This window comes from Halomonas ramblicola (assembly GCF_030409215.1).
Lineage (GTDB): Bacteria > Pseudomonadota > Gammaproteobacteria > Pseudomonadales > Halomonadaceae > Halomonas > Halomonas ramblicola.
Genome location: NZ_JAUFPL010000004.1, coordinates 1 through 48,940, shown reverse-complemented (window position 1 = coordinate 48,940; position 48,940 = coordinate 1). Strand labels below are relative to the sequence as shown.

At 65.9% G+C, this 48,940-nt stretch carries 40 protein-coding genes and 8 tRNA genes; 33 read left to right on the top strand and 15 right to left on the bottom strand.

The window, feature by feature from the left end; genetic code table 11:
• Positions 1-54: 54 nt before the first annotated feature.
• Positions 55-2,121: a carboxy terminal-processing peptidase gene (locus tag QWY80_RS00735; RefSeq protein ID WP_290228751.1), complete on the bottom strand. Its 2,067-nt coding sequence runs from the start codon at positions 2,119-2,121 to the stop codon at positions 55-57.
• Positions 2,122-2,250: 129 nt separating this feature from the next.
• On the opposite strand from QWY80_RS00735, the gene QWY80_RS00730 reads away from it, so the two are divergent.
• On the top strand, positions 2,251-3,549 hold the full coding sequence (locus QWY80_RS00730; protein WP_290228750.1) for a M18 family aminopeptidase: 1,299 nt from the start codon (positions 2,251-2,253) through the stop codon (positions 3,547-3,549).
• 47 nt (positions 3,550-3,596) lie between these two features.
• Here the strand turns inward: QWY80_RS00730 and QWY80_RS00725 are convergent.
• A tRNA-Met gene (locus tag QWY80_RS00725) sits at positions 3,597-3,673 on the bottom strand.
• A gap of 136 nt (positions 3,674-3,809) precedes the next feature.
• Here QWY80_RS00725 and QWY80_RS00720 point away from each other — a divergent pair.
• The 21 genes from QWY80_RS00720 (at position 3,810) to QWY80_RS00620 (ending at position 17,553) form a co-directional block, all read left to right on the top strand.
• Positions 3,810-3,885: transfer RNA gene (locus tag QWY80_RS00720), tRNA-Glu, on the top strand.
• Between the two features lie 24 nt (positions 3,886-3,909).
• Positions 3,910-3,984, top strand: a tRNA-Gly gene (locus QWY80_RS00715).
• A 24-nt stretch (positions 3,985-4,008) separates the two neighbouring features.
• A tRNA-Glu gene (locus QWY80_RS00710) sits at positions 4,009-4,084 on the top strand.
• Between the two features lie 25 nt (positions 4,085-4,109).
• Positions 4,110-4,184: transfer RNA gene (locus QWY80_RS00705), tRNA-Gly, on the top strand.
• Positions 4,185-4,265: 81 nt separating this feature from the next.
• Positions 4,266-4,341: transfer RNA gene (locus tag QWY80_RS00700), tRNA-Glu, on the top strand.
• Positions 4,342-4,369: 28 nt separating this feature from the next.
• Positions 4,370-4,444 (top strand) — tRNA-Gly (locus QWY80_RS00695).
• Between the two features lie 245 nt (positions 4,445-4,689).
• Positions 4,690-5,646, top strand: coding sequence for an ABC transporter ATP-binding protein (locus tag QWY80_RS00690; protein ID WP_290228749.1), 957 nt, complete (start codon positions 4,690-4,692; stop codon positions 5,644-5,646).
• Positions 5,643-6,416, top strand: coding sequence for an ABC transporter permease (locus QWY80_RS00685; protein WP_290228748.1), 774 nt, complete (start codon positions 5,643-5,645; stop codon positions 6,414-6,416). Before QWY80_RS00690 ends, QWY80_RS00685 begins: the two co-directional genes overlap by 4 nt.
• Entirely contained in the window at positions 6,413-7,249 is an 837-nt protein-coding gene (queF, locus tag QWY80_RS00680) for an NADPH-dependent 7-cyano-7-deazaguanine reductase QueF (RefSeq protein ID WP_290228747.1), read from the top strand. The genes QWY80_RS00685 and queF overlap by 4 nt, the downstream gene beginning before the upstream one ends.
• Positions 7,250-7,329: 80 nt before the next feature.
• Positions 7,330-7,890: a nitroreductase family protein gene (locus QWY80_RS00675; RefSeq protein WP_290228746.1), complete on the top strand. Its 561-nt coding sequence runs from the start codon at positions 7,330-7,332 to the stop codon at positions 7,888-7,890.
• A 2-nt stretch (positions 7,891-7,892) separates the two neighbouring features.
• On the top strand, positions 7,893-8,396 hold the full coding sequence (locus QWY80_RS00670; protein ID WP_290228744.1) for a YiiD C-terminal domain-containing protein: 504 nt from the start codon (positions 7,893-7,895) through the stop codon (positions 8,394-8,396).
• Between the two features lie 436 nt (positions 8,397-8,832).
• Complete coding sequence (locus tag QWY80_RS00665) at positions 8,833-10,113, top strand: tyrosine-type recombinase/integrase (RefSeq protein ID WP_290228743.1); 1,281 nt, start codon at positions 8,833-8,835, stop codon at positions 10,111-10,113.
• Positions 10,114-10,181: 68 nt separating this feature from the next.
• Positions 10,182-10,406 carry a hypothetical protein gene (locus tag QWY80_RS00660; RefSeq protein ID WP_290228742.1) on the top strand — a complete coding sequence of 75 codons (225 nt, stop codon included), beginning with the start codon at positions 10,182-10,184 and terminating at the stop codon, positions 10,404-10,406.
• Between the two features lie 11 nt (positions 10,407-10,417).
• Positions 10,418-10,951: a hypothetical protein gene (locus QWY80_RS00655; protein WP_290228741.1), complete on the top strand. Its 534-nt coding sequence runs from the start codon at positions 10,418-10,420 to the stop codon at positions 10,949-10,951.
• 36 nt (positions 10,952-10,987) lie between these two features.
• Positions 10,988-11,230 carry a helix-turn-helix transcriptional regulator gene (locus QWY80_RS00650; RefSeq protein ID WP_353960429.1) on the top strand — a complete coding sequence of 81 codons (243 nt, stop codon included), beginning with the start codon at positions 10,988-10,990 and terminating at the stop codon, positions 11,228-11,230.
• A 130-nt stretch (positions 11,231-11,360) separates the two neighbouring features.
• Positions 11,361-12,551 (top strand): AAA family ATPase, encoded by a 1,191-nt coding sequence (locus QWY80_RS00645; protein WP_290228739.1) that lies wholly within the window; start codon positions 11,361-11,363, stop codon positions 12,549-12,551.
• Positions 12,552-12,937: 386 nt separating this feature from the next.
• Positions 12,938-13,225, top strand: a complete 288-nt coding sequence (locus QWY80_RS00640) for a hypothetical protein (protein WP_290228738.1) — start codon at positions 12,938-12,940, stop codon at positions 13,223-13,225.
• 387 nt (positions 13,226-13,612) lie between these two features.
• On the top strand, positions 13,613-14,788 hold the full coding sequence (locus QWY80_RS00635; protein ID WP_290228737.1) for a phage major capsid protein: 1,176 nt from the start codon (positions 13,613-13,615) through the stop codon (positions 14,786-14,788).
• Positions 14,788-14,910 carry a hypothetical protein gene (locus tag QWY80_RS00630; protein ID WP_290228736.1) on the top strand — a complete coding sequence of 41 codons (123 nt, stop codon included), beginning with the start codon at positions 14,788-14,790 and terminating at the stop codon, positions 14,908-14,910. Before QWY80_RS00635 ends, QWY80_RS00630 begins: the two co-directional genes overlap by 1 nt.
• 539 nt (positions 14,911-15,449) lie before the next feature.
• Positions 15,450-17,000 (top strand): hypothetical protein, encoded by a 1,551-nt coding sequence (locus QWY80_RS00625; RefSeq protein WP_290228735.1) that lies wholly within the window; start codon positions 15,450-15,452, stop codon positions 16,998-17,000.
• A gap of 316 nt (positions 17,001-17,316) precedes the next feature.
• Complete coding sequence (locus tag QWY80_RS00620; protein WP_290228734.1) at positions 17,317-17,553, top strand: hypothetical protein; 237 nt, start codon at positions 17,317-17,319, stop codon at positions 17,551-17,553.
• A gap of 104 nt (positions 17,554-17,657) precedes the next feature.
• Here QWY80_RS00620 and QWY80_RS00615 read toward each other — a convergent pair.
• Positions 17,658-17,745 (bottom strand) — tRNA-Ser (locus QWY80_RS00615).
• A gap of 187 nt (positions 17,746-17,932) precedes the next feature.
• Between QWY80_RS00615 and QWY80_RS00610 the strand changes: the two genes are divergently transcribed.
• Together QWY80_RS00610 and QWY80_RS00605 are read left to right on the top strand one after the other, a co-directional pair.
• Positions 17,933-18,775 (top strand): sterol desaturase family protein, encoded by an 843-nt coding sequence (locus QWY80_RS00610; protein WP_290228733.1) that lies wholly within the window; start codon positions 17,933-17,935, stop codon positions 18,773-18,775.
• 91 nt (positions 18,776-18,866) lie between these two features.
• Entirely contained in the window at positions 18,867-19,292 is a 426-nt protein-coding gene (locus tag QWY80_RS00605; protein ID WP_290228732.1) for a DUF3617 domain-containing protein, read from the top strand.
• 11 nt (positions 19,293-19,303) lie between these two features.
• Here the strand turns inward: QWY80_RS00605 and QWY80_RS00600 are convergent, their stop codons facing one another.
• Together QWY80_RS00600 and QWY80_RS00595 are read right to left on the bottom strand one after the other, a co-directional pair.
• Entirely contained in the window at positions 19,304-20,581 is a 1,278-nt protein-coding gene (locus tag QWY80_RS00600) for a Y-family DNA polymerase (protein WP_290228731.1), read from the bottom strand.
• Complete coding sequence (locus QWY80_RS00595; protein ID WP_290228730.1) at positions 20,569-21,018, bottom strand: LexA family protein; 450 nt, start codon at positions 21,016-21,018, stop codon at positions 20,569-20,571. The genes QWY80_RS00600 and QWY80_RS00595 overlap by 13 nt, the downstream gene beginning before the upstream one ends.
• Before the next feature lie 371 nt (positions 21,019-21,389).
• Here QWY80_RS00595 and QWY80_RS00590 point away from each other — a divergent pair, with 371 nt between their 5' ends.
• Positions 21,390-22,760, top strand: a complete 1,371-nt coding sequence (locus QWY80_RS00590) for an MFS transporter (RefSeq protein WP_290228729.1) — start codon at positions 21,390-21,392, stop codon at positions 22,758-22,760.
• A 214-nt stretch (positions 22,761-22,974) separates the two neighbouring features.
• Here QWY80_RS00590 and QWY80_RS00585 read toward each other — a convergent pair whose 3' ends face one another.
• Together QWY80_RS00585 and QWY80_RS00580 are read right to left on the bottom strand one after the other, a co-directional pair.
• Positions 22,975-26,088: an efflux RND transporter permease subunit gene (locus tag QWY80_RS00585; protein ID WP_290228728.1), complete on the bottom strand. Its 3,114-nt coding sequence runs from the start codon at positions 26,086-26,088 to the stop codon at positions 22,975-22,977.
• Positions 26,088-27,182 (bottom strand): efflux RND transporter periplasmic adaptor subunit, encoded by a 1,095-nt coding sequence (locus tag QWY80_RS00580; RefSeq protein ID WP_290228727.1) that lies wholly within the window; start codon positions 27,180-27,182, stop codon positions 26,088-26,090. The genes QWY80_RS00585 and QWY80_RS00580 overlap by 1 nt, the downstream gene beginning before the upstream one ends.
• A 222-nt stretch (positions 27,183-27,404) precedes the next feature.
• Here QWY80_RS00580 and QWY80_RS00575 point away from each other — a divergent pair, with 222 nt between their 5' ends.
• A complete protein-coding gene (locus QWY80_RS00575; protein ID WP_290228726.1) occupies positions 27,405-28,580 on the top strand; it encodes a BaiN/RdsA family NAD(P)/FAD-dependent oxidoreductase in 1,176 nt (391 codons plus the stop codon).
• Between the two features lie 8 nt (positions 28,581-28,588).
• On the opposite strand, the gene QWY80_RS00570 is transcribed toward QWY80_RS00575, so the two are convergent.
• The 7 genes from QWY80_RS00570 to QWY80_RS00540 all read right to left on the bottom strand — a co-directional run bounded on the left by QWY80_RS00570 (position 28,589) and on the right by QWY80_RS00540 (position 39,780).
• Positions 28,589-30,901: a heavy metal translocating P-type ATPase gene (locus tag QWY80_RS00570; protein WP_290228725.1), complete on the bottom strand. Its 2,313-nt coding sequence runs from the start codon at positions 30,899-30,901 to the stop codon at positions 28,589-28,591.
• A 235-nt stretch (positions 30,902-31,136) separates the two neighbouring features.
• The gene (locus QWY80_RS00565) at positions 31,137-31,808 is read right to left on the bottom strand and encodes a haloacid dehalogenase type II (protein ID WP_290228724.1); all 672 of its coding nucleotides are present in this window, start codon (positions 31,806-31,808) and stop codon (positions 31,137-31,139) included.
• Between the two features lie 222 nt (positions 31,809-32,030).
• Positions 32,031-33,482: an NAD-dependent succinate-semialdehyde dehydrogenase gene (locus tag QWY80_RS00560; RefSeq protein ID WP_290228723.1), complete on the bottom strand. Its 1,452-nt coding sequence runs from the start codon at positions 33,480-33,482 to the stop codon at positions 32,031-32,033.
• A 39-nt stretch (positions 33,483-33,521) separates the two neighbouring features.
• A complete protein-coding gene (locus QWY80_RS00555; RefSeq protein ID WP_290228722.1) occupies positions 33,522-34,556 on the bottom strand; it encodes a 2-hydroxyacid dehydrogenase in 1,035 nt (344 codons plus the stop codon).
• A gap of 18 nt (positions 34,557-34,574) precedes the next feature.
• Positions 34,575-35,666, bottom strand: a complete 1,092-nt coding sequence (locus QWY80_RS00550) for an NADH:ubiquinone reductase (Na(+)-transporting) subunit F (protein ID WP_290228721.1) — start codon at positions 35,664-35,666, stop codon at positions 34,575-34,577.
• A gap of 65 nt (positions 35,667-35,731) precedes the next feature.
• Positions 35,732-38,296 (bottom strand): heavy metal translocating P-type ATPase, encoded by a 2,565-nt coding sequence (locus tag QWY80_RS00545; protein ID WP_435389188.1) that lies wholly within the window; start codon positions 38,294-38,296, stop codon positions 35,732-35,734.
• A 68-nt stretch (positions 38,297-38,364) separates the two neighbouring features.
• Positions 38,365-39,780 carry an aminotransferase class III-fold pyridoxal phosphate-dependent enzyme gene (locus tag QWY80_RS00540; RefSeq protein WP_290228720.1) on the bottom strand — a complete coding sequence of 472 codons (1,416 nt, stop codon included), beginning with the start codon at positions 39,778-39,780 and terminating at the stop codon, positions 38,365-38,367.
• 224 nt (positions 39,781-40,004) lie between these two features.
• On the opposite strand from QWY80_RS00540, the gene QWY80_RS00535 reads away from it, so the two are divergent.
• The 7 genes from QWY80_RS00535 (at position 40,005) to QWY80_RS00505 (ending at position 47,805) form a co-directional block, all read left to right on the top strand.
• Entirely contained in the window at positions 40,005-41,546 is a 1,542-nt protein-coding gene (locus QWY80_RS00535) for an ABC transporter substrate-binding protein (protein ID WP_290228719.1), read from the top strand.
• Positions 41,547-41,650: 104 nt separating this feature from the next.
• The gene (locus QWY80_RS00530; RefSeq protein WP_290228718.1) at positions 41,651-42,598 is read left to right on the top strand and encodes an ABC transporter permease; all 948 of its coding nucleotides are present in this window, start codon (positions 41,651-41,653) and stop codon (positions 42,596-42,598) included.
• A gap of 43 nt (positions 42,599-42,641) precedes the next feature.
• Entirely contained in the window at positions 42,642-43,508 is an 867-nt protein-coding gene (locus tag QWY80_RS00525) for an ABC transporter permease (protein WP_290228717.1), read from the top strand.
• Between the two features lie 34 nt (positions 43,509-43,542).
• Positions 43,543-44,265 carry a GntR family transcriptional regulator gene (locus tag QWY80_RS00520; protein WP_290228716.1) on the top strand — a complete coding sequence of 241 codons (723 nt, stop codon included), beginning with the start codon at positions 43,543-43,545 and terminating at the stop codon, positions 44,263-44,265.
• A gap of 69 nt (positions 44,266-44,334) precedes the next feature.
• Positions 44,335-45,426, top strand: a complete 1,092-nt coding sequence (locus tag QWY80_RS00515) for an ABC transporter ATP-binding protein (RefSeq protein WP_290228715.1) — start codon at positions 44,335-44,337, stop codon at positions 45,424-45,426.
• Positions 45,413-46,462 (top strand): oligopeptide/dipeptide ABC transporter ATP-binding protein, encoded by a 1,050-nt coding sequence (locus tag QWY80_RS00510; protein ID WP_290228714.1) that lies wholly within the window; start codon positions 45,413-45,415, stop codon positions 46,460-46,462. Before QWY80_RS00515 ends, QWY80_RS00510 begins: the two co-directional genes overlap by 14 nt.
• An 11-nt stretch (positions 46,463-46,473) precedes the next feature.
• Positions 46,474-47,805 carry an MFS transporter gene (locus QWY80_RS00505; protein ID WP_290228713.1) on the top strand — a complete coding sequence of 444 codons (1,332 nt, stop codon included), beginning with the start codon at positions 46,474-46,476 and terminating at the stop codon, positions 47,803-47,805.
• Positions 47,806-48,348: 543 nt separating this feature from the next.
• Here the strand turns inward: QWY80_RS00505 and QWY80_RS00500 are convergent.
• Positions 48,349-48,903 (bottom strand): transposase, encoded by a 555-nt coding sequence (locus QWY80_RS00500; RefSeq protein WP_435389198.1) that lies wholly within the window; start codon positions 48,901-48,903, stop codon positions 48,349-48,351.
• Positions 48,904-48,940: the final 37 nt, after the last annotated feature.

Genomic DNA, 48,940 nt, shown 5'->3' with positions numbered 1-48,940 from the left:
CAGCGGTGCCGGCCGGCAAGGCCCCCGCCGACCCGGGGCCGGCGGCGGGGCGGTTCAGTCGCGGTTGGCGAAGCGGAAGCTGTCGTCGAGCTGGGCGTAGTCCAGCAGGATCTGGGCGGCCTCCTGCACCTGGACCTGCTCCACCGGCTCCTCCTCCTCTTCCTCGTCGCTCTCCTCGCCGCGGGCGTCGACCCACTCCTCGAGGGGCTCCAGGCCCAGCGCCTCGCGGCGCTGGTTCTCCAGGGCCAGCTGTTCGGCCTCCTGGGATTCCACCTCGCGCTGGCGCTGCTCGCGGTTGAGGCTGACGCTGGTGTTCTCCTCGCGCAGCTGGCGATTCAGCGCCGCCTGCTGCTCGAGGTAGCGGAAGTTGGGGTGTTCCTCGGCGCGGCGCCGGTGGCGGTCCTTGAGGTTTTCCAGGTAGCGCCACGGCTCGCCGTATTCGCGATACTGCACCGAGCGCACGGTGTCCCAGTCCAGGGCGTTGTCCAGGCTGCTCTCGCCGATCAGCTCGGGGTCGATCAGGCTGGGGAAGATGATGTCGGGTTCCACGCCGCGGTGCTGGGTGCTCTCGCCGGAGATGCGGTAGAACTTGGCGCGGGTCAGCTTGATCTCGCCATGGCTGAGCTCGTTGAGGGTCTGCACCGTGCCCTTGCCGAAGGTGGAGGTGCCCACCACCAGGCCGCGGCCGTAGTCCTGGATGGCACCGGCGAAGATCTCCGAGGCGGAGGCGGACAGGCGATTCACCAGTACCACCAGTGGGCCGTCGTAGACGGTGCCGGTGTCGGTGTCGCCGTAGAGGCTGATGCGCCCGCGGGCATCGCGCACCTGGACGGTGGGGCCGCGGTCGATGAACAGGCCGATCAGCGAGTTCGCCTCCTGCAGGGCGCCGCCACCATTGTTGCGCAGGTCGAGCACGATGCCCTCGATGTCTTTCGCCTTGAGGCGCTCGATCTCGTTGGCCACGTCGCGGGTGGTGCTGCGATAGTCCTCATCGCCGGCCTGCCAGGCGTCGAAGTCCACGTAGAAGGTGGGGACCTCGATGACGCCGACCCGGTGGGGGCCGTCGTCGCGCTCCAGTTCGATCACCTCGCCGTGGGCCGCCTGGTCCTCCAGCTTGACGGTGTCGCGGGTGATCTCGACCACCTTGGAGCGGGTCATGTCGACGGCCTGGGCGGGCACCACGTCGAGGCGTACCACCGAGCCCTTGGGACCGCGGATCAGGTCCACCACGTCGTCGAGGCGCATGCCGACCACGTTGACCATCTCGCCGTCCTCCTGGCCGACGGCGACGATGCGGTCGGCGGGCTCCAGCACGCCGGCGCGATCCGCCGGACCGCCGGGTACCAGGCTGGCCACCTTGACGTATTCGCCATCGGCCTGGAGCAGGGCGCCGATGCCCTCCAGCGAGAGGCGCATCTGGATGTCGAAGGACTCGCCCTGGCGCGGGGAGAGGTATTCGCTGTGGGGGTCGACGCTGCCGGTGGCGGCCGCCATCAACAGCCCGAAGACGTCATCCGCGTTGGTCTGGCGCAGCCGGCTGAGCTGGCCCTCGTAGCGCTGGCGCAGGTTGGTTTCCACCTGCTCCTCGTCCTGGTCGCTGATGGCCAGGGTCAGGGCGGCGTTCTTCAGGCGCTTGGCCCACAAGTCGTCGAGATCCGCCATGTCCTGGGCCCAGGGGGCGTCCTCGCGCTCCAGCTCCAGGCGCTGGCGGCCGTCGTAATCGAAGTCCAGGCCCTCGTCGAGGCGTGCCAGCAGCCACTCGAAGCGCGCCTCGGCGCGCTCGTGGTAGCGCTGGTAGAGGGTGAAGAAGCCGTCGAGATCGCCGTCGAGCAGGGCATCGTCGAGGCTCTCCTCCAGGTGGCGAAACTCCTCCACGTCCTCCTCGAGCAGGAAGGCGCGCTGGCCATCCAGGATGTCCAGATAGCGCTCGAAGGCCCGGCGCGACCAGGCGTCGTCGAGATCGACGTCGGCGTAGTGGCCGTAGCGCAGCGATTCGGCGACCTCCGTGGCCGCCTGGCGCTGGGCGTCGGTGGGTTGCGGCTGCGCCAGGGCGACCGTGGCGACCAGCAGCAGGCCGGCCAGCACGGCGACCGTACGGCCCAGATTGGCGAGCGGGCTCATCGATGAAGCACTCCTGGTTTCATGTACACTCATATCCCTTGACCCTTGCTCGGCCCGTGAGTTGCGCGGGCCGAAAGGGCATTGTAGCAGCTTCCCCCGTCATCCCATGACATCCATGTAGAGGAACCCATGCCCCAGGACGACCTGCTCGAGCGATTGTTCGACTTCCTGCGCCGTTCTCCCACCCCCTGGCATGCCACCGCCAACATGGCGGCCCGCCTCGAGGCGGCCGGCTTCCGGCGCCTCGACGAACGCGAGGCGTGGCAGCTGGCGCCGGGGGATCGCGTCTTCGTGACCCGCAACGACTCCTCGATCATCGCCCTGCAACTGCCGGAGGATGGGCTCTCGGCGCTGCGCATGATCGGCGCCCACACCGACAGCCCCGGGCTGCGGCTCAAGCCCAACGCCGCCCAGACCGCGGCCGGCTGGCTGCAGCTCGGCGTCGAGACCTATGGCGGGGTGCTGCTGGCGCCCTGGTTCGACCGCGACCTGGGGCTCTCCGGCCGGGTGCACGTGCGCCATCCCGACGGCCGCCTGGAGGGCCTGCTGCTCGATGTCGACCGGCCGGTGGCGATCATTCCCAGCCTGGCCATCCATCTCGACCGCGAGGCCAACGACGGCAGGGCGCTCAACGCCCAGACCCAGATGGCGCCGGTGCTGCTGCAGGGGGGCGAGGGAACCGACCTGACGCGGCTGCTCCAGGGCTGGATCGCCGAGCAGCACGGCCTGGACGACATCGAGCTGATCGACTTCGAGCTGGGCTTCCACGATATGCAGCCGCCGGCGCGGGTCGGCGTGCAGGGCGAGCTGATCGCCAGTGCCCGGCTCGACAACCTGCTGTCCTGCTTTATCGGGCTAGAGGCCCTGCTTGCGTCGGATGGCCGGCAGGGCGCGGTGCTGGTGGCCAACGATCATGAGGAGGTGGGCAGCGCCAGCGCCTGCGGCGCCCAGGGCCCCTTCCTGGGCGACGTGCTGCGCCGGGTCAGTGAGCGGCTCGGTGGGGGAGGCGAGGAGGCCTACATTCGCCTGATCCAGGCATCCAGGATGATCTCCTGCGACAACGCCCATGCCCTGCACCCCAACTTCCCGGACAAGCACGACGCCGCCCACGGCCCGGCGCTCAACGGCGGGCCGGTGATCAAGGTCAACGCCAACCAGCGCTACGCCACCAACAGCGCCACCGCGGCGATGTTCCGCGAGCTCTGCCGCCAGGCCGAGGTGCCGGTGCAGACCTTCGTGACCCGCGCCGACATGGGCTGCGGCAGCACCATCGGGCCGATCACCGCCACCGAGCTGGGCGTGCCGACCCTGGACGTGGGTGTGCCCCAGTGGGCCATGCACTCCATCCGCGAGACCGCGGGCAGCCAGGACGTCGCAGCCCTGACCCGGGTGCTCGCCGCCTTCTGCAATCGCGCCGAGCTCGACTGAGCGCCCATGAAAAAAACCCGGCGCCAATGGCGACGGGTTTGCTGTTCTGGTGGCTACGCCCTGACTCGAACAGGGGACCCCATCATTATGAGTGATGTGCTCTAACCAACTGAGCTACGTAGCCAGCGGCGCGTACTCTATCCGCCGCCGGACGGGCTGTCAACTCCCTGTCGGCGGGGCTAGGCGGCCACCGATCCGCGCTTGACACCCCCAGGGGGGCTCGGTAATATTCGCGCCACCTCGACGAGGCGAGACATTGCGTCCCATTCGTCTAGTGGTCCAGGACACCGCCCTTTCACGGCGGTAACAGGGGTTCGAACCCCCTATGGGACGCCACTCGACTCATCAAGGTGCCGGAGCGCGGGAATAGCTCAGTGGTAGAGCATCGCCTTGCCAAGGCGAGGGTCGCGAGTTCGAATCTCGTTTCCCGCTCCAAGCTTTCAATATGAAAGCCGATGCGTCCCATTCGTCTAGTGGTCCAGGACACCGCCCTTTCACGGCGGTAACAGGGGTTCGAACCCCCTATGGGACGCCACTTCTCCGGAAACAGTGCGAGACAAGCGGGAATAGCTCAGTGGTAGAGCATCGCCTTGCCAAGGCGAGGGTCGCGAGTTCGAATCTCGTTTCCCGCTCCAAAGGTTGCAAGCGGTAGCGAGCCAAGGCTCGGGTCACGAGCTGGAACGCCAGCCCGGTCGATCTCGTTTCCCGCTCCATGCGTCCCATTCGTCTAGTGGTCCAGGACACCGCCCTTTCACGGCGGTAACAGGGGTTCGAACCCCCTATGGGACGCCACCTCGCTCGCACCGGCGGTACTCGACAAGCGGGAATAGCTCAGTGGTAGAGCATCGCCTTGCCAAGGCGAGGGTCGCGAGTTCGAATCTCGTTTCCCGCTCCAAAGTTTGCAAGCGGCAGCGAGCCAAGGCTCGGGTCACGAGCTGGAACGCCAGCCCGGTCGATCTCGTTTCCCGCTCCAACCCCCCCTGTATTTTTAATGATGTCTGCCGCCGTGCAGGCGTTTTCGCGTGTCCGACCGTCCGACCCTTACGGGTCGCGACTTGAAGTCGTGGCGGTCCGACCCCATACCAGTATCCCTTTGCGGCCCGTCCGCACCTCGATCCCGACTGCATCCAAGGATTGCGCATGGCCGAACCGGCTCTGTCCATCCGTGGCCTCACCAAGGTCTACGGCAATGGTTTCCAGGCCCTGAAGGGCATCGACCTCGACGTCGCCGAGGGGGACTTCTTCGCGCTGCTGGGCCCCAACGGCGCCGGCAAGTCCACCACCCTCGGCGTGGTCTGCTCGCTGGTGCAGAAGAGCGCCGGCCGGGTGTCGATCTTCGGCATCGACATCGACCGCGACTTCGCCCGCGCCAAGTACCACCTCGGCGTGGTGCCCCAGGAGTTCAACTTCAACCAGTTCGAGAAGGTCCTCGACATCGTGCTGGCCCAGGCCGGCTACTACGGCATGTCGCGGCGCGAGGCGCTGCCCCGGGCCGAGCAGCTGTTGCGCGACCTCAGCCTGTGGGACAAGCGCAACGGCAGCGCGCGCATGCTCTCCGGCGGCATGAAGCGCCGCCTGATGATCGCCCGTGCGCTGATGCACCGGCCGAAGCTGCTGATCCTCGACGAGCCCACCGCCGGCGTGGACATCGAGCTGAGGCGCAGCATGTGGGAGTACATGCGCCGCATCAACCGTGAGGAGGGCACCACCATCATCCTCACCACCCACTACCTGGAGGAGGCGGAGAGCCTCTGCCGCAACGTGGCGATCATCAACCACGGCGAGATCATCCGTAGCACCAGCGTGCGGGAGCTGCTCACCGAGCTGGATACCGAGACCTTCCTGCTCGACCTGGCCCACCCGGTGGAAGCGGCGCCCGAGGTCGAGGGCTTCGAGGTGAGCCGGGTCGAGCCCTCCCAGCTCGCCGTGGTGGTGCACCGCGGCCAGCGCCTCAACGACGTCTTCTCGGCGCTGGGCGAGCAGGGCATCCAGGTGGTGTCGATGCGCAACCGTGCCAACCGCCTCGAGGAGATGTTCGTCTCCATGGTGGAGGGCGACCAGGGCGCGATCGACCGTCACGAGGAGGTGCGCGCATGAATCCCCGTCAGATCGCCATCGCCCTCTGGACCCTGGTGCTCAAGGAGATCAAGCGCTTCACGCGCATCTGGCCGCAGACCCTGCTGCCGCCCTCGATCACCATGACCATGTACTTCATCATCTTCGGCAACCTGATCGGCTCGCGCATCGGCGAGATGGACGGCTACACCTACATGGACTTCATCGTCCCGGGGCTGATCATGATGGCGGTGATCACCAACAGCTACTCCAACGTGGCCTCGAGCTTCTTCTCCAACAAGTTCCAGCGCAGCGTGGAGGAGATGATGGTCTCGCCCATGCCCAACTGGGTGATCCTGGCCGGCTTCGTGCTGGGCGGCATGACCCGCGGCCTGGGGGTGGGGGTGATCGTGACCCTGGTGTCGCTGTTCTTCACCCGCCTCAGCGTGGCGCACCCGCTGCTGACCGTGCTGGTGGTGGTGCTCACCGCGGCGCTGTTCGCCATCGGCGGCTTCATCAACGCCCTGCTGGGCAAGAAGTTCGACGACATCTCCATCGTGCCGACCTTCATCCTCACGCCGCTGACCTACCTGGGCGGGGTCTTCTACTCGATCTCGCTGCTGCCGGACCTGTGGCAGGGCGTGTCGATGCTCAACCCCATCCTCTACATGGTCAACGTCTTCCGCTACGGTTTCCTGGGCGTCTCCGACATCCCGGTGGGCTGGGCGCTGGCCGCCATCCTCGCCTTCATCGTCGTGCTGTTCGGCATCGCCCTGTGGATGCTCGAGCACGGCAAGGGGATCCGCTCATGACCGCCGAACGTCCCGAGACCCTGGCCCAGGCCCCGCTGGGGCGCGAGTCCGCCTATCCCGAGCGCTATGATGCCGGGCTGCTCTATCCCATTGCCCGCGCCGCCAACCGGGCGCCGCTGGGCATCGCCGAGGGGGCCCTGCCCTTCGTCGGCGAGGACGAGTGGCACGCCTTCGAGCTCTCCTGGCTCAATGCCAAGGGCAAGCCCCGGGTGGCCGTGGCGCGTTTCCGGCTGCCGGCGGAGTCGCCGAACCTGATCGAGTCCAAGTCGTGGAAGCTCTACCTCAATGGCTTCAACCAGACCCGTTTCGACAGCGGCGAGCGAGTGGTCGAGACCCTCGAGCGTGACCTGGCCGCGGCCGCCGGGGCGCCGGTGACCGTCGAGCTGCTCGACGTGGACGACGCGGCGCTGACGCCGCGGCGCCTGCCCGGCGAGTGCCTCGACGACCTCGATATCGAGATCACCGACTACACGCCCAGTGCCGAGCACCTCCGGACGGGGGAGGCGATCGTCGAGGAGACGCTCTATTCGCACCTGCTCAAGTCCAACTGCCCGGTCACCGGCCAGCCCGACTGGGGCAGCGTGATGATCCGCTACCGCGGGCCACGGCTCGACCGCGAGGGGTTGCTGCGCTACCTGGTCGGGTACCGCCAGCACCAGGACTTCCACGAGCACTGCGTGGAGCATATCTTCATGGACCTGCTGGAACGCGCCCGTCCCGAACGGTTGCTGGTGCTGGCGCGCTACGTGCGCCGCGGTGGCCTGGACATCAGCCCCTGGCGCGCCAGCCCCGGCGAGCGTCCGCCCGCCCCCCTTCGCTTGTCGAGACAATAGGCCCGGCACGACAGTAGGGCGGCGCGCTGGTAGAGTGGCGAGAAAGGTTCTCGTCTGAACATGGCCAAGGGAGACATCGGATGGATGCGCTGACGCTGCTGCACGAACGCGGTTCCATGGGCAAGCTGATGGGCCCGCCGCCCAGCCCCGAACAGCTCGAGGCGATCTACCGAGCGGCGCTGCGTGCACCGGACCACGGGGAGCTGCGCCCCTGGCGCTTCATCGAGTTCTCCGGCGAGGGCCTCGAACGCCTCGGCGAGCTGTTCGCCGAGGCGGAGTATCGCGAGGACCCGCATATCGGCGACGAGGCCCTGAACGCCGCCCGCAAGAAGCCGCTGCGAGCGCCCATGATCATCGCGGTGATCGCCCGGGTCACCCCGGACGTGCCCAAGGTGCCGAAGATCGAGCAGGTGATCTCCGCCGGCTGCGCCGCCCACGGCATCCTGCTGGCGGCCCATGCCCAGGGGCTCGGCGCCATGTGGCGCAGCGGCAAGTACGCCTTCGATCCCGTGGTGCGCAAGGGCCTGGGGCTGGACGAGGACGACGAGGTGGTGGCCTTCGTCTACCTGGGCCGGCTCGGCGGGCGCCACAAGCCGCTGGCCGAACACCGCATCGCCGACTTCGTGGAGCACTGGACCTGAGCATGCGCGAGATCGGCGTTCCCCATCCCCGCCCGGCGCTGCCCGCGCAAGGCGGCGAGGACGACCCGGGCGAGTTCCTCGCCTGGCTCGCCGAGGCGATTCCCATGGTGGGCCACCTGGGCATCCGCGAGATGCGCCGCGACGGCGACCGGCTGGGCTGGTCGCTGGCGCTCGCCCCCTCACTCAACGACAAGGGCACCGGCTTCGGCGGCGCACTGGCCGCCCAGGCCACCCTGCTGGGCTGGTGCTGGACCACCCTGTGGCTGCGCCGCCGAGGCCTGGCCCGGGACGTGGTGGTGGCCGAGGCCGGCCAACGCTTCCTGGCCCCGGTGATTGGCGACTACCGCCTGGAGTGCGAACCCGAGGACGCCGCCGGCCCCGACGCGCTGGCCGAGCGCCTGGCGCACCGCGGCAAGGGGCGCATCGCCCTGGTGCAGCGCCTGTGGTGCGGCGATACCCTCTGCCTCGAGGCGCGTGGCGACTATGCGGTGCTGCCGGAGCGCTGACCGGGCGCTCCCCCGGCCCGGCGCAGCGTGTCGGTATCGCTCAGGTCGATCCAGCCCATGGCACGTTGCAGCACCACGGTACGCAGCTGGCTAGAACGCCTGGGCGTTGACCAGCAGGTGTGCCGCCACGCCAGCGGCGGAACCCATGGACAGCAGGCTGCCGCAGGAGTGCCAATATCTGGGAGGTGGAGCTCGGACACCGTGCGATATCACGCAGCCGAAACGCGAAAGGGGAACCAGGCGGTTGCCTGGTTCCCCTTGCTTCACTATCCGGTGGCGGAGGGGGAGGCCGCCGCTTCCACATTTCATGGAGTGTCATGCCGTGTCGAATACCCGCCACAACTACCGCCATTGCTGAATATATTGTGTTATCTAGTGTCATCGCCTACCATCCAATTGAACCCCTTATGTTGGGTTGTTGGTTGGAGGAGCGACGATGCCCAAGAAAGCCCGCGAACTGTCCGCCGCCGAGGTAAGGCGCCTCACCGAGCCAGGGCTGTATGCCGTTGGTGGCGTGGCCGGCCTGCAACTGCAGGTGGCCAAGACCGGCGCGCGCTCATGGGTGCTGCGTATCAAGATAGGGGATCGCCGCCGCGACATCGGCCTGGGCGGTTTCCCTGACGTCCCCCTGGCCGACGCCCGGTCGAAGGCCCGCGCCCTGCGAGAGCAGATCACCGCTGGCATCGACCCGGTAGAAGAGAAGCGCGCCGCCCGCCTGGCCCTGAAGGCGCAAACGCAGCGCCTCACCTTCGATGAAGCGGCGGGAAAGTTCCTGACCCTCAAGCGCCATGAGTTCAAGAACGCCAAGCACGCCGCCCAGTGGGAGAGCACCCTGGCGACCTACGCCTCGCCCGTCATCGGCCAGAAGCGCGTGGATGAGATCACCCTGGCCGATGTCGAGGACCTGCTGACCCGGGACAACCTGTGGTTGGCCAAGACCGAGACCGCCAAGCGTGTTCGCGGGCGCGTCGAGAAGGTGCTCGACTGGGCTACCGCCGGCGGCCATCGCTCCGGCGACAACCCGGCCCGCTGGCGCGGGAACCTGGACGCCCGCCTACCCAACCCCAGCAAGGTCGCCACGAAGCGCCACCATGCCGCCCTGCCGATCGACGACATGCCCCGCTTCATGCGCCACCTGGCGGACATGGAGGGCGGCGGCGCCCGCTGCCTGGAGTTCGCTATCCTGACCGCCACGCGCTCCCGCGAAGCCAAGGGGGCATGCTGGAGCGAGATCGACCTGGGGGCGCGTCTGTGGACGATTCCTGCCGAGCGCATGAAGGCGGGCAAGGAGCATCGCGTGCCGCTCTCGCGGGCCGCGGTGGCGCTGCTGAAAGCCCTTCCGAGACATGAGGGCACCGACCTGGTATTTCCATCGGCACGCGGCAAGCTGCTGTCCGAGAACACCCTGACCGCCGTCATCAAGCGGATGGACAGTGCCATGCCCGAAGGCCAGAAGTACCGTGACCCGAATACCGACGGCGTCGTCACTGCCCACGGCTTCCGCTCGACGTTCCGCGACTGGGCCGGCGAGCGCACCGCTTACCCGGGCGACATCTGCGAGATGGCCCTGGCCCACACCATCAAGAACAAGGCCGAGGCCGCTTATCGCCGCGGCGACCTGCTCGAGAAGCGACGCCGGCTGATGAAGGACTGGGCGCAATTCTGCGCCGAGGGCGACACGCAGGGCAGCGTGACGCCGATTCGCAAGGAGGCGTAAGAAGTGGCCCCGGGGAGGTGGGCTTCCCGGGGCCTGCACACCGGCAACCACTGAGAGGAGATGCCGACATGCAATCCAATGCTACCACGACCGTAGTAGCCGAGCTGACCCAGGTAGAGCGAGCCGACCAGGTCGACGAGCATACTCGTAAGGCACATGCCCTGGCGGTATTCCTGTCGAACCATTTCATTGACGTCGAGAACGGTGGGGATCCTAACCCTCCCGAGGCAGTGTCCAGTGTGACGCAGTGCCTTATTGACCACCTCGAGGAACTCAGGAAGCTCAATCGCTGAGGGGCGCGAACATGGATGACCCGAACTTCGAGCAGTTCGTCGCCGAGTGCGAGGCTGCCGACGACTACTGGGAGGAGATGCGGCTGCTCGCCAAGCGATCAGAGATGCCCCAGGATCCTGCTTACTGGCTGGATAAACAAGAGGCAGAGTTGCCGGGGGCCCTGGAACGGGCCCCGGAATCTGTCGCCTCGGAATTTGGTCCGTTGATCACAGGCCAGATACAGGGTTGCCGCCGCTGGCTGCAGCGGGGCGATGAAGAAAATGCCAAGATACTGTTTGTCGTGCTGGCTGAGAATATCGAGCGGCTGAAACACAACCTCAGTCTGCACACGTCTGCGCCTATCCGAGAAGGAGCTCGAAAGGGAGGGAACGAGAAGAATCGCAACTATCAGCAGCAAAGGGGCGCGTACCAGCCGTACATAGAAGATCTGTCCGAGAGGCGCCCAGACTTTTCCTATGCCGAATTACAGCGCCAGGCCGCCCGTCACTTCGGATGTTCACCTGATACCATCAAGCGCCATACCAGAAACCCCCGTAAAAAGTAGGGGCAGTGCCCGCCACACCCCCCACCCCTCCGAGCCATGCTGACCTCGAACCGCCATGATACGAGGTTAAGCCGCATGGAAAGTCCCTCTCTTGATAGCCCTGTCTTTCTGTCCGCACCCAAGGTTGCGAGGCGTGAAGATGTCAGCGTCCCAACCATATGGAGGTGGGTGAGGCAAGGCCGATTCCCTGCCCCCGTCAAGCTGGGCGAGAACTGTACTCGCTGGCGTCTGAGCGACCTCGAGCGTTGGGAAGCTGAGCGCAGGGAGGTCGCATCATGAGGTTAACAGAAAGCCTCGCCCTGGCGGCCACCAGCGGCGAGGCTTCAACAAACATCATGCCTTCTCATCATAGCCGATACACCGCCGTAGAGCATCCCCATCAGGCGCCGTCGATCGCGAGAGGTGGCTGATGGATTGGAATGACCTGCACCAAGCCCGTGGCCCAGATGAGGTTCGCCGGCAGCTGCATACCGCCCTCGAGGCGGCCAACGATGGCGAGGCGGCGGGAGAACCGAGCCCACCCAAATGCCCCCAGGGCGAAGGCCCTGAGCCCGAGGCGCAGGAGAAATCGAGACGGGGATTCGGCTTCGACCGTATCGGCGACCTGCTCAAGAGCGCCAGGGCGCCAGAATGGCTGATCAAGGGCATCCTCGAGCGGGGCGCCTTCGGGGCTGTAATCGGGCCGCCTGGCTCGGGGAAAAGCCTCGCTGTCATCGACATCGCGGTCTGTGTGGCCACTGGCATGCCTTGCTTCGGTAGGGAAGTGGCCAAAGGCCTCGTGATCTATATCTGCGGGGAAGGCCATGCGGGGGTTGTCCGTCGCTGCTCGGCCAAGTCGATACATTCTGGGGTGTCTCTCGCTTTTGCGCCGCTATTCATATCCAGGACGAGCACCCAGCTTGACCGGGCCGACGCCGCGGCCATGGCGCGAGCTCACATCAGTGAGATCGTCGAGCAGACTGGACAGGATCCGGTTCTGATTATCGTGGACACGCTCGCCAGGAACTTCGAGGGTGACGAGAACAGCGCCGCCGACATGGGCGCCTTCGTCCGTAACCTAGATGCGATAGGCCAGGAATGGGGAGCCACAGTGCTTGTCGTGCATCACACCGGTAAGGACGCCCGCCAGGGTGCGCGCGGATCGACGGCACTGAGGGGGGCGCTGGATGCGGAATACAGCATCTTCAAGGACGTCGGCGGCAATGTCGTGTTGCGCTCGGAGAAGATGAAGGACGCCGCGCCACCACAACCGATGTCGTTCGAGATGGAGTCCGTGGAGCTTCCGCTGCGGGACGAGGACGGAAACCCTGTGTTCGGAGTGGTGCTGGCCGAGCTTGGCGGTTACCAGCCGAAGGCAGCCGACGCGATCCGGCTTGGCAAGAACGAACAGGTCGCGCTGGATGCACTGGCGCAGCTCTTCCAGGAACACCGTGAACGGCTTGAACAAGGTGGCGGAGATCCTTCCACCGCCAGAGTGGAGGTCGCCGAGTGGAGGGAGCGCACTGGCCTTGATCGCCGGCGGTGGCCAGAGGCGAAGGAACGGCTTGAGGAGAAGGGGCTCGTCAGGCTGTGCCATCCCTATGCCGAGCTGATGGGTTGAGGTGTCCGAATGTCCGGTTTAGGTGTCCGAAACGTCCGAAGCGTCCGGCGATCGCAGTCCGATACGTCCGCCCCCCTTTAGGGGGGCGGACGGACGGACACTTTCCGGACCGGACGGGCATTATCAGAGTAGTCGTGCAGGGGTCGGGCAGATGCTTGGCGTATCCCTGGTGGACACCGCCGCCTCAAGGATTTTTTCGTGCGTGAGGAATTGAAAGGAAATTCACCACGGTATCCAGGCGCCTCGATGGGAGGTGCTGAGTATGGACGAGGGGTAGGTCGAAACCTCAGCGGCGCCCCGCGAAGACCGCCGCCGAATCTTTCCGTGCTCAAGCGGGAAAAATGGGAGGGGGGTATGGCTGGGCTGGAACTCAACAGGAGACAGAGATGGTAATACATGACTTGCGCACGCCGATGATGGCGAACTCCAAGGTGATTGAAACGGAAGAGAATCCAATCACGCTACTGAGATCCCTGAACGACCGCTCTCGGGTAGTAATGCTGATGTACAAGCCAGACCTAGATCCGACCAGCTTGGTTTACTGCTTCATGTCGTTCAACCCTGAAAACGGAGAGCTGGGCTTTGCCTATGGTGGAGACGCTCAAGAAGCGTATGAACTGGCGCAGGCGCAATACCAGCGCGAAACATCACCCTACGGGGCCACCACACAGTGAGGTGATGAATGCGATCGCTAAGACCACCTGATAAGCAGACCGAAGAACGTATTTCACAGACTGCCGAGCAGCTACGGAAAGCGTGCGAAAGGAGCGGTGTCTTTATCACGGCCGATGATCGTGTGGCGGAGGAATCTGCCGCCGCTCTTGTTGGCATGGCGGCGGGATCACTGAAGAATTGCCGGCAGTTGGGCAACGGTCCTGATTACTACCGATGCCCAGCGGGAGGAGGTCGAATTAGTTACCGGCTGATTGATCTTGCCAAATGGATCGAAGAGCGAAGGGAAGACTGGTAGCGGGACGGAAAGACATTAAAAGGCATGTTGGTTATCTGCTCTGTCGCCGATGATAACCAGGCACCCATTACCAAAGCCGAGGGTTAAACCAATGGTTAACGTTGTAGAGCAATATCAAAAAACTCAAGACAATCTGAAGCAACTCGATGTCGACCTGAAAGCTTTCGGTGACGACATGAAGCACTTCACTGGTGAGGTAAAACAGACCGTTGCGGAGGCCAACGCGCGGATCCACGCCCTGGAGCAAGCCGTTGCAGACGGCGGTGGTGGTATCACTCCCCCAGGCATGGGCGGCCCCGCCTCGTTGGGCTCCATTGTGCTCAGTGATGCCGAGAGCAACAGTGCCTTCCAGAGCTTGGAGCAATGGAACCAGGGCACCTGTCGACTGAAAGCAACCGCCCCCATCAAGGCGGCACTGACCCATGACGACCCGACCAACACCATGCCGAGCAACCCCGAGCGGGGCGCCATCGTGCCGCAGGGTGGACGCCGCCGGCTGCGTCTGCTGGACGTGCTGCCGTCACGGCCCACCGGCTCCGATGCGGTGGAGTTCGTGCAGCTCAACGCCAGCGGGGACGCTGACGAGCAAGAGGCGGAAGGCGACACCAAGGCCGAGATCACCTTCGATGGCGAGTTGAAGCGCTGCGAAATCGCCACGGTGGCGGGTCATACTACGGTGAGTCGCCAGGTGCTGTCGGATCACGCGGCCCTGCAACGCGCCATCGACCAGGTGATTCGCTACAAGCTGCTGAGCAAGCTGGAGGATATGATCATCAACGGCGGCAGCGCCTCCTCCTCAGGCGGCAAGATCGTGGGGCTGGCCAACGATAGCTCGGCATTCGTCCCGACGATCACCGCCGGCGGTCCCGCCGCCGACATCATCGGCGAGTCCCTGGTGCGCCAGGCCGATGCCGGCTATATGCCGAACCTGGTGCTGATGAACAGCATCGACTGGTTCGCGCTCCAGATTACCAAGAACCCCGACAACGAGTATCTGTTCGGCTCGCCGACGATGCCCGTCGATGAAGCGCTGTGGAATCAGGTGATCATCCCGAGCGCCTCGGTGCCGCAGGACGTGGCCTACACGATCGACACCAACTTCGTCTCGGTGCTGGACCGTGAACAGCCGACCATCATGCTCAGCAACAGCCACGCGGACTATATGACGCGGAACCTGCTGCTGATCCTCGGTGAGCTTCGCGCCGGCCTGGAAGTGACCGACACCTTCGCGGTCTACAAGATCGACCTCACCACCTCAGGTGCCTGATGCGTAAGGCACTGAGGAAGGCCCTGGACCGTATCGACCAAGGCGCCAAGCGCCGCGAGAAGATCCGCGTCCAGGGCAACAAGCGCAAGCACCTTCGTCAGCAGAACACAGGGGGAGTTTGAGCGGATAGGGGCCCCCTAGTGAGTTTCCCCCACCGCTCCCAGGATCAGTCGGCGAGTGCCTGGACGCAGAAAAACCCCGACAGCCAGCGGACGCCAACCACAGCTTCAGAGGGCGTCGCGGCTGGCTTCCCTTCCTGCCCGCAATGGTACTCCCTATGAGCAGCGACCATGACCGAGCGCCCATGTGGCCGGCCTATTACAACTGGCCAGTACCGGCCCCTGTCGAAAGCGGAAAGCGTCTGACCCGTAAGGATCGCTCCGTGGTGAACCGCCAGGCGTACAACGCAGCTCGCCTCTTCGAGGAGCGCGAGCGGAAGCGCCTGCGTGCACTTCCCCATCTCAGCAAGTCCGAGGCCAACCGCCTCGCCCACCATCTCGCCGAGAGCTACTTCGAGGGTGAGCGGCAACGTCTCTTGTCCTTGGCCGGAAGGGGTTGAGGATTTAGGGCCAGGTGGACGGCATAGGTGGGGTAAACACCGCGGGAAAGACGAAGATCTGACGGCGGAAGACACGATGAAGACCTGACAATGAGGTAACCCATGGCTACTAAATCACTCGGGCAGCTGACGCTCGACCTGGTCGCCCGTACCGGATCGTGGGATAAGGGCATGACCAAGGCCCAGCGCAGCGCGAAGCAATGGCGGAAGAGTGTCGAGAAAGACCTACGCGCCGTCGGCACTGCCTTCACGGCTGCCGGTGTCGCTGCTGCTGCCGGTGCCGGCGTCCTGGCCGCCTCGGCTGCATCGACGTCCAAGGATATGCGGGAGCTTGTCCGCGAAGCCGAGATCCTGAACACCACGGCCGGCGACCTGAGCGCGTGGGAATACGCCTTCGAGGCCATGGGCGGGAAAGGTGGCAAGGTCCGCGACATCTTCAAGGACCTGAACGACAAGGTAGGCGACTTCGCCCGCACTGGTGGCGGTGAGGCGGCTGATGTCTTCGAGCAGCTTGGCCTACAGGCCGCGGACTTCATCGGCCTGGCACCGGATCAAGCCTTGCTGCGCATCGGTGAGGCCCTGGACGGCCTGAGCCAGAACGAAAAGACGTTCTTCATGGAGTCGATCGCGGACGACGCGAGCCGGTTGATTCCCCTGCTGGACAACAGCGCCGAGCGATTCCGCACCCTGGCTGATGAGGGAAAGAACTTTGGCGCCGTCGTGACCAGCGAACAGGCCGAGGTTGCCCAGGGCTTCGACCAGATGCTCGAGCGCGCCTCGAACATGGTGAGCGGCTTTCAGACCCAGCTGGGCGCCGAGCTGTCGCCCACCTTCGAGGGGGTGCTTAACTGGCTGGACGAGATCACCGCCGGCTTTGGTGGTCCGAGGGAGGCAGCGCAAGCCCTGGCAATGGCCATCGTTACCGCCATGCGCGACTCGGTGCAGGGTGTGCAGGTGCTGACCAGCGGGCTGGAAGACGCCTATGACATGTATCTCGGCATTCGTGAGATTGAAGCGCAGGCCAAGGCCATCGGCGGCACGATCAACAACATGATCGAGGGTGACGACACCCTGCCGGACGGCTTCATGGATCTTCAGCAGATCCAGGCCGAGCGGGCCCAACTGGCCAGCGGTGAGGGCATCGGGTCCGATGCCGTGGCGTCCCTCGACAGGCTCCTCGAGCACATGGACGCCGCCAGCAAGAGCCCGGCCCTGCCGGAGCTGAACGACAACGCCATCGCCGCCGCCGCCAATGTCGGCATCCTGGCCAACTCAGTCGATGACGCCGCTGCCGCCATGACCGCCTCCCGGGACAACCTGATCAGGCAGATGACCGGGGCGGGTGTCGTGCCGACCAACTCGCAGGGCGCCGTTCCCGAGCTCGCCGCGGCGCTCGCCGCTGGGCTCAACCTGTCCAGCATCACGCCGATGAGCGCCGACCAGTTCGAGACGGGTGGCGTGGCACCATCGATGAAACTGGATAGCGCCGTGCAAGCCGTGGCGGGGGCAACGGGCGGCGGATCCGGCACAACCCACACGATTCACTTCAAGGTAAATGACCAGGACGTCGGCACAGTGCAAGGTGATGATGCCTTCGCCCAACAGCTCGCCGACGTGCTGCAAGGCGTGGCCGGCAGTGTTAGCAGCCGATGACCTGACCCGCTGGCTGGGGGTTTTTTCTCCCGCAGACCACCCAGCCCGTTCGGCGCATCACAGAAAGTCTTTGCATCATGTGATCCTTCTAGCTTCAAGGCGAGCCCCTGGAGGCATCCCCGCAGCGTGCCCGTCATGGTGGCCATCACCGATGAATAATCCAGGACTATCCGGCGGGCGCCATGCCGTTTAGGCACGAATATTGCTTGATGGGACAATTTGTGCAATTGCAGGAACCGGGCCACCAAGCAAATTTCATGCCTGAAACTACAAGCCACCGCCGTCGATACTTGCGCTATCACCAAGGAGTGACGTCATGCCTCGCGACCCATTCGCTCACAAACTGCGCGACAGCGCCGCCTATCGGGCCGACCGGTTGGAGGAGGGGCGAGAGCGCCTGCACCGCCGCCTGGTATGGGCGATGCACCGCGGCGACCAGCGCGCTATGGCTTGGCTGGAGAAGCGTCTGGAGGCGCTGGAGGCCGACCTGGCCGACGAGATCACCCCAGGGCGAGCGCCTGGCCGGCATGACCGGCATCGCATCAACGGGTGATGCCCTGACGCAAAAAACCCGCCTCACTACCGTTTCCGGCTTGTGGGGCGGGTTGTTGGGCAGCTTGCGAAATCGTCGCTAACTACCTGATTCTGAAACTGTATTGGCGGAGGGGGAGGGATTCGAACCCTCGAAGCCTTTCGACTTACACACTTTCCAGGCGTGCTCCTTCGACCACTCGGACACCCCTCCGCATTGTGGTTCCCACGCCCGGGCGGCTGGGCCTTTCGCGTCAGAACGGCGCGTATGTTAACGACCTAAGTGCGCGAATGCAAGCCGTTTCCGGTGTTGTGGGGTAGCCGCCCGGCCGGGCCGCTTGACAGCCGTGGAGGGCGAACTCGATAGTCCAGCGATCGGTCGCCGTCATGCGAGGTGGGGCTTGGACGTCGAGGCGCTCGGGGTCAACGAGGTCGCGATCCGGCTGGGGGCCTTCCTGCTGGTGCTGGGGGGCATGCTGGCCTGGGAGCGGCTGGCGCCGCGTCGCGCGCCCACGGTGAGCCGGGCCCTGCGCTGGCTCAACAACGCCGGCATCGTGGCCCTGGATACCCTGCTGGTGCGGCTGCTCTTCCCGGCCGGGGCGGTGGCGCTGGGCCTGTTCGTGGAGGCCAATGGCTGGGGGCTGCTGCAGTGGCTGGGCTGGCCGCTATGGTTGACCCTGCCGCTGGGCGTCGTCTTCCTGGACCTGGCGATCTGGGCCCAGCACGTGCTCTTCCATGCGGTGCCTGCCCTGTGGCGGCTGCACCGCATGCACCATGCCGATCTCGACTTCGACGTGACCACGGGGCTGCGCTTCCATCCGCTGGAGATCCTGCTCTCCATGCTGATCAAGGCCGGAGTGGTGGCCATGCTGGGGGTTCCGGGGCTGGCGGTGCTGGTCTTCGAGGTGCTGCTCAACGCCACCTCGATGTTCACCCACGGCAACGTGCGCCTGCCGCCTCGCCTGGAGCGCCCGCTGCGCTGGGTGCTGGTCACCCCGGAAATGCACCGCATCCACCACTCCTGGCATCCCGAGGAGACCAACAGCAACTACGGCTTCAATCTCTCGTGCTGGGACCGGCTGCTGGGCACCTACCGGGCCGCCCCCCGCGACGGCCACGAGACCATGACCATCGGCCTGCACGAGTTCCGCGACCCGCGCTGGTTGCGGCTCGACCGCATGCTGCTGCAGCCCTTCCGGCGGCCGGACGGCTCGCCGCCGCGACCCGGCGCGCCGGGGCCCTGAGGGTCGCCTGCGACGCGATGCGGCGGGGCCTGCCCTCGGACGGGCGACTGGGCTATGCTGGGCGGACCATCCATCGACAGGGAGAGTCCCCATGTCCTTACGCCCCATGCTCGCCGGCCTGCTGCTGGCCCTGCCGCTCACCGCCCTGGCCGAGACGCCTAACATCGTGCCCGGTGAGTGGGAGTTCACCAGCACCACCTCGGTGCAGGGCGATATGCCGATCCCCGACCAGACCGAGACCTCCCGCGAGTGCATCGCCCAGGGCGACCTGGACGACCCCGACTTCCAGATGATCGAGGAAGAGGAGGGCTGCGAACTGCTCGAGCACAACGTCGATGCCGACGGCATGGACTACCGCATGGTGTGCGAGGCTGAGGGCGGTGAGGCCAACATCGACGGCCGCATGGACTTCCTCGGCGAGACCACCGAGGGCCAGGTCGACGTCACCGTCCAGTCGCAGATGGGCGAGATGCAGATGAACACCCAGATGGAGGGTCGCCGCATCGGCGACTGCTGATCCCGCCTGCCTCAGCACCGGGCCACGGGCAGTTCGTCCCAGCGCGTCGTCCAGCGGTTGCTGAGATGCGCGCAGCGCAGTTGCCAGGCCGCCCCCGGACGGGGGCGGCCGAGGGTGACGGTGCCGCGTCCCATTCGCCGATTGATCTCGTCCAGCGTCGCCATCAGGCGTTCGCTGCGCTCCCGTTCGGCCTGGGCCTGGGGGGCGTCCAGCAGCGAGAGCTGACGGCGCCGGGTTTCGACCAGGTCGAGTAGCATCACCCCGGCCTTCATGAAACGGTGGTTCGGCCGGTGGATGGCCGTCAGCGCCTGCTGGGCGGCCTGGATGATCTCGCGGCTGTCGTCGCTGGGCCGGGCCAGCTCGACGATGGCGGCGGGTGAGTACTGCGCCAGGTCGGGGCGGTGGGGGTCGGTCTTGAGGAAGACGTGGACCGCCCGCGCCAGGCCGTGCTGGGTGCGCAGCTTCTCGGCACCGCGCTGGGCGTGCTGGCGAATCGCCTCGCGCAGTTCGCCGAGCTCGCCGGTCGGGCGGCCGAAGGAGCGCGAGGTCATGATGCGCTGGCGGGCCGCGTCGAGGTCGTGCATCTCGATGCAGGGCACGCCGCGCAACTCCAGGGCGGTGCGCTCCAGCACCACGGAGATGTGCCGGCGGATGCGCATGGGGTCGGCCTCGGCCAGGTCCCGGGCCGTGTGGATGCCGAGCAGTGCCAGACGCTCGACCAGGCGCTGACCCAGGCCCCATATCGCCGCCATTGGCGTCTGCCGGAGGATCGCCTGGGTCTCATGGCTGCCGGGGCTGAGGACGCAGACCCCGTCGTAGCCCGGCAGCGCCTTGGCGGCGCGGTTGGCCAGCTTGGCCAGGGTACGGGTCGGGGCGATGCCCACGCTCACCGGGATGCCGGTGTAGCGGTGGACCCGCCGGTGCAGGTCGCGGGCATGCGCATGCAAGCGCGCGGCGGTGAAGCCCTCGCAGCGGATGAACATCTCGTCGATGGAGTAGGGCTCGACCCCGGCGCAGAGCTCCTCGAGCACCGCGCGTACCCGCCGGGACATGTCGGCGTAGAGTTCGTAGTTGGAGGAGAGCAGCTCGAGTTCGCCGCGCCTCCACCGGGGACGCAGCTCGAAGGCGGGGGTACCCATGGCCACGCCCAGCGCCTTGAGCTCCTCGGAGCGGGCGACCACGCAGCCGTCGTTGTTGGACATCACCCCCACGGGGCGCCCCAGCAGGCGTGGCTGGAAGACCCGCTCGCAACTGACGTAGAAGTTGTTGCCGTCGATCAGCCCGAACATGGCGGCGTCAGCAGCTCGTGGATGACCGCGGTGACCACGCCCCAGACCTGGCAGTCGCGCTCGGCCACCGGGATCGGTGCATAGCGCGGGTTGGCGGAGCAGAGGTGGGGCCGGCCATCGAGCAGCGCATAGTGCTTCACGGTGATCTCGCCCTCGACCATGGCCACCAGCACATGGCCGGGGCGGGCCTCGATGGCGCGGTCCACCACCAGCAGGTCGCCGTCCTGGATGCCCAGGCCCTCCATGCTGTCGCCCTTCACCGTCATGAAGAAGGTGGCGGCGGGGCGTTTCACCAGGTGGGCATTGAGGTCCAGGGTGCGCGCCTCGTAGTCCTGGGCGGGGCTGGGAAAGCCCGAGAGCCCGGCGCGACCGCTGTCCAGTGGATGGCTCAGGGGCAGCGGGGGCGGCTCGGGATGGGGAAAGCGAATGGCGGACATGGCAAGCCTCCTTCTCGATACTGATATTTATACAGTAAAGGGGAGGATCGGCCAAATACCGTGGAGCGAAGCCCGCCACCGGCATGCAAGGGCAGTTCGGCACGGGTGGGAGGATCGGAGTAGCTGGCCGATCTCCCCCTCGACGTTGAACGCCAGCAGGCCGTCCGGCAGATCGCGTATTCGATGATCCTGGTCGACAGCCCAAAGCCGTGGAACAGGCCATCCCGCAGGCCAGAAGCCCCTGGTGCAGGGCCATATCGATCACTGCCTGGAGGAGGTCATCGGCCCCTTGAGCGAGCCTGAGGAGTTCAAGGCGATCGCCCGCTACCTGTAAGCTCTAATGAGGCGCCACTGCCCCTCGAGGAGGTCCCATGCTCGACGTACTCGCCCACCGCGTCTACCGCCATCTGTTTCTGGCCCAGGTCATAGCGCTCGTTGGCACCGGCCTGACCACGGTCGCTCTCGCGCTGCTGGCCCATGACCTGGCCGCCGGGCAGGCGGGAGTCGTGCTGGGTACGGCCCTGGCGATCAAGATGGTGGCCTACGTGGGCATCGCTCCGCTGGTGGGGGCCTATGCGGCGCGCCTGCCCCGGCGCTGGCTGCTGGTCGGCCTGGACCTGTTGCGTGCGGCCGTGGTCTGCGCGCTGCCCTTCGTCACCGAGGTGTGGCAGGTCTATGTGCTGATCTTCCTGCTCAATGCCGGCTCGGCGGGCTTTACGCCGGTCTTCCAGGCGACGATCCCCGACATCCTCGAAGACGAGGGGCAGTATACCCGGGCGTTGTCGCTGTCGCGTCTCGCCTATGACCTGGAGAACCTGCTGAGTCCCCTGACCGCGGCGGCGCTGCTGGTGGTGATGGGCTTCGATGTCCTGTTCCTGCTCAACGCCCTGGCGTTCCTGCTCTCGGCGGCCCTGGTCGTGTCGGTGACGCTGCCGTCGCCTCGCCCCGTGGCGGACGCGCCCGGCGTCTGGCGGCGCGTCTCCCACGGCATGCGGATCTACCTGGAGACGCCCCGGCTGCGCGGACTGCTGGCGTTGAACCTGGCGGTCGCGGCCTCCGGGGCCATGCAGATCGTCAACACCGTGGTGGTCGTGCGCTCCGCCCTGGGCCTGGGCGAGCGCGAGGTGGCCCTGGCCTTTGCCGCGGCCGGTGGGGGGTCCATGCTGGTGGCCTTGCTGCTGCCCCGAGTCCTGGAGCGGGTGCGCGAGCGTCCGCTGATGCTGCTGGGGGGCCTCCTGATGACGCTGAGCCTCTTCCTGGGCGTGCTCGGCCCCGGGTTCGCCGGACTGCTCGGGCTATGGTGGCTGCTGGGGGCCGGCGCCTCGCTGGTCATGACTCCCACCGGGCGCCTGCTCAAGCGTTCTTGCCAGCCCGAGGACCGACCGGCGCTGTTTGCTGCGCAGTTCTCGCTGTCACACGGCTGCTGGCTGGCCGCCTACCCGCTGGCGGGCTGGATGGGGATGCACCTGGGGCTGGCCGGAACCTTCGCCCTGTTGGGAACGACAGCACTGGCGGCGACGGGGCTCGCGGCCCTTGTCTGGCGTCCCCCTGACCCGATGGTCCTCGAGCACGAGCACGCCCCCATGACCCACGCCCACCTGCACTACCACGATGAGCACCATCAGCACGCGCACGAGGGATGGGAGGGGCCGGAACCCCACAGCCATCCCCACCATCACCCCGGTGGCCGGCATAGGCACGTCTTCGTGATCGATGGCCATCACGCGAGATGGCCGTCGTGATATCACGGGAAGAAGCCCTTTCGTTCTACTGTGGCCGCAGTCCTCTGGATGGTGCGGCTTGGTTGGCCCGCTCGCAGCTGACCTAGCAGTCGTTACCGTCGGTCAGCCGAACATGGCGGCGTCAGCCGTTCGTGGATGACGGCGGTGACCACGCCCCATACCTGGCAGTCGCGGTCGGCCTCCGGGTCGGCGCGGGCCGACCCGGCGGGGGCAGTCAGTGGCCGGCGGGCTGCTCGCCCATCTCGCGTTCCAGGCGGCGGGCCACGTCGCCCGGCGAGCCGGTGCGGCGCGCCAGCAGGTCGTAGGCCACCGGCACCACGAACAGCGTGAACAGGGTGGCGGCGGCCAGCCCGCAGAGGATCACGGTGCCGATCACCAGGCGGGTCTCGGCGCCGGCGCCGCTGGAGACGATCAGCGGCACGGCGCCGGCCATGGTGGTCACCGCGGTCATCACGATGGGGCGCAGGCGGGTGACGGCGGCCTCCACCAAGGCGTCGTGGAAGGCCCAGCCCTGGTCGCGCAGCTGGTTGGCGAACTCCACGATCAGGATGCCGTTCTTGGCGGCGAGCCCCACCAGCATCACCAGGCCCACCTGGCTGTAGATGTTGAGCGACTGGCCCGTGAGGAAGAGCCCCAGCAGGGCGCCGCAGATCGCCAGCGGCACGCTGAGCATGATCACGAAGGGGTGCACGAAGCTCTCGAACTGGGCGGCCAGCACCAGGAACACCACCAGGATGCCCATGCCCAGCAGGAAGGCGGTGGCGCCGCTGGCCTCCTGGTAATCGCGGGAGGCGCCCTTGACGTCGGTCTGGGCCTCCGGCGGCAGCACCTCGGCCACCGCCGATTCCAGGTACTCGAGCGCCTCGCCCAGCGGGTAGCCGTCGGCCAGGTCGGCCTGGAGGGTGATGGCGCGCACCCGGTTGAAGCGGTTCAGCGTGCTGGGGCCGGCGAAGTCGGTGAGGGTCACCAGGCTGGCCAGGGGGATCAGCTCGCCGCTGCGCGCCGAGCGCACCCGCAGGCTCTCCAGGCTGGCGGGGCTGGGCCGGGCACCGGGCTCGCCCTCGAGGATGACGTCGTACTCCTCGCCGTCGTCCACGTAGCGGGTCACGGTGCGCCCGCCCAGCAGGGTCTCCAGGGTCCGGCCGATCTCGGTGACGGTGACGCCCAGCTCGGCGGCGCGGGTGTAGTCGATGTCCACGCGCAGCTGCGGCTGGTTCTCCTCGTAGTCGCTCTCCAACCCCGTCAGCCGGGGATTGTCCTCGCGGATGTGCGCGAGCAGGGTGTCGCGCCACTCGGCGAGCTGCTCATAGGTGCCGCCGCCGAGCACGAACTGCACGGGCTTCTCCACGCTGGCGCCGAAGCCCTGACGCATCACCGGGAAGGCACGGATACCGGGCAGGTCGGCGACCTTTCGGCGCACCTCGTCCATGATCGCCCAGGCGTCGCGCCGCTCGCCCCAGTCGGCCAGATTGACAATGACGAAACCGCCGTTGAAGTTCTCGATATTGCCCCAGCCGCGCGGTGCGCGGACCACCACGCGCTCCACCTCGCCGGTCTCCACCATGGGCATCAGCCGGGTCTCGATCTCGTCCATGTAGTCGAGCATGTAGTCGTAGGTGGCGCCGGGCGGGCCATTGACCAGCACGAAGAAGTTGCCGCGGTCCTCCTGGGGGGTGTACTCCTTGGGCAGCTCGGCGTTGAGCCAGAGCATGCCGCCGATCACCCCGGCGAGCAGCGCCAGCACGACGAAGCGCAGCTTGAGCGCCCGCTCCAGCAGGCGCCGGTAGACGCAGCGGCAGTGCTCCAGGGCCCACTGCACGGCCCGGGCCAGGCGGCCCTCCTGCATCTCTGCCTTGAGGATCTTGGAGGCCATCATCGGCGTCAGGGTCAGCGCCAGCAGGCTGGAGATGGCCACGGCGGCGGCCAGCGTCAGGGCGAACTCCGAGAACAACCGGCCGATGTCGCCCTGCAGGAAGCTCAGCGGCACGAACACCGCGATCAGCACCAGGGTGGTGGCGATCACCGCGAAGGCGATCTGGCGGGTGCCGCGGAAGGCCGCCACCAGCGGCGTCTCGCCGTGGTCGTGCATGCGGCGGTGGATGTTCTCCAGCACCACGATGGCGTCGTCGACGATCAGGCCGATGGCCAGCACCAGGGCCAGCAGGGTCAGCAGGTTGATGGTGAAGCCCAGGGCCGCCAGGGCGGCGAAGGTGCCGACCAGGGCGATGGGCACGGTCACCGCGGGGATCAGGGTGGTGCGCAGGTTGCCGAGGAACACGAAGATCGCCACCACCACCAGGCCCATGGCGATGAACAGGGTCTGCACCACCTGGGAGATGGCGCCCGAGACGAACACCGAGGCGTCGAAGTTCAGGCGCAGTTCCATGCCCTCGGGGAGGGTGTCCTGCAGGCGTTCCATCTCCGCCTGCACGCCCTCGGAGATCTCCAGCACGTTGGCGGTGGATTGCTTCATCATGCCCAGGCCCACCATGGGGGTGGTGTTGCCGCGGAAGATGGTGCGCTCCTCCACCGCGCCGATCTCCACCCGGGCCACGTCGCCCAGGCGCACCAGGTAGCCGTCGTCGCCCTCGTCGAGCACCAGGCGACGGAAGTCCGCCGGGGTGGCGAAGCTGCGCGGCAGGCGCACGATGAACTGGCGCTCGCGGGATTCGATGGCGCCCCCCGGCAGCTCCACGTTCTCGGCGCGCAGGGCGTCTTCCACGTCGCCGGCGGTGAGGTCGCGGGCCGCCAGGGCGTCGGCATCGAGCCACACGCGCATGGCGTATTCGCGGCCGCCGCCGACGCGCACCTGGGAGACCCCGGGCAGCACCGAGAAGCGGTCCACCAGGTAGCGGTTGGCGTAGTCGGTGAGCTCGGCCATGTCGTAGTCCGCGCCGGACAGCGACAGCCACAGCACCACGTCGGAGCTGGAGTCGGCCTTCTGCACCTCGGGCGGCTCGGCCTCCTCGGGCAGGTTGTCCAACGAGCCGGAGATGCGGTCGCGGATGTCGTTGGCGGCGGCGTCGATGTCCTTGTCGAGGCCGAACTCCACGTTGATGCTGGAGCGGCCGTCCTCGCTGGAGGAGGAGATCACCTCGATGCCCGAGACCCCGGAGATGCGGTCCTCCAGCACCTGGGTGATGCGGGTCTCCACCACGCTGGCGGAGGCGCCCGGGTAGCGGGTATCGATGCTGACCACCGGCGGGTCGATGGAGGGGTACTCCTGCAGCGGCAGGCGCTGCAGGGCCAGCAGGCCGAAGGCGACGATCAGCGCGGCCAGCACCGTGGCCAGCACGGGCCGCTGGACGGAGACATCGGAGAGGCGCATCAGCCGTTCGCCTCCGCCTGGTCACGGCCGCGGCGCAGCAGTTCGGGGATGCTGGTGTCGTCGTCGAGGATGCCCAGCAGGCGGGTGGTCTGGCCATCGCGCACCCGCTCGGTGCCGTGGGCCACCACCAGGTCGTGCTCCGCCAGGCCCTCGAGCACCTCCACCTCGCCCTCGCGGCGGGCGCCGATGGCGATCTCGCGGCGGGCCACCCGGTAGTCGTCGTCCTCGTCCAGCACCAGCACGTACTGGCGCTGTCCCTGGGGGATCAGCGCCGACTCGGGGATCACCAGGGCCTCCCGCGGGGCGCGCCGCACCACCACGCTCATCAGCATGCCGGGGCGCAGCCGCAACTCGGGGTTGTCGAGCTCGGCACGCACCGTGACGCTGCGGCTGACCGGATCGACCCGGCTGCCGATACTGGCGATCTCGCCCTCGAAGACGTCGTTCGGGAAGGCGGGGCTGGTGGCGGTCAGCGACAGGCCCTCGGCGAGCTGGCCGAGCGATGTCTCGGGCAGGGTGAAGTCGAGCTTCATGACGTCCAGCTTATCCAGGGTGACCAGCTCGGTGCCCGGCGTCACCAGGGTGCCGACGCTGACGTCGCGAAAGCCCACCCGGCCGGCGAAGGGAGCCTGGATGCGGTAGTCGGCGAGCCGGGCCTCGAGGGCCTGGATCTCCGCCTCCACCTGGCGCAGCTGCGCCCGGGCGTCCTCCACGTCGGCGCGCGGCGCCAGGTTGCGGCCCTGCAGCTGGGCGAGGCGGTTCACCGCATTGCGGCGTTCGTCGCGCAGCGCCTGGGCGGCGCGCAGGTCGGCCCTGGCCTCGTCGTCGGCCAGGCGCACCAGCAGCTGGCCGGCCTCGACGGTGTCGCCGTCACGGAAGTTCAGCTCGCGCACGATATCGGTCACCGTGGCCGAGAGGGTCACGCTCTCGTCGGCGCGCAGGGTGCCCAGCGACTCCAGGGGGTCGGACCAGGACGACAGGGTGGCGCGGGCGGCGATCACCGCGGTGGGCTGCTGGGCATGCAGCGTCGTGGTGGCGACCAGCAGCAGGCCGAGCAGCAGGCGCAGGGAGCGTGGGGCGAGGAGTGGTGGCATGGGGCGATCTTGTCGATGAGCGAGGGTTGCGGTCCCGATCCTTCGGGCGTCTTGTACAGCCTAACCGGACGGCGCGGGCAGAGTGTGGCAAGAATGCACAAGTTCATTCCCTTTCTTCAGTGTATAAGTCTTGTACATGATTCTCCAGCCTCGCGCGAGGTCGGCGGCGGGCCGGTGGGCTGATAGAATGCGTGCCTCGCGGCGAGCCGGGGAGGGCAGCGGGTGACATACGACGTGGTGGTGATCGGCGCCGGGGCGGCGGGGCTGATGTGTGCCCTGACCGCCGGCTATGGCGGACGGCGGGTGCTGGTGGTGGACCATGCCAACAAGGCGGGGAAGAAGATCCTGATGTCCGGGGGCGGGCGCTGCAACTTCACCCACCTGGCCTCCACGCCGGCCAACTTCTTCTCCGGGAATCCGGCCTTCTGCATCTCGGCGCTGAAGCGCTACCGGCCCGAGCACTTCGTCGAGCTGGTGGAGCGCCACGGGGTGGAGTATGTGGAGAAGGCGCCGGGCCAGCTGTTCTGCGCCGATTCGGCGAAAGAGATCACCCGGGTGCTGCTCACCGAGTGCGACTGGGCCGGGGTGGACATCCGCCTCAAGACCGCCGTGGAGGCGGTGGAACGCCAGGGCGATGGCATGCGGCTGGCCACCTCGCTGGGGCCCATCGACTGCGGGGCGGTGGTGGTGGCCACCGGCGGGCTCTCCATTCCCACCATGGGGGCCACCGGCTTCGGCTTTGATCTGGCCCGCCGGTTCGGCCTCGATGTCACCGAGACCCGCCCGGCCCTGGTGCCCTTCACCCTCACCTCCCAGTGGAAGGAGCACGCGGCGGCGCTGTCCGGCGTGGCCTGTGAGGTGGAGGCGCGCTGCCGCGACGGCCGCTACCGCGAGCCGATGCTGTTCACCCATCGCGGGCTTTCGGGCCCGGCGATGCTGCAGGTCTCGAGCCACTGGCAGCCCGGCGACGAGCTGACCCTCGACCTGCTGCCGGGACAGGATGCCTTCGCGGCGCTGTGTGCCGCCCGCCGCGAGACGCCGCGGCGCCGGCTCTCGGCCTGGCTCGGCGAGCACTTGCCGCGGCGCCTGGCCCAGGCGCTGGTGGACTGGCACGGCGACGACGGCGTGCTCGCCGAGTGCGGCAACGCCCGCCTGCAGGCCTGGGCCGAGGCGCTCCAGGCCTGGCGGCTCAAGCCCGCCGGCACCGAGGGCTGGCGCACCGCCGAGGTGACCCTGGGCGGCGTGGACACCCGCGCCGTCTCGTCGAAGACCTTCGCCGTGGAGGGGCTGCCCCAGCTGCGCTTCATCGGCGAGGTGCTCGACGTCACCGGCGAACTGGGCGGCCACAACTTCCAGTGGGCCTGGGCCAGTGGGGTGGCCTGCGGCAACGCCCTGTAGCGAGCGGCTCAGCCCAGGGCGGCGAGCCGCAGGCGCAGGGCGTTGGCGATCACGCTCACCGAGGAGAGCGACATCGCCGCCGCGGCGATGATCGGCGACAGCAGCAGGCCGGTGACGGGGTAGAGGATGCCGGCGGCGATCGGCACCCCCGCGGCGTTGTAGACGAAGGCGAAGAACAGGTTCTGGCGGATGTTGCGCATGGTGGCCCTCGACAGGCGGTGCGCCTCGACGATGCCGGTCAGGTCGCCGCGCAGCAGGGTCACGCCGGCGCTCTCGATGGCCACGTCGGTGCCGGTGCCCATGGCGATGCCCACGTCGGCGGTGGCCAGGGCGGGGGCGTCGTTGACGCCGTCGCCGGCCATCACCACCACGCGACCCTCGTCGCGCAGGCGTTGCACCACCCGGCCCTTGTCTTCGGGCAGCACCTCGGCCTCCACCTCGTCGATACCCAGGCGACGGGCCACCGCCTCGGCGGAGGTGCGGTTGTCGCCGGTGAGCATCACCACCCGCAGGCCGGCGTCCTGCAGCGCCCGGATCGCCTCGGCGGTGGTTTCCTTGATTGGGTCGGCGATGGCCAGCAGCCCGGCCGGTCGGCCGTCCACGGCGGCGAAGATCACCGTGGCGCCGTCGCCGCGCAGTCGCTCGGCATCCTCCTCCAGGTCGGCGGTGTCGACGCCCTCGTCCTCCATCAGCAGGCGATTGCCCAGCGCCACCCGGTGACCCTCGACCCGGCCCACCACGCCCCTGCCGTTGGGCGACTCGAACTCCTCGGCCTCGGACAGCGCCAGCCCTGCCTCCTCGGCCTTCTCGACGATGGCCTGCGCCAAGGGGTGCTCGCTGCCGCGCTCCAGTCCCGCGGCCAGCCGCAGCAGCTCGTCCTCGTCGAAGCCTTCTACCGGCAGCCGTGCCGTCACCCGGGGCTTGCCTTCGGTGAGGGTGCCGGTCTTGTCGACGACCAGGGTATCGACCTGCTCCAGGCGCTCCAGCGCCTCGGCGTCGCGGATCAGCACGCCGGCCTGGGCGCCGCGACCCACGCCCACCATGATCGACATGGGCGTCGCCAGACCCAGGGCACAGGGGCAGGCGATGATCAGCACGCTGACCGCGGCGATCAGGCCGAAGGCCATGGGCGGTGCGGGCCCCCACAGCGACCAGGCGATGAAGGCCACCACGGCCACCAGGATCACCGCCGGCACGAAGACGCCGGCCACCTTGTCGGCGAGCCCCTGGATGGGGGCGCGGCTGCGCTGGGCGCTGGCCACCATCTGCACGATCTGCGACAGCATGGTGTCGCGGCCCACCTTGTCGGCGCGCATGATGAACGAGCCCTGGCCGTTGATGCTGCCGCCGATCACGCCGTCGCCGGCCGCCTTGCGCACCGCCAGGGGCTCGCCGGTGACCATCGACTCGTCGACGTTGGAGCGCCCTTCCAGCACCTCGCCGTCCAGCGGTACCTTGTCGCCGGGGCGGACGCGCAGCCGGTCGCCGACCTGGACCTGGTCAAGGGAGACCTCCTCTTCTTCGCCTTCGTCGTCGATGCGTCGGGCGGTGGCCGGGGCCAGGTCGAGGAGGGCACGGATCGCCCCGGAGGTCTTCTCCCGGGCACGCAGTTCCAGTACCTGGCCGAGCAGCACCAGCACCACGATCACCGCGGCGGCCTCGAAGTAGACCGCCACCGAACCGTCCTGCTGGCGGAAGGTCTCGGGAAAGATGCCCGGCGTCAGCGTCGCCAGCAGGCTGTAGACCAGCGCCGCCCCGGTGCCGACGGCGATCAGGGTGAACATGTTGAGGCGGCGCCGAACGATGGAGCGCCAGCCGCGAACGAAGAAGGGCGCACCGGCCCAGGCCACCACCGGCGTGGCCAGCACCAGTTGGATCCAGTTGGAGACCTGCGGGGCGATCAGGTGGTCGAGCCCGATGACGTGGCCGCCCATCTCCAGCACCAGCACCGGCAGCGCCAGCGCCAGGCCGATCCAGAGGCGGTGGGTCATGTCCCGCAGCTCCTCCGACGGGCCGCTATCGGCCGTTACCGTCTCGGGCTCCAGTGCCATGCCGCAGATCGGGCAGTCGCCGGGGCCTTCCTGGCGGATCTCGGGGTGCATGGGGCAGGTGTAGATGGTCCCCGGCGGTGCCGGCTCGGATGGCTCCCCGTCGCCCAGGTAGGCCTCGGGATCGGCCTCGAATCTGTCCCGGCACCTGCCGGAGCAGAAGTACCAGGTCCTGTCCGCGTGGGAGGCTCGGTGCTCGGTCGCGTGGGGATCGACGTCCATCCCGCAGACCGGATCCTTCACCGTCTGGCTGGCATTGGCATGCTGAGACATGAGGGCATCCTGAGTGAGAGCGACCCCTTCAGCGTAGAACCCTCGGATAACACAAGGGCAGCGGGCGCGCTCGTCGGTACCGATCAGAACGCCACCCTGATCCAGGCGGCGAGACCACTCTCCTCGGGATGACCACCTACCGTTTCCTGGAGTCGGTTCATGCCCGCCTAGAGGGTCCCGGGCGATTAATTGCCCGGGACCCGATGCTAGGGAAGCTGGACAACAAGCATGAGATTCAGAGACCGACCAAGGCCGGCAGATCACGAATATCGCGAATCTCGGTGGCGCCGTAGCCCTGGCAGTAGGGCTCATGATTGCGGTTGACGAACGCCTTGTTCTTGATGCCCATCAGTTCCGCCGTAATCAGGTCGTAGCGGAAGCTGGAGGACACGTGCAGCAGCTCCTCGGGGGCGCAGCCGAGCGTGTCGATCATGGCCTCGAAGGCGGCGAAGCGAGGCTTGTAGACCTTGAAGGTATCGGCAGTGAAGACCTCGTGGAACGGCACCTCGAGCTTGGCCACGTTGGAGTCGATCTGGTCGTTGCTGGCGTTGGAATAGATGACCAGCGGTATCTTGCCGGCGATTTTCGCCAGCCCCTCGATCACGTCCGGGTGTGGTCCCCAACTCGGTATGGCGTCGTAGTACTTCTGCCCTATGGCATCGTCATACTCGATTCCCCAGCGTGCGCAGGTACGCTCGAGAGCCGACTTGATGACCTCGGCATAGGGTTTCCAGTCACCCAGCACCGTATCATAACGATAGGCGCTGAAATCCGCGACGAAGCGCTCCAGGCGCTCGGGCTCGGGGAACTGCTCCGCGAAGAGCTCGCGTGTCATTTTACCCATCTGGAAGTCGGTCAGGGTGCCGTAGCAATCGAAGGTGATGTACTTGGGACGAAAGATGCTCATGTCTCTATCCTCGTGCTGGGTATTTGAAGTGGGTTGTAGTGACGACCCACCTGATTCAACTAGTCGGTTTGAATCAAACTGAGACCTAGTCAACGGTCATGCTTCATTTTTTATGGACCGTGATGACGAATTTCCTGATCATACTTTATCGGATCACTAGCCATCGAAGTCCTCATTTTCACCTCTGGATGACTTTCGCTATAGAGGAGAAAACATCATGTGTCAGCGAATGCCGCCGACGCATAAATACTTGATCTCGATATAATCATCGATGCCGTACTTGGAGCCCTCACGGCCGATGCCCGACTCCTTGATACCGCCGAACGGCGCCACCTCGCTGGAGATGATGCCTTCGTTCAAGCCGACGATGCCGAATTCCAGGGCCTCCGCCACTCGCCAGGAGCGCGCCAGGTCGCGGGTGTAGAAGTAGCTGGCGAGGCCGAAGGGCGTGTCGTTGGCCATCACGATCGCGTCTTCCTCGCTGTCGAAGCGAATCAGCGGCGCCACCGGGCCGAAGGTTTCCTCGCGCATCAGCAGGGCGTCGCGGGAGACATCGGTGAGGATCGCCGGTTGCAGGAAGTTGCCACCGCGTGCATGCGACACACCGCCCGTCAGCAGGTGGGCCCCGCCCGTCACGGCATCCTCGATATGCTCCTGCACCTTGGCCACGGCGCGCTCGTCGATCAGCGGCCCCAGCGTCACCCCTTCCTCGAAACCATCGCCCACCGACAGCGCCTCGACGGCGGCCTTGAGCTTGTCGGCGAAGGCATCGTAGACGCTGTTCTGCACGAACACTCGGTTGGCACACACGCAGGTCTGGCCGGTATTGCGGAACTTGGAGGCCATTACCCCGCCCACTGCGGCATCCAGGTCGGCGTCGTCGAAGATGATGAAGGGCGCATTGCCGCCCAGTTCCATGGATACCTTCTTCACGGTACCTGCACAGCGCTGCATCAACTGCTTGCCGACCTCGGTGGAGCCGGTGAAGGAGAGCTTGCGTACGATAGGGTTGTCGGTCAGCGCGTTGCCGACTACCGATGCCTTGCCGGTGACGATATTGAGCACGCCCCTGGGCACGCCCGCCTGTTCGGCCAGTTCGGCCAGCGCCAGGGCCGAGAACGGCGTGGCGCTGGCCGGCTTGACCACGATGCTGCAGCCCGCCGCCAGGGCGGCGGCGGCCTTGCGAGTGATCATGGCATTGGGGAAGTTCCACGGCGTGATCGCCGCTACGACGCCGATCGGCTGCTTGAGCACCAGGGTGCGCCGGCCGTCGTTGGTGCTGGGGATGACGTCGCCATAGACCCGCTTGGCCTCCTCGGCGAACCACTCGATGAAGGCGGAACCGTAGGCGATCTCGCCGCGCGCCTCGGCCAGGGGCTTGCCCTGCTCCAGGGTCAGTAACTGGGCCAGGGCTTCCTGCTGCTCCATGCACAGCTCGTACCAGCGTCGCAGGATGACGGCGCGTGCCTTGGCCGTCAGCGCCGCCCAGGAGGCGCCGGCGGCTTCGGCGGCGTGGATGGCGCCGCGGACTTCCTCGGCGGAGAGACTGGGCACGCTGCCGATGGCCTCACCGGTCGAGGGGTTGTGCACCGTCAGAGTCCGGCCATCGGCGGCCGACACCCAGGCCCCATCGATATAGCACTGCTCCCGCAGCAGGGTTGTCGCTTGGTTCATGTCGATTCCTGTTTTTCTCGTTGGTGGGTCGTGGGGTACTCAATAGCCACGCTGGCGGTCGACGACCCCGGCCATCTCGCGACCTTCTCCATGGCGGACGATATTGTCGAGCACCATGGCCACTGCGCCTTCCGGCTGGGTCATGCTGGCCACGTGGGGCGTCATCAGGACGCGCGGGTGATGCCACAGCGGATGGTCGGCAGGCGGCGGCTCGGGGTCGAACACGTCCAGCACCGCCGCCGACAACTGCCCACTGTCCAGCGCCGCCAGCAGATCCTGCGCGACCAGGTGCGGGCCTCGGCCGACATTGACCAGCGAAGCCCCGTGTGGAAGACGCGCGAACAGCTTGGCATCGAGGATGCCGCGGGTCTGGTCGGTCAGTGGCAGCAGACAGATCAGCACCTGACTTTGGGACAGGAAGGTCGTCAGCTCCCCGTCACCGGCGAAGCACTCCACGCCCTCCAGGTGGCGGCGGGTCCGACTCCATCCCCGGCAGGGAAAGCCCAGGCCGGTCAAGCGCTCCGCCACGGCGGCGCCCAACTGTCCCAGGCCGAGGATGCCCACGCAGCACTGCGAGGCGGGGCGTACCCGCAGGGCGTTCCAGACCGCGACACGCTGCTGGCCGATGTAATCGATCAGGTTGCGGTGCAGGGCCAACACTGCCATTGCCACGTACTCCTGCATCGTGACGGCGATTCCCGGCTCCTGCATGCGTAACAGCGGCACATGAGCGGGAATGCTGTTCAGGTCGAACTGATCGATGCCGGCGCCGATGGAAAACACCAGCTCCAGGTTGGGGAATCGCTCGGCGAGGTCGTCGGGTGGCTCCCACATGGCGAGGTAGCGCACGGCCTCGGGATTCCCGATGTCGGGCCAGAGACGAAAATCCAGATGGGGAGCCCGCTCGGCGAACAGCCTTTTCCACTCACGACCGCGCGCCGGGTCTGCCTTGTAGACGAAACTCGCCTTCATTGCTTTTCGACTCCTGTGCGTCCAGTGCGACGCCTGCAATGACCGAAGTTGCTGGTACTGGAAGGACGTGGCTCGGGGATATGCCCCGAGGCTTGGTCGCATCTCGGTTGCTCCGCGACGTCATGAAGATGCCGTATGGCAGCACGCGCAGCCGTGCTCGGCACTGCGCTGGGGCGCCTGTGTTTCCGTTTCCATGGCGTCGCGATCGGCCGAGGTATAGAAGGCGTCGGCATGGATGTTGCCGGCCGGCACGTCACGGGCCAGCAGCGACTCGGTGGCCGCTTCCACCATGGGCGGCGGACCGGCCAGGTAGGCCCGGCAGCCGGTCACCTCGTCCCGGTTCATCGCCATGACCTCAGTCACCAGGCCGGTGCTGCGCTCGGTGGAGCCGGTGGGCTCGGAAAGCACGATATGGATCTGCAGGTTGTCGTGGCGCTCGCTCAGGCTACGGAGGTAGGGCTCCAGGTAAACGTCGCGCTCGTCGCGGGCGCCGAAGTACAGGTGGATGGACTGGCGCATGCCAGATGCCAGCGCGGCCTCGAGGATGGACTTCACCGGTGCCAGGCCGGAACCACCGGCCACCGCCACGATGGGGCCGGCATGACGCTCGCGAAGATACGAGGTGCCGAATGGGCCTTCCACTTCCACCGTGTCTCCCACCGCCAGCTCGCGGGCCACATGCGTGCTGGTGGTACCGCCCGGTACATGACGCACGTGGAATTCGAGGACGGGATCGTCCGGATGATTGGCCATGGAGTACTCGCGGGTCGGGCAGCCCGGAAAGGTCACCTGGGCGTACTGGCCGGCGCTGAAGGCAAAGCGCTCGCCGTTGCCCACGCGTAGACGAATCCGTTTGATGTCGTGGGTGAGGTCGTCGAGCTTTACCACGGTACAGCTTGTTTTCCGCACCGCATGGGCGGTGGCGAGCGCTTCATCATCCTGCAGCCAGGACAGGGTGCAGTCGCTGAGCGGCACGGCGCGGCAGGCAAGTACCAGCCCGGCGTCACGCTCCTCGTCGGTCAGGGAGAAGCGTGTGTGGGGGAGCAACTCGACCTCGCCCTCCACCAGTCTCGACTTGCAGGCGCCGCAACGGCCGGCGCGGCAGCTATGGGGGTAGGCGATGCCCGCCGCCAGGGCGGCATCCAGGATGGTGTCGCCGTCCTCCACGGTAACGGCCTCATCGACAGTGGTGATCTGCACCTCGTGACTCATCTTGTTGTTCTCCGAACGTGGTATTTGCGCCTCCCGCCCGGGGAGGCACGTTGTCAGTCGGGTATTCATGCGGCTTGCGAAACCGGGGGGGCCGGCGCTGCGGTGCCTTCCGCTTCGATCGCTATCGGCGGCCGGAAACCCTTGAGGCGCAGCGCATTGGTGAGCACGCAGATGCTCGAGGCGGCCATGGCCACGGCAGCGAAGATCGGCGAAAGCAGGATCCCGAAGGCGGGGAACAGTGCGCCGGCGGCCACCGGAATCAACACGGTGTTGTAGGCGAAGGCCCAGAACAGGTTCTGCTTGATGTTGCGAATGGTGGCCCGGGACAGCATGATCGCATTGGGCACGTTACGCAGGTCGCCGGACATCAACACCACTTCGGCGGACTCGATGGCGATGTCGGTGCCGGTGCCGATGGCGATTCCCACGTCGGCCTGGGCGAGGGCAGGAGCGTCGTTGATGCCGTCGCCCACGAAGGCCACCCGGTCGCCTTCGCTCTGGAGGCTCTTCACCGCCTCCACCTTGCCGTCGGGCAGCACTTCGGCCACGACCTTGTCGATCCCAAGACGGCGGGCGATGGCCTCGGCGGTACGCTGGTTGTCGCCGGTGATCATCGCGACCTGCAGACCCTCATCGTGCAGCGCGCGAATGGCCGCCGGCGTGGACTCCTTGATCGGATCGGCAACGGCAATGATGGCGGCCAACCGGCCATCGATGGCGGCGTAGAGCGGTGACTTGCCTTCGTCGGAGAGACGGTGTGCGGTCTTGGCGAATACCTCCACGTCCAGGCCCAGTTTGCGCATGTAGCGGTCGGCACCGACTTCCACACGATGGCTATCCACCTGTGCCGCAACGCCGAAGCCGGGGATGGCCTCGAAGCCTTGTACCGTGACTGGCTCCATCCCGCGGCCCTGGGCCGCGTTGACGATGGCCTCGGCGATGGGGTGTTCCGACTGGCGCTCGACGGAAGCCACCAGGCGCAGGGTGTCCGCCTCGTCGAAGTCCTTGGCCACGACCAGGTCGGTGAGTTCGGGCCGCCCCTTGGTCAGGGTGCCGGTCTTGTCCAGTGCGATCACCCGAGTATCGCGTAGTGACTGCAGGGCTTCGCCCTTGCGAAACAGCACCCCCATCTTGGCGGCCTTGCCGGTACCCACCATGATCGAGGTGGGCGTGGCCAGGCCCATGGCACAGGGGCAGGCAATGATCAGCACCGCCACGCCGTTGACCAGGGCGAAGGTCATGGCCGGGGCGGGGCCGAAGATCAGCCAGATGCCCACCGTGACCAGGGCCGCGGCGATCACCGCCGGTACGAAGTAGTTGGTGACCTTGTCCACCATGGCCTGGATGGGCAGCTTCGAGCCTTGTGCCTGTTCCACCATGCGCACGATCTGGGCCAGGAGGGTATCGGCCCCGATCTTGGTGGCCTCGAAGGTGAAGCTGCCCACCTTGTTGATGGTGCCGCCGACGACTTCCGCACCGGCCTCCTTGCGTACCGGCAGGGGTTCGCCGGTGATCATGGATTCGTCGACGAAGGAACTGCCTTCGACGACCGTGCCGTCCACGGGAATCTTGTCACCGGGGCGCACGAGCACGATATCGCCCTGGCGCACCTCGTCGATGCCGATCTCCATCTCCTGGCCGTCGCGGACCACGCGGGCGGTCTTGGCCTGGAGCTGCATCAGGGCCTTGATGGCCTCGCTGGTGCGGCCCTTGGCGATCGCCTCGAAGTAGCGGCCGACGAGAATCAGCGTGATGATCACGGCCGAGGCCTCGAAGTAGACGTTGACCGTGCCGGCGGGCAGTAACTGGGGAACGAAGGTGGCGACCACCGAATAGCCCCAGGCGGCGGTGGTACCCAGCATGACCAGGGAGTTCATGTCCGGCCCGCCGCGCAGCAGGGCAGGCCAGCCCTTCTGGTAGAAACGCAGCCCCGGGCCGAACTGCACGACCGAGGCCAGGGCGAAGAACAGGTAGAACAGGTTTTGCTGACCCACGTTCATCTGCAGCCAGTGATGCAGCATGGGGATGAAGTGCGAGCCCATGTCCAGCACGAAGACGGGCAGGGTGAACACCGCGGCGATGGTGACCGCGCGCTTCAGCTCGCTGATTTCCTGTTCGCGGGCTTCGCGTTCGCGGTCGCTGCGGTCCGGTGTGTCGCCGGGGGCTTCGGCTTCGTAGCCCGCGGCCTTCACGGCCTCGACCAGGCTCGGCGCGGTCACGGCCTCGGCCACCACTTTCACGGTGGCCGTCGCCGTGGCGAGGTTGACGCTGGCGTCGAGCACGCCGGGCACACCGAAGAGCTTGCGTTCCACCCGACCCACGCAGGAGGCACAGCTCATGCCCTTGATCGCCAGCTCGATGGTTTCGGTGACGGCGGGGTAGCCGGCGGTCCCCACCGTCTGCACGACACTGGCGATATCCTCCTGGCCGGCGGTAAACACCACCTGGGCGCGTTGGGTCGCCAGGTTGACCGAGGCATCGGTGACCCCTGGCACGCCGCGGATCGCCTTCTCGACCCGACCCACGCAGGAGGCACAGCTCATGCCTTCGATTCCCAGCGAATATGAGGCATTGCTGGCAAGGACGTGCCCCTTGGCCGATTCCATCTTGCTTGTGTCGTTGGTTGGCATGATCCAGGTTCCTCTGTTGTGCCGCGATTGCCGTGTTCAGGAACTTAGACCTTCCCATTGTGGGAAGGTCAAGACGCCCGGGCCGATTCCTTTCCTGGCACAGGATGCCTGAGGGCGGCTCGGACGTCCGGCTCGTCCAGGGCGGCATCCAGGGTCGAGGACAGGCACTCGATGAGCAGGTCGATATCCTCGTGAGAGCAGCACAGCGGTGGAGCGAAGCCGATGACGTCGTCGGCGAAGGCGCGGAAGATCAATCCTCGCTCGCGGGCCATGCCGAGCAGGCGCGCCGACAGATGCAGAGACGAGTCGAACCTGGTCTTGCTTGCCTTGTCTGTCACCAGTTCCACGGCACCCAGCAATCCCCGGCCCCGGGATTCGCCCACCAAGGGGTGTTCCACCAGTTCGCCCAGGCGCTGCTGGAAGTAAGTGCCCACCCGCTGGCCATTGGCCAGCAGGCCGCCTTCTTCGTAGAGTCTCAGCACCTCCAGGCCGACCGCACAGCTCACCGGGTGACCGGAATAGGTGAAGCCGTGTCCCACCGGCTTGCCTGCCGGCGCGTTGTCGGCGATACCCCGGTAGACCCTTTCGCTCAGCACCACGGCACCCAGTGGGGCATAGCCGGACGTCAGGCCCTTGGCCATGGTCATGAGATCGGGCACCACGTCTTCGTCTTCCAGGGCGAAGAGGGGGCCGGTACGGCCGAAGCCGGTGATCACTTCATCCACCACCAGCAGGATGCCGTACTCGCGGCATACCTGGTGCATTGCCTTCAGCCAGCCGCGTGGCGGGACGATGATGCCACCCGAGCCCTGGATGGGTTCACAGAAGAAGGCGGCCACGTTCTCCGCACCCAGACGCTCGACAGTCGCCCGCAATGCTCTCACGGATTCCGCGATGATGGCTTCCTCGCCTGGGCCGACGGGGTTGCGGTAGGGGTAGGGAGACGGAATGTGATGCTGGAACGCTGAAGGACCATCGAAATGGTCATGGAACAGCGGCAGGGCAGTCAGTCCCGATCCGGTGCTCGAGGAGCCGTGGTACCCGCGCTCCAGGGCGATGAAGTGCTTGCGTTGAGGCGCGCCGGTGACATTGTGGTAATAGCGGATGAAGCGTATGGCACTGTCGATGGCATCCGATCCGCCGAGCGTAAAGTAGACATGATCGAGGTCGCCTGGGGTGCGTCGGGCGATGGCCTCGGCGAAGCGGATGGATGGCTCGCTGGCATAGTGGAAGTAGCCGGTGGCATAGGGCAGCTGCCGCATTTGCCGGGCCGCCGCCTCGACTACGCTGTCGTGCCCGTAGCCGATATTCACGCACCACAGGCCGGCGAAGCCATCGAGGTACTCGCGCCCCTCGCTGTCGCGTAGGTAGGCGCCGCTACCGGATTCGAGAATCGTCGCCCCTTGTTGCTCATGCGAGCTCCAGGAGGCCACCGGATGCACCAGGTGGGCGCGATCCAGTCCATATAAATCGTCGTTTTCCATCCTGCGATCCCTCCCTTCTATAACCCGTGGCCAGGCGATGCGATGGCACGCCTTCTTGTTACAAGTAGACAAAATACTGTTGACAAAATACCTTCGTCAATATATCTTTTATCCTAGGACCGTGCAAGAATCAGTCAGAAGAGAAACTAAGGGCATGGAATGCCTGACGCTATGTGCGCGGCCAGGTGCCGCAAAGGAACAACAACAAGTGAGAGGGTTGAGTAATGATGGATATTCGTAATTGCCTCAAGGCGTCGCTCCCCCTGTGCCGAGGGGTGGCGGTGGCGGCCATGATCGGCCCCATGGCTTCGTCCGCTTTAGCTGCCTCTGGCGGAAAGGTCGTCTTCGGTGAGCTGTTTACTCCGGCCTCGGGGTGGGCGCTGGAGACCATCGATTCCTACGTGCTGTCGCGAGCCGGCTGCCTGGAATCACTCACGTACATGGACTACGACGCCTCGATAACACCGGCGCTGGCCGAGTCCTGGGAGCAAGTGTCGCCGACGGTGTGGGAGTTTCAGTTGCGCGAAGGAGTGTCGTTTCAGGACGGTACTGCGTTGACGCCGCAAGTGGTCAGCGATGCGCTGAACCGGGTGCTGAATGTGGCTTCTCCGCCGCGGGGATTCAATCCTGGTGTGGTCGAGACCGTGGAGCCGGAGGGTGAGCACACGGTACGTATCGTCACCCAGGAGCCGGACGTCTTCATGCCTAATCGCGTGGCCAGCACCAATACCGGCATCCTGTCGCCAGCGGCATTCGCCGATGACCGTATCGACCCGGTGGGGCACTGCACCGGCCCGTTCGAGATCGTTCGCGAGATTCCCCGTCAGGGCCTGGAGCTCAAGCGGAATGAGGACTATTGGGGGGGAGAGGTGCAGTTGGATGAAGCAGAGGTACGCTACATCCCCGATGGACAGGTACGCTCCGGGATGGTGGAAACCGGCGAAATTCATATTGCCCGTCAGTTACCGGCATCGGCACTGGCAGAGTTGGAGCGCTCGGAGTCGCTGGAAGTGAAGACCATTGAGGCGCCGCGGACCACCACGCTCTACCTCAACAATCGTGCCGCACCACTGGACAACATGAAGGTTCGCCAGGCGATTCAGGGTGCCATCGATGTGGCGGGTATCGCCGAGGCGGTCTATGAAGGCTCGGTGGAACCAGCGGTGGGCCAGTTCTCGCCGAACACGCCCTGGGCGCCGGAGAATGCCGCTGTCGTACCGCAAGACCTGGAGCGGGCCCGCCAGCTACTGGAAGAGTCGGGGGTGCCGGCAAGCGAGTTACAGTTCGAGCTGCTGGCTTATGAAGAGCGTCCGGCATTGGCTGATGTTGCGGCGGTGATCCAGTTCCAGCTCCAGCAGGTGGGTATACAAGCCAATATCCGAGTCTCGGAGTATGGGGCGATCGAGCCGCAGTTGCTCGCAGGCGATTTCGACATGGTCTTGCTGTCGCGGGGTTACCTCACCGATGTCGCCGATCCGGTTGGCACGCTGGTGGCGGACTACAGCTGTGACGGCGGCTATAACCTGGCCGGGTTCTGCGATCCCGAAGTGGACGCCCAGTTGGAACGGGCGAGCGCCATGGTGAATCCCGAGGAGCGCAATGCCATCTATCGGGATATCGCGGCGCGCCTGCAGGAGGAGGCGGTGAATGTGTTCCTGATCCACGAGACCATCAGCGAGGCGGTATCCAACCAGGTGGAGAACTACCAGGTGCATGCCTATGAGCGCACCGCCTTGCACAAGGACCTGAAGATCAACTCCCAGTAGTGATACTCCTGAAGGGAAGCGCTGGCGAGCACGGGATGTCAGCGTTTCCTTAATCACTGCGCCGCGCCGAAGCGGGAGTAATCGATCACTGGGAGGACTTCAACATGTGGATTTTCATATTGCGCCGACTCGCAGTGCTTGCGCTGGCCCTATTGGTCGTATCGTTTCTGGTCTTCCTGATTCCTTACCTGGGAGACACGGACCCGGTGCGGGCGCTGGCTCGGGCACGTTTCGGTCGTCTGGATCTGGATGCAGACGCCATCGAGGCGCTGCGCATCGAGTTGGGGATGCACAGGCCCTTGCTGGTGCAGTACCTGGACTGGCTGGGCAAGGCCGTGACCGGCGATTTCGGTAATTCGTACATGAGCCGTGAGCCGGTCATGGGGCAGGTCTGGTCGGCTCTCAAGGTGTCCATCGTGTTGACGTTGGCCGCCCTGGGGTTCGCGTTCGCCGTCGCCGTCCCCTGTGGCAGCATCGCGGCCCTGCGCCAGGGCAGTACCTTCGACTCCATCGTCAAGTCGCTCAACCAGGCTTTCGTGGCCGTGCCGGAGTACTGGCTTGCCCCCATGAGCATCCTGGTCTTCGCCCTCTATCTGGGATGGTTGCCGTCGGCAGGCTGGCGGGGGCCGGAGTCGGTGATCCTGCCGGCCCTGGCCCTGTCGCTGCGGCCCATGGGCTATTTCACCCAGGTCATGCGCGCGTCGATGATCGATGTGCTCAACTCGCCCCACATCGTCGCGGCGCACAGCCGGGGGCTCAGCATCCGACGCACGCTGATCGCCCATGGCTTGCGTAATGCGCTGCTGCCCGTGATTACGCTGTTCTCGGTGTGGATGGCGGGCCTGCTCGGCGGTGCAGTCGTCATCGAGGTCATCTTCGCGGTGCCTGGTATGGGGCGGCTGGTCTACTCGGCAATCGTCAATGGCGACCTCCCGGTCCTGCAGGCGGGTCTCGTTGCGATCGTCACCTTTGCCGTGTTGATCAATACGCTCACGGACCTGGCCTACACCCTTCTCAATCCAGTGGTGAGGATCGACAATGCCGCAGCTTAATACCCCAATATCGCCGGACCGCGTGCAGGGCATGAGGTCGAGAATGGGCAACGTGCACATGGCGTGGTCCTTCGTTATCCATCTCTCCCGACACAACCGTACGCTGTTGCTGGCCAGCTTCGTGTTCGCCACCGTGATCGCGATGCTGTTGCTGACGCCCTGGTTCGCCATTCACGATCCGGCAGACATGTCCCTTAGCGGGCGCTTCTCGCCACCGAGTGCGGAACACTGGCTAGGGCTCGATCACCTGGGGCGGGATGTCTTCAGTCGTCTGCTCCATGGTGGCCAGTTCTCGGTCTCCATCACCGCGATCACCCTGGTGATATCGGCCGTCGTCGGTACGCTTCTGGGGGCGATCAGTGCCCGCGTCGGTGGCGCAGTGGATGAATTTCTGATGCGCATCGTGGACCTGGTCATCTCGTTTCCGGATGTGCTGGTGGCGCTGTTCCTGGTCGCTATCCTGGGGCCGGGCTACGGCACACTGATCCTGGCGCTGACCTTGACCGGCTGGACGCCCTTTGCACGCATGACGCGCGGGCTGGCCCTGGAGATCAATTCCAAGGACTATGTCCGCGCGGCGGAGATACTCGGCTGTTCACGCACCTTCATCATCCTGTACCACGTGATTCCCAATGTCCTGAGGCCGCTCGCGACGATAGCGTTCCTGCGCTTCGGCCACAAGCTGATCACGGTGGGTAGCCTGTCCTTCCTGGGGCTCGGGGTGCAACCGCCCGATACGGATTGGGCCGCGATGCTCGCTGAAGCGCTGCCCTACCTGGATCGTGCTCCCTTCCTGGTGCTGATTCCCGGTTTGGCAATCTTCATTACTGCTCTGAGTGTCACCCTGATCGGGCAAGGCCTGGAGGCTCATATGGATGAGAAAATGAAGTGGAAGCACGATAAAAAGTGACCGATAGTTCACTGGAAATGATGAGGAATACGCCATGATGAAGCTGCATGCGGGACCCAAACCCGTGGTTCGTTCGACCATGTCGAGCATGGTCACCGAACAGGTTCGTGATGCTATTCTGTCCGGTGCCTATCCACCGGGCATGCAATTGAACGAGAAGCTGGTCGCCGAGAGCTGTGGTGTCAGCCGTGGGCCGGTCCGGGAGGCGATTCAACGCCTGCTCCAGGAGGGGTTGCTGATCAGCGTGCCGCACCGTGGGGTATTCGTTCCGGAGCTCACTGAAGACGATCTCGAGGATATCTACTTCACCCGCGATGCCGTGGAGCGTGCGGCATTGCGGCGCATCGTCCACTCCGACGGCAGGCAGGAGCTGTCCGCACGGCTGCTGCAGATAGCCGATGCCATGAAAGTCGCCGTCGAGCAGGAAGACTGGGCCGAAGTCGCCGCCGTGGATATCCGTTTCCACTCCGAACTGGTGAATGCTGCCGGCAGCCAGCGCCTGTCCCGCTTGTTCGCCACGCTCATGGCGGAAATGGGACTTTGCCTCAATCAGTTGCTCGGCGTATATCGCGGACGCGAGCGACTCATTGAGGAGCATGTGCGTGTGGCGAAACTGATAGCGAGCGGCGATGCGGATCGGCTCGAGGAAGCGATCGCCGATCACCTCCAGGAGCCGGTCGAAACCATCAGAAATGCGTGGGAGAAGGCGAGACAAGACACCGGGAAAATGGCCTTCACCGGTTCGGAAAATCGCTGAATCGGCATACTCGAGACCGAAAGGACGTGGCTAGGGATAACCACCCACATAATCACAATCAGGGGGTTTATGATGCTTGCCAATCAGACACTACTGCAGCATCCATCACGACCGGAGGTTGGTGCTCCGGTTCTCGAAGTCGAACATCTCACGGTAGGTGTGCCCGGCGTCGGTGCCATCATCAATGACTTGAACCTGACGATTCAGCGCGGTGAGGTTCTGGCCCTGGTGGGGGAGTCGGGTTCCGGAAAGAGCATGACGGCCCGTAGCCTGATGCGCCTGATGCCTTCCGGCATCTCGATTCTCGATGGCACGGAACGAGTTTGCGGAGACGAAGTCCTCTCCTTGTCCGAGAATAAGTTCAATGAATATCGCGGCGCCAGAATCGCGATGCTGTTTCAGCAGCCACATGTAATGCTGGATCCGACCTGCACGGTGGGAGCCCAGGTCGCCGAGGCATTGCATGTTCACCGACACCTTTCCGCCGAGGAAGAGCACGAACGGGTCTTGCAGTTATTCCGCGATGTGGGGATTCCCGAGCCGGAAGAACGGATGAAGTGTTATCCGCACCAGATGTCCGGTGGCATGGCCCAACGGGTGATGATCGCGGCCGCCCTCAGTGCCGAACCCGATATCCTCATTGCCGATGAGCCGACAACTGCACTGGATGTCACCGTGCAGGCGCAGATTCTTCAGCTCCTGGATCGCAAGCGCCGCGAGAGCAATCTCTCCATCCTGTTGATCACCCATGACCTTTCCGTCGTCTCGGCGATAGCGGATCGCGTGGCCGTGATGTACTCGGGAGAGATCGTGGAGCAGGGGACGACCCAGGAAATCCTGCACAGCCCCAAGCATCCCTACACCCAATCGCTGATCCACTGCTCTCTGTTGGAAGCGGACGAGTCGGGAGCACTGTATGCCATTCCCGGCAATCCCCCGGAGCTATTGTCCGAGATCGAGGGGTGCCGATTCCGTTCGCGCTGCCCGGTTGCCGAACAGTGGGGGCATCCCGAGGTCTGCTCGCGGCTTGCTCCCCCCATGGTGGAGCATGATGGCTCCGGCTGCTGCGCACGATGCTGGGTCGGGGCTTCGGATGATATCCAGGCCCAGGCGATCAGGACCTGCCAGTCCGACAAGGAGGACCGTCATGATGGCTGCTGAGACACGCACCGACGCCACAGCACCGATTCTCCAGATAACGGATGCCATAAAGTACTATCCGCTGCGCGGCGGTGTTTTTCGCCGGCGTCGACAGGTGCGCTCCGTGGACGGCATCAGCCTCTCGGTTGCCCCTGGCGAATCCCTTGGCCTGGTGGGGGAGTCGGGCTGCGGCAAGAGCACGCTGGCGCGGTTGATCCTCGGCATGTCGTCACTGACATCGGGCCATATCGATATTGACGGTATCGACGTCTCGTCGGCCAGCCGAAGCACGGGCAAGCGTCTGCGGCGTACCGTTCAATTGGTGTTCCAGGATCCGTTCAGTGCCCTGGATCCCCGCATGACGATAGGGCGAAGCCTGTATGCCCCGCTGTCCCAGAATCGGATCGGGACCCGACCCGAGCGGCTGCAGCGGATCACCCGCGCCTTGGACGATGTCGGTCTGGATGCCAGCTTCATCGATCGCTTCCCCAGCCAGTGCTCCGGCGGACAGCTGCAGCGGGTGGTGGTCGCCCGTGCCCTGCTGCTCGACCCGCAAGTGCTGGTGTGTGACGAGCCGACGTCGGCGCTGGACTCCTCCATGCGTTCCCAGATCCTCAACCTCCTGGCCTCGCTCAAGCAACGTTACAACCTCACCCTGCTGGTCATCTCGCATGATCTGCGCGTGGTGCACTACCTCTGTGAGCGGGTCGCCGTGATGTATCTGGGGCGCATCGTAGAAACCGCCGAGAGTGAGGAGCTCTTCCACAACCCCCGTCATCCTTACACTCGCTCGCTGATCAGTGCCTCCATGCTCGAGGAGAAAGGGCTGGAAGGGTGTGCCGCGATGCGTGGTGAACCACCAAGCCCGGTCGCCCCCCCGCCTGGCTGCAGCTTCCATCCTCGTTGTCCCATCGCCAGGCCGGAGTGTGCGCGAGACCTCCCGGACCTGATTGCGGTCAGCGATGGGCACCAGGTGCGCTGCCCCTACCACGCCGCTGATTCGGAGGAGAGTGGCCCTGCCAGTCGCGCCGACATGGCGGCAGTGGGTTCCGGTTAGCGACACCGATCATGTTCGAGCCATTGCAAGACTGGCGATACAGGCGCCTGTTCTCTGCCCAGTGCATCGCCCTGTTGGGCACCGGCCTGACCACCATCGCCTTGGCACTGCTGGCCTTCGAGCTGGCGGAGGAACGGGCGGGGGTGGTCATGGGCACGGCGCTGGCCATCAAGATGGGGGCCTATGTCGTTGTCGCTCCGCTGGCTCAGGCCTTCGCCGAGCGCTTGCCCCGGCGCCTGATGCTGATCCTGCTGGAACTGCTGCGCGGCGTCGTGGTGCTTGTGCTCCCCTTCGTCACCGAGGTGTGGCAGATCTATGTGCTGATCTTCGTGCTGCAGTCGGCGTCGGCGGCATTCACGCCGGCGTTGCAGGCCACGATTCCCGGCGTGTTGCGTGAGGAGCGGCTCTATGTCAAGGGGCTCTCGCTGACGCGGCTGGCGCATGACCTGGAGAACCTGATCAGTCCACTTCTGGCGGCCTATCTGTTGACCCTGGTGTCCTTCAATCTGCTGTTCCTGGGCACGGCGCTGGCACTGTTCGCCTCCGCCGCGATCATCGCGATGACGGCACTTCCCCACTTCGAGCGCGCTCCGGAGCGCTCCTTCGCGACCCGGGCGCTCCGGGGGGTGAAGATATTCCTCCATACCCCCAGCCTGAAAGGACTCACGGCCATCCACTTCGCCATCGCTGCGGGCGGCGCCATGGTGGCGGTGAATACCGTGGTCTACGTGCAGAGCGTGCTGGCGCTGGGGCAGCGTGACGTGGCGCTGGTCATGGCCTGCTTCGGTGCCGGCTCCATGACGGTGGCGCTGCTGGTGCCGCACCTGCTCGATCATGTCAAGGACCGGACCATCATGCTGGCAGGTTGCATCATCACGGTGATTGCGCTGGGCATCGGGGCGTTGATCCCGCAGGGCTTATGGAGCCTGCTGCTGCTGTGGCCCATGCTGGGCGCCGCCCTGGGGGCGGGGGTGACCACGGCGGGGCGGGTGCTGATTCACGCGGCGAGGGAAAGTGACCGTCCCGCCGTCTTCGCGGCGCACTTTTCCATCGCCCATGCGGCCTGGCTGGTGACCTATCCCACGGCCGGGGTGGTGGGCGCCCGGTTCGGCCTGGACACGGCCTTCCTGGTGCTCGGCGTGTTGGCGCTGCTGGGCACCCTGCTGGCCATGCGTGCGTGGCCCGCACGGCTTGTCGTTGCGGTGGAGCATGTGCACGCGGACCTGCCCCCTGACGATCCACACCTGGCGGATGCCCGTGGCGGGCGCCACGCCCATCCTATCGTGATTGACGACCTGCATGGTCGTTGGCCGGCGGCAGGTGGCAGAGTGGAGCGTCTATAAAGGGCGTCGATCGTCCCTGTCTGGCCTCATGTCGCTGTGGATCCGGACCACTTCACTCTTCCGTCGTGTTGTATCTGGCCTGGTTATGTCTGCTTGGCACTTCAACGGGGCGCGTTTTCGGGAGGCTGGCCAGTGGGGCGTCAAGGACAGAAAGCGCAGCCGACGGCGCAGACCCCGACAGCCCATGGGATATGATGGAAATCCTACCATTCTCGCCAGCACTTTTGACATTTTGTCGTTGTTAGCCCCAGGAAAGCGGCAACTAATGTCGCCTCACGTTCATCAAGCGGTTGAGTGGCATTGAGTTTGGTATCGGCAAGTCTTTCTTACACGGCCCGGAGGAGTTGGCAGACTGGGGTCGAATAAGCCGCCCTAGCCCGGATATTGCATCGGGCTACCCAGAAGGCCCCAGAGGCCAGGCTTGGTGGGGATGATGGCGCTCCGGGTTTGAGATTGGCTATTTCTTGATCAATTTCCTGCTCTCAGGGCGCACTTCCCCCAACCCCCATGTCTTTTCTGTGCCGGGGACAGCACGCCGCGGCGCTATCCCGGCACCAGCTTGCTGGCCAGCTTCAGGAAGAGGTCCTGTTCCGGGTACTGACTGCTCAACATCAGCCGGATCGTGCGCGTGTTGCGGGTGATGACGGCGCCGATCTTCAGCAGCTTCAGGCGGAGGGTGTTGACCTGGGCTTGGGCGAAGGCGGTGCGCTTGAGGTAGACCCGGCGCAGCCGCTCCAACAGCAGGTAGGCCAGCCCCGAGAGCAGCAGCCGGTACTGATTGGGCCACCATTCGTGGCAACTGGTGCGGTCGGAGAACAGGAACTGCTGCTCCTTGATGCGGTTCTCCATCTCGCCCCGGGCACAGTAGCGGTGGTCGTAGAGCCACTCAGCGCTGCAGCCGCGCAGGTTGGTGACCACGTAGCGGGTGTTGTAGCCGCGTCGGCTGGTCTCGGATTTGACGATCACCTGTCGTCGGCGCTTCTTCCAGCTATCGGCCGCGTACTCGATGAAGCCGAACACCCGCTGCTTCTCCGTAACCGCCCGGTGAACACACCTTACACGGAAGGCCCTGGCTGGCGACATTAGGTGCCCATCTATTGTTACGTGGGCACCTATTCATGACTCCCCCAAGCAC

Coding starts and splice junctions, on each gene's coding strand:
- QWY80_RS00735 (WP_290228751.1), bottom strand. CDS start 2,121: ATGAGCCCGCTCGCCAATCTGGGCCGTACGGTCGCCGTGCTGGCCGGC.
- QWY80_RS00730 (WP_290228750.1), top strand. CDS start 2,251: ATGCCCCAGGACGACCTGCTCGAGCGATTGTTCGACTTCCTGCGCCGT.
- QWY80_RS00690 (WP_290228749.1), top strand. CDS start 4,690: ATGGCCGAACCGGCTCTGTCCATCCGTGGCCTCACCAAGGTCTACGGC.
- QWY80_RS00685 (WP_290228748.1), top strand. CDS start 5,643: ATGAATCCCCGTCAGATCGCCATCGCCCTCTGGACCCTGGTGCTCAAG.
- queF (WP_290228747.1), top strand. CDS start 6,413: ATGACCGCCGAACGTCCCGAGACCCTGGCCCAGGCCCCGCTGGGGCGC.
- QWY80_RS00675 (WP_290228746.1), top strand. CDS start 7,330: ATGGATGCGCTGACGCTGCTGCACGAACGCGGTTCCATGGGCAAGCTG.
- QWY80_RS00670 (WP_290228744.1), top strand. CDS start 7,893: ATGCGCGAGATCGGCGTTCCCCATCCCCGCCCGGCGCTGCCCGCGCAA.
- QWY80_RS00665 (WP_290228743.1), top strand. CDS start 8,833: ATGCCCAAGAAAGCCCGCGAACTGTCCGCCGCCGAGGTAAGGCGCCTC.
- QWY80_RS00660 (WP_290228742.1), top strand. CDS start 10,182: ATGCAATCCAATGCTACCACGACCGTAGTAGCCGAGCTGACCCAGGTA.
- QWY80_RS00655 (WP_290228741.1), top strand. CDS start 10,418: ATGGATGACCCGAACTTCGAGCAGTTCGTCGCCGAGTGCGAGGCTGCC.
- QWY80_RS00650 (WP_353960429.1), top strand. CDS start 10,988: ATGCTGACCTCGAACCGCCATGATACGAGGTTAAGCCGCATGGAAAGT.
- QWY80_RS00645 (WP_290228739.1), top strand. CDS start 11,361: ATGGATTGGAATGACCTGCACCAAGCCCGTGGCCCAGATGAGGTTCGC.
- QWY80_RS00640 (WP_290228738.1), top strand. CDS start 12,938: ATGGTAATACATGACTTGCGCACGCCGATGATGGCGAACTCCAAGGTG.
- QWY80_RS00635 (WP_290228737.1), top strand. CDS start 13,613: ATGGTTAACGTTGTAGAGCAATATCAAAAAACTCAAGACAATCTGAAG.
- QWY80_RS00630 (WP_290228736.1), top strand. CDS start 14,788: ATGCGTAAGGCACTGAGGAAGGCCCTGGACCGTATCGACCAAGGCGCC.
- QWY80_RS00625 (WP_290228735.1), top strand. CDS start 15,450: ATGGCTACTAAATCACTCGGGCAGCTGACGCTCGACCTGGTCGCCCGT.
- QWY80_RS00620 (WP_290228734.1), top strand. CDS start 17,317: ATGCCTCGCGACCCATTCGCTCACAAACTGCGCGACAGCGCCGCCTAT.
- QWY80_RS00605 (WP_290228732.1), top strand. CDS start 18,867: ATGTCCTTACGCCCCATGCTCGCCGGCCTGCTGCTGGCCCTGCCGCTC.
- QWY80_RS00600 (WP_290228731.1), bottom strand. CDS start 20,581: ATGTTCGGGCTGATCGACGGCAACAACTTCTACGTCAGTTGCGAGCGG.
- QWY80_RS00595 (WP_290228730.1), bottom strand. CDS start 21,018: ATGTCCGCCATTCGCTTTCCCCATCCCGAGCCGCCCCCGCTGCCCCTG.
- QWY80_RS00590 (WP_290228729.1), top strand. CDS start 21,390: ATGCTCGACGTACTCGCCCACCGCGTCTACCGCCATCTGTTTCTGGCC.
- QWY80_RS00585 (WP_290228728.1), bottom strand. CDS start 26,088: ATGCGCCTCTCCGATGTCTCCGTCCAGCGGCCCGTGCTGGCCACGGTG.
- QWY80_RS00580 (WP_290228727.1), bottom strand. CDS start 27,182: ATGCCACCACTCCTCGCCCCACGCTCCCTGCGCCTGCTGCTCGGCCTG.
- QWY80_RS00570 (WP_290228725.1), bottom strand. CDS start 30,901: ATGTCTCAGCATGCCAATGCCAGCCAGACGGTGAAGGATCCGGTCTGC.
- QWY80_RS00565 (WP_290228724.1), bottom strand. CDS start 31,808: ATGAGCATCTTTCGTCCCAAGTACATCACCTTCGATTGCTACGGCACC.
- QWY80_RS00560 (WP_290228723.1), bottom strand. CDS start 33,482: ATGAACCAAGCGACAACCCTGCTGCGGGAGCAGTGCTATATCGATGGG.
- QWY80_RS00555 (WP_290228722.1), bottom strand. CDS start 34,556: ATGCGACCAAGCCTCGGGGCATATCCCCGAGCCACGTCCTTCCAGTAC.
- QWY80_RS00550 (WP_290228721.1), bottom strand. CDS start 35,666: ATGAGTCACGAGGTGCAGATCACCACTGTCGATGAGGCCGTTACCGTG.
- QWY80_RS00545 (WP_435389188.1), bottom strand. CDS start 38,296: ATGCCAACCAACGACACAAGCAAGATGGAATCGGCCAAGGGGCACGTC.
- QWY80_RS00540 (WP_290228720.1), bottom strand. CDS start 39,780: ATGGAAAACGACGATTTATATGGACTGGATCGCGCCCACCTGGTGCAT.
- QWY80_RS00535 (WP_290228719.1), top strand. CDS start 40,005: ATGATGGATATTCGTAATTGCCTCAAGGCGTCGCTCCCCCTGTGCCGA.
- QWY80_RS00530 (WP_290228718.1), top strand. CDS start 41,651: ATGTGGATTTTCATATTGCGCCGACTCGCAGTGCTTGCGCTGGCCCTA.
- QWY80_RS00525 (WP_290228717.1), top strand. CDS start 42,642: ATGGGCAACGTGCACATGGCGTGGTCCTTCGTTATCCATCTCTCCCGA.
- QWY80_RS00520 (WP_290228716.1), top strand. CDS start 43,543: ATGATGAAGCTGCATGCGGGACCCAAACCCGTGGTTCGTTCGACCATG.
- QWY80_RS00515 (WP_290228715.1), top strand. CDS start 44,335: ATGATGCTTGCCAATCAGACACTACTGCAGCATCCATCACGACCGGAG.
- QWY80_RS00510 (WP_290228714.1), top strand. CDS start 45,413: ATGATGGCTGCTGAGACACGCACCGACGCCACAGCACCGATTCTCCAG.
- QWY80_RS00505 (WP_290228713.1), top strand. CDS start 46,474: ATGTTCGAGCCATTGCAAGACTGGCGATACAGGCGCCTGTTCTCTGCC.